Annotated in this window: 59 protein-coding genes and 1 tRNA gene (2 of these 60 cut by a window edge); 21 read left to right on the top strand and 39 right to left on the bottom strand. The window is 62.0% G+C overall.

The window, feature by feature from the left end:
* The 3 genes from OO730_RS09605 to OO730_RS09595 form a co-directional block, all read right to left on the bottom strand.
* Positions 1-220, bottom strand: partial view of an aldehyde ferredoxin oxidoreductase N-terminal domain-containing protein gene (locus OO730_RS09605; protein WP_264981246.1) — the 5' end (the start) only. It extends 1,550 nt beyond the left edge of the window; only the first 220 of its 1,770 coding nucleotides appear in the window; it begins with the start codon at positions 218-220; its stop codon lies beyond the left edge, outside the window.
* Complete coding sequence (locus tag OO730_RS09600) at positions 217-645, bottom strand: 4Fe-4S binding protein (protein WP_264981245.1); 429 nt, start codon at positions 643-645, stop codon at positions 217-219. Before OO730_RS09600 ends, OO730_RS09605 begins: the two co-directional genes overlap by 4 nt.
* 173 nt (positions 646-818) lie before the next feature.
* Complete coding sequence (locus tag OO730_RS09595; protein WP_264981244.1) at positions 819-2,441, bottom strand: glycosyltransferase family 4 protein; 1,623 nt, start codon at positions 2,439-2,441, stop codon at positions 819-821.
* 261 nt (positions 2,442-2,702) lie between these two features.
* Here OO730_RS09595 and OO730_RS09590 point away from each other — a divergent pair, with 261 nt between their 5' ends.
* On the top strand, positions 2,703-4,196 hold the full coding sequence (locus tag OO730_RS09590) for a sensor domain-containing diguanylate cyclase (RefSeq protein ID WP_264981243.1): 1,494 nt from the start codon (positions 2,703-2,705) through the stop codon (positions 4,194-4,196).
* A gap of 464 nt (positions 4,197-4,660) precedes the next feature.
* Here the strand turns inward: OO730_RS09590 and rlmN are convergent, their stop codons facing one another.
* The 12 genes from rlmN to OO730_RS09530 form a co-directional block, all read right to left on the bottom strand.
* On the bottom strand, positions 4,661-5,695 hold the full coding sequence (gene rlmN, locus OO730_RS09585; protein WP_264981242.1) for a 23S rRNA (adenine(2503)-C(2))-methyltransferase RlmN: 1,035 nt from the start codon (positions 5,693-5,695) through the stop codon (positions 4,661-4,663).
* Positions 5,696-5,744: 49 nt separating this feature from the next.
* Positions 5,745-6,569, bottom strand: a complete 825-nt coding sequence (locus OO730_RS09580) for a hypothetical protein (protein WP_264981241.1) — start codon at positions 6,567-6,569, stop codon at positions 5,745-5,747.
* Between the two features lie 373 nt (positions 6,570-6,942).
* Entirely contained in the window at positions 6,943-7,776 is an 834-nt protein-coding gene (locus tag OO730_RS09575; RefSeq protein ID WP_264981240.1) for a hypothetical protein, read from the bottom strand.
* Entirely contained in the window at positions 7,773-8,003 is a 231-nt protein-coding gene (locus tag OO730_RS09570; RefSeq protein ID WP_264981239.1) for a Bbp19 family protein, read from the bottom strand. Before OO730_RS09570 ends, OO730_RS09575 begins: the two co-directional genes overlap by 4 nt.
* Entirely contained in the window at positions 7,996-9,714 is a 1,719-nt protein-coding gene (locus OO730_RS09565; RefSeq protein ID WP_264981238.1) for a portal protein, read from the bottom strand. Before OO730_RS09565 ends, OO730_RS09570 begins: the two co-directional genes overlap by 8 nt.
* A gap of 1 nt (position 9,715) precedes the next feature.
* Positions 9,716-10,000: a hypothetical protein gene (locus OO730_RS09560; RefSeq protein WP_264981237.1), complete on the bottom strand. Its 285-nt coding sequence runs from the start codon at positions 9,998-10,000 to the stop codon at positions 9,716-9,718.
* Between the two features lie 240 nt (positions 10,001-10,240).
* The gene (locus OO730_RS09555; RefSeq protein ID WP_264981236.1) at positions 10,241-11,584 is read right to left on the bottom strand and encodes a glutamine synthetase family protein; all 1,344 of its coding nucleotides are present in this window, start codon (positions 11,582-11,584) and stop codon (positions 10,241-10,243) included.
* A 177-nt stretch (positions 11,585-11,761) separates the two neighbouring features.
* The gene (locus OO730_RS09550) at positions 11,762-12,694 is read right to left on the bottom strand and encodes a radical SAM protein (protein ID WP_264981235.1); all 933 of its coding nucleotides are present in this window, start codon (positions 12,692-12,694) and stop codon (positions 11,762-11,764) included.
* A gap of 26 nt (positions 12,695-12,720) precedes the next feature.
* A complete protein-coding gene (locus tag OO730_RS09545) occupies positions 12,721-13,140 on the bottom strand; it encodes a universal stress protein (RefSeq protein ID WP_264981234.1) in 420 nt (139 codons plus the stop codon).
* Positions 13,141-13,243: 103 nt separating this feature from the next.
* Positions 13,244-13,873 (bottom strand): glycosyltransferase, encoded by a 630-nt coding sequence (locus OO730_RS09540; protein WP_264981233.1) that lies wholly within the window; start codon positions 13,871-13,873, stop codon positions 13,244-13,246.
* Positions 13,874-13,885: 12 nt separating this feature from the next.
* A complete protein-coding gene (locus tag OO730_RS09535) occupies positions 13,886-14,869 on the bottom strand; it encodes a helix-turn-helix domain-containing protein (RefSeq protein ID WP_264981232.1) in 984 nt (327 codons plus the stop codon).
* Positions 14,870-15,231: 362 nt separating this feature from the next.
* Positions 15,232-15,810 (bottom strand): hypothetical protein, encoded by a 579-nt coding sequence (locus tag OO730_RS09530; protein ID WP_264981231.1) that lies wholly within the window; start codon positions 15,808-15,810, stop codon positions 15,232-15,234.
* 158 nt (positions 15,811-15,968) lie between these two features.
* Between OO730_RS09530 and OO730_RS09525 the strand changes: the two genes are divergently transcribed.
* Positions 15,969-16,691 carry a putative rhamnosyl transferase gene (locus tag OO730_RS09525; RefSeq protein ID WP_264981230.1) on the top strand — a complete coding sequence of 241 codons (723 nt, stop codon included), beginning with the start codon at positions 15,969-15,971 and terminating at the stop codon, positions 16,689-16,691.
* A gap of 63 nt (positions 16,692-16,754) precedes the next feature.
* On the top strand, positions 16,755-17,708 hold the full coding sequence (locus tag OO730_RS09520) for a sensor histidine kinase (protein WP_264981229.1): 954 nt from the start codon (positions 16,755-16,757) through the stop codon (positions 17,706-17,708).
* An 85-nt stretch (positions 17,709-17,793) separates the two neighbouring features.
* Here OO730_RS09520 and OO730_RS09515 read toward each other — a convergent pair whose 3' ends face one another.
* Complete coding sequence (locus OO730_RS09515) at positions 17,794-19,788, bottom strand: methyl-accepting chemotaxis protein (protein WP_264981228.1); 1,995 nt, start codon at positions 19,786-19,788, stop codon at positions 17,794-17,796.
* 139 nt (positions 19,789-19,927) lie between these two features.
* Positions 19,928-21,442 carry a GNAT family N-acetyltransferase gene (locus OO730_RS09510; RefSeq protein WP_264981227.1) on the bottom strand — a complete coding sequence of 505 codons (1,515 nt, stop codon included), beginning with the start codon at positions 21,440-21,442 and terminating at the stop codon, positions 19,928-19,930.
* Between the two features lie 368 nt (positions 21,443-21,810).
* Between OO730_RS09510 and OO730_RS09505 the strand changes: the two genes are divergently transcribed.
* From OO730_RS09505 to OO730_RS09495, 3 genes are read left to right on the top strand one after another with little or no spacing between them, the layout of a single operon-like run.
* Complete coding sequence (locus tag OO730_RS09505; protein ID WP_264981226.1) at positions 21,811-23,340, top strand: YifB family Mg chelatase-like AAA ATPase; 1,530 nt, start codon at positions 21,811-21,813, stop codon at positions 23,338-23,340.
* Between the two features lie 18 nt (positions 23,341-23,358).
* Positions 23,359-24,924, top strand: a complete 1,566-nt coding sequence (locus tag OO730_RS09500; protein ID WP_264981225.1) for an anti-phage dCTP deaminase — start codon at positions 23,359-23,361, stop codon at positions 24,922-24,924.
* Positions 24,925-24,960: 36 nt separating this feature from the next.
* Positions 24,961-25,158 carry a hypothetical protein gene (locus tag OO730_RS09495; RefSeq protein WP_264981224.1) on the top strand — a complete coding sequence of 66 codons (198 nt, stop codon included), beginning with the start codon at positions 24,961-24,963 and terminating at the stop codon, positions 25,156-25,158.
* Positions 25,159-25,195: 37 nt separating this feature from the next.
* On the opposite strand, the gene OO730_RS09490 is transcribed toward OO730_RS09495, so the two are convergent.
* Genes OO730_RS09490 through OO730_RS09470 form a run of 5 tightly spaced genes read right to left on the bottom strand, consistent with a single transcriptional unit; the run spans position 25,196 to position 28,638 of the window.
* Complete coding sequence (locus OO730_RS09490) at positions 25,196-25,555, bottom strand: ANTAR domain-containing protein (protein ID WP_264981222.1); 360 nt, start codon at positions 25,553-25,555, stop codon at positions 25,196-25,198.
* 1 nt (position 25,556) lies between these two features.
* The gene (locus tag OO730_RS09485; protein WP_264981221.1) at positions 25,557-25,931 is read right to left on the bottom strand and encodes a NifB/NifX family molybdenum-iron cluster-binding protein; all 375 of its coding nucleotides are present in this window, start codon (positions 25,929-25,931) and stop codon (positions 25,557-25,559) included.
* A 19-nt stretch (positions 25,932-25,950) separates the two neighbouring features.
* On the bottom strand, positions 25,951-26,832 hold the full coding sequence (locus tag OO730_RS09480) for an ATP-binding protein (RefSeq protein ID WP_264981220.1): 882 nt from the start codon (positions 26,830-26,832) through the stop codon (positions 25,951-25,953).
* Entirely contained in the window at positions 26,825-27,688 is an 864-nt protein-coding gene (locus tag OO730_RS09475; protein ID WP_264981219.1) for an ATP-binding protein, read from the bottom strand. Before OO730_RS09475 ends, OO730_RS09480 begins: the two co-directional genes overlap by 8 nt.
* Positions 27,685-28,638, bottom strand: coding sequence for a DUF134 domain-containing protein (locus OO730_RS09470; protein WP_264981217.1), 954 nt, complete (start codon positions 28,636-28,638; stop codon positions 27,685-27,687). The genes OO730_RS09475 and OO730_RS09470 overlap by 4 nt, the downstream gene beginning before the upstream one ends.
* A 255-nt stretch (positions 28,639-28,893) precedes the next feature.
* On the opposite strand from OO730_RS09470, the gene OO730_RS09465 reads away from it, so the two are divergent.
* Positions 28,894-29,568 (top strand): substrate-binding periplasmic protein, encoded by a 675-nt coding sequence (locus OO730_RS09465; protein ID WP_264981215.1) that lies wholly within the window; start codon positions 28,894-28,896, stop codon positions 29,566-29,568.
* A gap of 28 nt (positions 29,569-29,596) precedes the next feature.
* A complete protein-coding gene (locus OO730_RS09460; RefSeq protein WP_264981214.1) occupies positions 29,597-30,229 on the top strand; it encodes a LysE family translocator in 633 nt (210 codons plus the stop codon).
* A gap of 324 nt (positions 30,230-30,553) precedes the next feature.
* On the opposite strand, the gene OO730_RS09455 is transcribed toward OO730_RS09460, so the two are convergent.
* The 9 genes from OO730_RS09455 to zupT form a co-directional block, all read right to left on the bottom strand.
* Positions 30,554-31,033 (bottom strand): MarR family winged helix-turn-helix transcriptional regulator, encoded by a 480-nt coding sequence (locus OO730_RS09455; protein WP_264981212.1) that lies wholly within the window; start codon positions 31,031-31,033, stop codon positions 30,554-30,556.
* 228 nt (positions 31,034-31,261) lie between these two features.
* Positions 31,262-31,432, bottom strand: a complete 171-nt coding sequence (locus OO730_RS09450) for a helix-turn-helix domain-containing protein (protein WP_264981210.1) — start codon at positions 31,430-31,432, stop codon at positions 31,262-31,264.
* 225 nt (positions 31,433-31,657) lie between these two features.
* The gene (locus OO730_RS09445) at positions 31,658-31,918 is read right to left on the bottom strand and encodes an RNA recognition motif domain-containing protein (RefSeq protein ID WP_264981209.1); all 261 of its coding nucleotides are present in this window, start codon (positions 31,916-31,918) and stop codon (positions 31,658-31,660) included.
* Positions 31,919-31,944: 26 nt separating this feature from the next.
* A tRNA-Met gene (locus tag OO730_RS09440) sits at positions 31,945-32,020 on the bottom strand.
* Between the two features lie 296 nt (positions 32,021-32,316).
* Positions 32,317-33,429: a DUF362 domain-containing protein gene (locus OO730_RS09435; protein WP_264981208.1), complete on the bottom strand. Its 1,113-nt coding sequence runs from the start codon at positions 33,427-33,429 to the stop codon at positions 32,317-32,319.
* Between the two features lie 104 nt (positions 33,430-33,533).
* The gene (locus OO730_RS09430; RefSeq protein ID WP_264981207.1) at positions 33,534-34,202 is read right to left on the bottom strand and encodes an HAD family hydrolase; all 669 of its coding nucleotides are present in this window, start codon (positions 34,200-34,202) and stop codon (positions 33,534-33,536) included.
* Between the two features lie 113 nt (positions 34,203-34,315).
* Entirely contained in the window at positions 34,316-35,161 is an 846-nt protein-coding gene (locus tag OO730_RS09425) for a deoxyribonuclease IV (RefSeq protein ID WP_264981205.1), read from the bottom strand.
* Between the two features lie 16 nt (positions 35,162-35,177).
* On the bottom strand, positions 35,178-35,459 hold the full coding sequence (locus OO730_RS09420) for a hypothetical protein (protein ID WP_264981203.1): 282 nt from the start codon (positions 35,457-35,459) through the stop codon (positions 35,178-35,180).
* A gap of 139 nt (positions 35,460-35,598) precedes the next feature.
* Positions 35,599-36,426, bottom strand: coding sequence for a zinc transporter ZupT (gene zupT / locus OO730_RS09415; RefSeq protein ID WP_264981202.1), 828 nt, complete (start codon positions 36,424-36,426; stop codon positions 35,599-35,601).
* A 163-nt stretch (positions 36,427-36,589) separates the two neighbouring features.
* Here zupT and OO730_RS09410 point away from each other — a divergent pair, with 163 nt between their 5' ends.
* From OO730_RS09410 to OO730_RS09365, 10 genes are all read left to right on the top strand, one after another.
* On the top strand, positions 36,590-37,477 hold the full coding sequence (locus tag OO730_RS09410; protein WP_264981201.1) for a metal ABC transporter solute-binding protein, Zn/Mn family: 888 nt from the start codon (positions 36,590-36,592) through the stop codon (positions 37,475-37,477).
* A gap of 101 nt (positions 37,478-37,578) precedes the next feature.
* Complete coding sequence (locus tag OO730_RS09405) at positions 37,579-38,340, top strand: aminotransferase class IV (RefSeq protein WP_264981200.1); 762 nt, start codon at positions 37,579-37,581, stop codon at positions 38,338-38,340.
* Positions 38,341-38,438: 98 nt separating this feature from the next.
* A complete protein-coding gene (gene purD / locus OO730_RS09400; RefSeq protein WP_264981198.1) occupies positions 38,439-39,716 on the top strand; it encodes a phosphoribosylamine--glycine ligase in 1,278 nt (425 codons plus the stop codon).
* A 330-nt stretch (positions 39,717-40,046) separates the two neighbouring features.
* Positions 40,047-40,529, top strand: coding sequence for a 5-(carboxyamino)imidazole ribonucleotide mutase (gene purE / locus OO730_RS09395; RefSeq protein ID WP_264981197.1), 483 nt, complete (start codon positions 40,047-40,049; stop codon positions 40,527-40,529).
* Positions 40,530-40,675: 146 nt separating this feature from the next.
* Positions 40,676-41,191 (top strand): hypothetical protein, encoded by a 516-nt coding sequence (locus OO730_RS09390; RefSeq protein WP_264981196.1) that lies wholly within the window; start codon positions 40,676-40,678, stop codon positions 41,189-41,191.
* The gene (locus tag OO730_RS09385; RefSeq protein WP_264981195.1) at positions 41,188-41,688 is read left to right on the top strand and encodes a hypothetical protein; all 501 of its coding nucleotides are present in this window, start codon (positions 41,188-41,190) and stop codon (positions 41,686-41,688) included. Before OO730_RS09390 ends, OO730_RS09385 begins: the two co-directional genes overlap by 4 nt.
* Positions 41,689-41,697: 9 nt before the next feature.
* Positions 41,698-42,444 carry a hypothetical protein gene (locus OO730_RS09380; protein ID WP_264981194.1) on the top strand — a complete coding sequence of 249 codons (747 nt, stop codon included), beginning with the start codon at positions 41,698-41,700 and terminating at the stop codon, positions 42,442-42,444.
* A gap of 112 nt (positions 42,445-42,556) precedes the next feature.
* Positions 42,557-43,276, top strand: coding sequence for a cell division ATP-binding protein FtsE (gene ftsE, locus OO730_RS09375; RefSeq protein ID WP_264984153.1), 720 nt, complete (start codon positions 42,557-42,559; stop codon positions 43,274-43,276).
* Positions 43,273-44,148 carry a cell division protein FtsX gene (locus OO730_RS09370; protein ID WP_264981193.1) on the top strand — a complete coding sequence of 292 codons (876 nt, stop codon included), beginning with the start codon at positions 43,273-43,275 and terminating at the stop codon, positions 44,146-44,148. Before ftsE ends, OO730_RS09370 begins: the two co-directional genes overlap by 4 nt.
* A 191-nt stretch (positions 44,149-44,339) precedes the next feature.
* Positions 44,340-44,837, top strand: a complete 498-nt coding sequence (locus tag OO730_RS09365) for a rubrerythrin family protein (RefSeq protein ID WP_264981192.1) — start codon at positions 44,340-44,342, stop codon at positions 44,835-44,837.
* A gap of 224 nt (positions 44,838-45,061) precedes the next feature.
* On the opposite strand, the gene OO730_RS09360 is transcribed toward OO730_RS09365, so the two are convergent.
* A complete protein-coding gene (locus OO730_RS09360; RefSeq protein WP_264981191.1) occupies positions 45,062-45,226 on the bottom strand; it encodes a hypothetical protein in 165 nt (54 codons plus the stop codon).
* 175 nt (positions 45,227-45,401) lie between these two features.
* Between OO730_RS09360 and OO730_RS09355 the strand changes: the two genes are divergently transcribed.
* On the top strand, positions 45,402-46,283 hold the full coding sequence (locus tag OO730_RS09355; protein ID WP_264981190.1) for a LysR family transcriptional regulator: 882 nt from the start codon (positions 45,402-45,404) through the stop codon (positions 46,281-46,283).
* Here the strand turns inward: OO730_RS09355 and OO730_RS09350 are convergent.
* Both OO730_RS09350 and OO730_RS09345 read right to left on the bottom strand, forming a co-directional pair.
* Positions 46,280-47,167: a LysR family transcriptional regulator gene (locus OO730_RS09350; protein WP_264981188.1), complete on the bottom strand. Its 888-nt coding sequence runs from the start codon at positions 47,165-47,167 to the stop codon at positions 46,280-46,282. The genes OO730_RS09355 and OO730_RS09350 overlap by 4 nt on opposite strands.
* Entirely contained in the window at positions 47,167-48,048 is an 882-nt protein-coding gene (locus OO730_RS09345; protein WP_264981187.1) for a LysR family transcriptional regulator, read from the bottom strand. Before OO730_RS09345 ends, OO730_RS09350 begins: the two co-directional genes overlap by 1 nt.
* 139 nt (positions 48,049-48,187) lie before the next feature.
* Between OO730_RS09345 and OO730_RS09340 the strand changes: the two genes are divergently transcribed.
* Together OO730_RS09340 and OO730_RS09335 are read left to right on the top strand one after the other, a co-directional pair.
* A complete protein-coding gene (locus OO730_RS09340) occupies positions 48,188-48,352 on the top strand; it encodes a hypothetical protein (protein WP_264981186.1) in 165 nt (54 codons plus the stop codon).
* A 135-nt stretch (positions 48,353-48,487) separates the two neighbouring features.
* On the top strand, positions 48,488-48,646 hold the full coding sequence (locus OO730_RS09335) for a hypothetical protein (RefSeq protein WP_264981185.1): 159 nt from the start codon (positions 48,488-48,490) through the stop codon (positions 48,644-48,646).
* 57 nt (positions 48,647-48,703) lie between these two features.
* Here OO730_RS09335 and OO730_RS09330 read toward each other — a convergent pair whose 3' ends face one another.
* The 5 genes from OO730_RS09330 to dnaN form a co-directional block, all read right to left on the bottom strand.
* Complete coding sequence (locus OO730_RS09330; protein WP_264981184.1) at positions 48,704-49,297, bottom strand: histidine phosphatase family protein; 594 nt, start codon at positions 49,295-49,297, stop codon at positions 48,704-48,706.
* Positions 49,298-49,305: 8 nt separating this feature from the next.
* Entirely contained in the window at positions 49,306-50,127 is an 822-nt protein-coding gene (locus OO730_RS09325; RefSeq protein WP_264981183.1) for a tetratricopeptide repeat protein, read from the bottom strand.
* Between the two features lie 216 nt (positions 50,128-50,343).
* Complete coding sequence (gene gyrA, locus OO730_RS09320; protein ID WP_264981182.1) at positions 50,344-52,791, bottom strand: DNA gyrase subunit A; 2,448 nt, start codon at positions 52,789-52,791, stop codon at positions 50,344-50,346.
* Between the two features lie 15 nt (positions 52,792-52,806).
* A complete protein-coding gene (gene gyrB, locus OO730_RS09315; RefSeq protein ID WP_264981181.1) occupies positions 52,807-55,203 on the bottom strand; it encodes a DNA topoisomerase (ATP-hydrolyzing) subunit B in 2,397 nt (798 codons plus the stop codon).
* Positions 55,204-55,476, bottom strand: the end of a protein-coding gene (gene dnaN, locus OO730_RS09310; protein WP_264981179.1) for a DNA polymerase III subunit beta. The gene runs 897 nt beyond the window's last position; only the last 273 of its 1,170 coding nucleotides appear in the window; the start codon falls outside the window, past its right edge; it ends in the stop codon at positions 55,204-55,206.

Raw genomic sequence — 55,476 nt, 5'->3', positions numbered from 1 at the left:
TCTTGCTCATGAGCGGGAAGTAACCGGTCAGCGGCCCGATGGCGAAAATCAGCGGCTGCTCCGGGTCGTCCCAGTCTCGGTCCACATGCCCGTATTTGTCGAACAGATGCGCCGCCAGCCCGGCTCCGCCCAGGTAGTCGCCCCGGCCCGGAAGCTCGACGATGGTGGTCTTTCCCGTGGTCAAATTGACCATCATGATGCGGAAGTAATCCCTGATCATCGGGCACCTCCTTCGGCTTCCCTCTTGGGCAGTTCGACCATCTCCAGGCAGTCGTGGGGACAGAACGGCACGCACTGGCCGCAGTTGAGGCAGACGTAGGGGTTCACCTCATGGTCGAGGAAGATGGCGTCCACGGGGCACGCCTTGGCGCACTCCCCGCAACGGATGCACAGATTCTTCTTCTGCAGCACGCCGCCGTCGCGACGCTGGGTCAGGGAACCGGTGGGGCACGCCTCGGCGCACGGGGCCGGGTGGCAGGAAAGGCAGACGCGGGCCTCGAAACCCGTGGACAATCCTCCGGACGAGGATATGCGGATGCCCGCCTTGTTCCAGGACAGGACCTTGTGCACCAGGCGGGCGCAGGCCAATGAACACGAATGGCAGCCGATACACCGCTCCATCCGCGCCGCTCTGAGAGCTTTCATGAGATGCCTCCGGCGGTCGGGGGAAGGGGAGAGGGAACCCCTTTGAAAAGGGCTCTCCCTCTCCCCTTCCCCCGAACCCCCATCCCCTCTCCCTTCCCGAACTTCCCGGCGCCGCTTCGCGGGGTACGCGACGCGGCGCCCTTTGCCGGGCGGGCAGGGGGTTGTGATTCGATTTACATGATTTGCAGGATATCCTGCTTCAGCGCCCACAGGATATGATTTTCTACTTTGGTGACATCCAGGTGGGACGCGATGCCGAAAACCTTGCCCATCAGGGTGACAGTGTCAACCGGCTTGCGCGTGAAAAACACGATTTTCCTGATCACGTCGAGGTCGATGGCGTCGTGCATGCCCGCGTAGAGATTCGGGTAGTCCTTGTCGCGGTAGAAGGCCTCGCCCGTACGGCCCGCCTGAAGCATGACGTCGGCGGACAGGGCGCGGGTCGGGTAGTGGCCGAACAACCGGGCAAAATCCGGGGCCAGGGGATGGGGCGCGTCCCGCAGGGGTTCCGCGTCCACCGGTTCCTCCCACAGCGCGTCCCACAGGCGGACGTACCGGTCGATGACCGCAGGCCAGGAAAAGGTTTCCTCCACCCGCGCCCGTGCCGCCGCGCCCATGGACCGGCGCAGGTCCGGCGACTCGATGAGCCTGCCCAACGCATGGGCCAGGGCCGGGATGGACACCGCCGTGCGCTGGGCCAACCCCAGGTGGTAGTCGCTGTCGAACGAGAGCGGGGCCATGGCGTCCAGGTCCGGAGTCCGGGCCGGACCCACGGTTTCCACCAACAGGCCGGTCTCGTTGTGGGACACGATATCCTTGTACCCGTCGTAGTCCGAAGCGACCACGGGCAGGCCGAAGGCCCCGGCTTCCACCAGCGTGATGCCGAAGGTCTCCTGCGGGTTGTCCGCGATGGACACGAATATGTCGGCCTCCCGGAACAGGCGGATCTTCTCCGCCTCGGTGGGCCGCAGCTTCACGGTGAGCGGGATGCCGGCGTTGCGGGCCAGATGGGTCAGGGTGTCCTGATAGTGGATCGACCGGTTGTCGTCCCAGCCCGCCAGCACCAGTTCCACGGACTCCGGGTCCAGGCCGTCCTGCACCAACCGGTGCACGGCGCGGACGAGCGGCACCAGGTCCATCTTGGAGGTGTGGGAAATACGACCGAACACGAGCAGCCGCACCGGGCCGGTTTTTTCCTCCTGTCCGGGCCTGAGCGTCTCCGTGTCCACCCCCAGGGGAATCCGGGCCAGGGATGGCGCGGGATGGCTCTCCCGGCTGAGACCGAACCCGTCGCGCAGGGACTCGAAATAGCGCTCAACGGTCTGTCTGCCGTCCCCGGAGGTGCACACGATGCAGTCCCTTGCCGTGGTTCCCGGCCACAAATGCTTCAGGAAGGCCTCAGGATACTGGGCGTAACTCAGGGAGTGGATGACCCCGGTGACGGGGAATGTTTCCGGGCTGTACCGATTGCGCACGCGGGCCACGAAGGGCTGGTGGGTGATGCAGTCGGAGAGGTGAAAACAGTGGTAGGCGGTCGCCCCCAACATGGCGGGCAGCTCGCGCCTGGGCATGAAGCGGAGCCGGTTGCTCCCGGACATGTCCGGGACGATTCTTTTCAGATGATTCGACAGGGACTCCACGGCCTTCCGGTCCGGGAGGAAGAAATGATACTCGTCGAAGGGATCGGCCCGGAGCAGGTTGTTCAGGAACGCGGTGTTGGCCACTATCCGGCCCATGACCGGGCCGCCCTGGACAAAGGGGTCCAACGTGCCCCAGATACGCTGTTTTTTCGCCATACATAGCTAGGAACCGCATCAGGCCCTGTTTGTCAATGGCTTGCCCGTCGGGGCACGGCAATCTTTTCCTTGGCCGCGCCCTGGCCTCCCAGCTATATGCAATAAGAATTCACTTTCAATTCAGGCTATTATCCGCCGCCTTTTTCCTTGTTCCAGGCCATAAAACTCCCACGCGCGCCTTTTGGCCCCGTTTTTGCTCAACCCCCTGTGCGGACAGGGAAGTCCGTCAATGCTTTGACGCATGCAAGGAGTTACGGAGACATGGCCAAGATGATTAAGCGAAGCAGACGGCCGGAGCTCATGTGGGGGCTCGGACTGGACAAGACGCTGGCGCAGCAGATCGAAAAAGGGGTCGGCCCCGGTTTTCACCTCCGCAATTATCCGGCGGATTCGCTGCCCAACGATCGCGACCTGACGCACGACGAAAAACCGTCTGCGGCCTGGATACCCTGGTCCGTGTGGACCTCATTCCCCGAATTCCGCAGGGAGGCATACCGCAACCAGGATTCCACCCAGCGCATCCTGATCCAGGACCACGGCGACACGGACCTGGAAATGGAACAGGTGCTGGCCGAAGGATTCCTGACCGTTGTCCGCACCCCCCTGACCCGCCCGAAGATTCAGGATGTCATGTTCCGGGCCAAGGAAGTGACCTCCATGTATTCCGATATTTACCGCATGACCGAAGAGATCATGCTGGAACGCGAGCTGCTCTCCCGCAAGACCGACCAGCTCCTGTTCCTGAACAGAATCCTCGCCTCGGCCACCGAGTCGCTGGAGGCCACCACCATCCTGGCCAACGCCAAGGAAACCCTGTCCCTGGTGCTGCCCGTCAAGGTGCTCAACGCCGCCTTCTGGAACCGCCAACAGGCATCCGAGGTGGCGGACGTGGAAATCTTCCTCAACGGGAAGATGCCCCCGGCCACCGAGTCCGCATGGGTGGAGCACCTCATGGCCTCGGCGTCCACCATGGGGTCCGGACCCGTCAACGGGTTCCAGGTCGTGCACACCGATCCGGCGCGGCGGCCCGAGTACGCGCACAAGCCCGATGACGGCAGGCTGGTGACCATGCCCCTGACCGCAGGCAACGAGACATTCGGCTGCCTGGCCCTGCTCTGCGAGCCCGGGCACCGGCTGGGCAAGGACCAGGTGGAGACATTCCGCTCGGCCATCAACCACATCGGCCTGGCCCTGCGCAACGCCTTGACCTTCAAGGAAGTCAAGCTGCGCGCCGACCGCGACGGGTTGACCCGCATCTACAACCGCCACTCCTTCGAGGAGCGGCTGGTCTACGAGATCAAGCGCAGACGCCGCTACAACCACGACCTCTCCCTGCTCATGGTGGACCTCGACCACTTCAAGTCCGTGAACGACACCTACGGACACAAGGCGGGCGACATGGTGCTGCAGAAGGTGGGCGAAATCCTGACCAAGACATTCCGCACCACCGACCTGGCCGCCCGTTACGGCGGCGAGGAGTTCGTGGTCCTGCTCCCGCACACCTCGGAAGAGGCCGCCTGGAAGCTGGCCGAGCGCGTGCGCGAAAACGTCGAGTCCTGCAAGTTCTCGTTCGAGGACAACGTGTTCACCGTCACCGCCTCCATAGGCGTTGCCTCGGTGGAAGGCGGCGCGCTGACTTCCGACGACGACCTGATCATCAAGGCGGACAAGGCGCTCTATCAGGCCAAGAACAACGGCCGCAACATGGTCGTGGTGTCCGGGCAGCCTTCTTCTTCCCAGCCTGCTGTGCAGTGACCCGGCTTGCGATAGCGGGCCGCCTGCGAATTTTTCCAGCGAAAACCATCCTCACCGTAGACGGCTACGCCTGCGGTGATTTTCGCTGGATAAAATCCACATTCGACCCACTCTCACAAGCCTCACGCCGTTGTGTGCGGGCTGCTTTCCGCTTCGCTTAAGCAGCTAGATAATTGGTCGGGGAATTGGAAGATGGGAGAGCGCGGCGTGTTGCTTCATTGACGCCGTTTTCGTTATCCAAAGACTTTTATTCGGGACGGTGCCGAGAACCCGCTGTTGGGTGGCTTTGCCACCCAAGGCGCTCTTGGTGCTTGGGCAAAGCTCTTCGACAACCAAGAGCCCTCGCCGCCAGGCGACACAAAAAGCTTTGGAAAAGAAAGGGGATGGGGGTCTGGGGGAAGGGGAAGGAAAGACCTTTCTCGAAAGGTTTTTCCTTCCCCTTCCCCCAGCCGCCGGAGGCAATCCTACTTCATTTCCTCGGCCTTGAGCTGGCCGCAGGCGGCTTTGATGTCGGCACCCATGGAGCGGCGGATGAAGGCGGTGAGGCCGTGATCCCAGAGGCGTTTTTCAAAGGCTTCGACCTTGTCGCGTTCCGGGGCGTCGTAGGGCATGCCCTCGGTGGCGTTGTAGGCGATGAGGTTGATCTTGCCCTTTCTGCGGTCGATGAGCCGGGCGAGCTGGTCGGCGTGCTCCAGGGAGTCGTTGACGTCCTTGAGCAGCAGGTATTCAAAGGTGATCCGCTCGCGGGGGCGCATGGGGTAGGCCTTGAGGGCGGCCATGAGGTCGTCGAGGTGGACCTTGGCGGCCTTGGGCATGATTTTGGCGCGCAGCTCCTGGGTGGGCGCGTGCAGGGAGATGGCCGGCAGGGCGATTTCCAGGTCGCCGAGAATCTTGAGCTTGTCCGGGAAGCCCACGGTGGAGACCATGGACCGCCGCCAGGACAGGGACAGGCCGCGCTCGCAGGGCAGATCGGTGAGCACTTTTATGAGATTGTCGAGGTTGAGCAGCGGCTCGCCCATGCCCATGAACACAAGGTTCTTGAGCGGGTTCATCCCCTGGTCCTCCAGGTATTGCCGCCCGACGAGAATCTGGCCCATGATCTCGCCGTAGGTCAGGTTGCGCTCGAAGCCGAGCTTGCCGGTGTTGCAGAAGGTGCAGGCCATGGCGCAGCCCACCTGGGTGGACAGACACTGGGAGTAGCGGTCCTGCATGGGGATGAGCACGGTCTCGATGAGCGCGCCGTCGCCCATGCGCAGCAGGAACTTGATGGTCCCGTCCTTGCTTTGGGCGACCTTGGCGATCTCGGGCCAGGCGATGGCGGCCATGGACATGACCTTTTCGCGCAACGGCTTGGACAGGTTGGTCATGGCGTCGATGGAACGGACGCGCTTCTGCCACAGCCACTGCCAGATCTGCTCGGCCCGGAAGCGGGGCTCCTTGAGATCCTCGGCAACGAACGCTTCGAGATCGTTCTTTGTCAGTTCGATGAGATTTTGCATGCGTGCCCCTTGTGTCCGCTCCGGGCAGCCATGTCAAGCCGGGCGACCGTTACTTGTCCCGGATTCCCTTGCGGACGTCGGCCAGGGCCGAGGCGAACCCGGTCAGGAACAGGGCCTCGGCCAGCACCTTGCAGCCCTCCTCCACCACTTCCGCGATTTCGCGGACGAGCGGGGCTCCCTGCTCGCCCACGAGCCAGTTGAAAAAGTCGGGGCGGCTGGACGATGCGTCCGCGCTCACGGACATGAACAGGGCGGCGAAGCCCGCGCCCAGCAACAGGATGCACCGGCGGAAGCGGAGCATTTCCTTGGAATAGAACCACAGGGTCACCAGGCCGATGATGCCGTAGACGCCCACCAGGAGGTCGTCCAGACGGCTGGTCCAGCCGGTTTCCTTCATGTGCGCGAGCTTGTGGAAGGAACGGTCCAGACCTTCGTGGATCAACACTTTTTCGTCCAGGGCCAGGAACACGAAACCCACGCCCATGATCAGCCAGATGAGGCTCTTGTCCTTCCAGCGGATGGGGCCTGGACCGTTGCGCAGTTTCCAGACGGCAAAGGAGATGAAGGCGATGACCAGAAGCTGGCACACCGAAAGCAGGGTGATGACGCCGTTCTCGTCAAAGGGCATGCGCTTGTACATGGAGAAGGCGAGCTCCAGCCCGGCGCTGAGGATGATGGCCGCGGCCAGTTGCCAGAAGACCAGGGCGAGCCGGATGGGCCGCTCGGGCCGAAGCACGGTGAAGGCGGCGCTGCACACCAGGAGCATGGGCAGCAGGTGGGAAAAATAACCACGGGCGAAAAACTCCCCGTTCTGGATGGTTGTGCCCGCGATGACGGCACCCAATATGATCAGGCAAACCCTGGCGTAGCCCACTCGGCCTCCTTGGATAGTGTTGCGACACGTCCGCGCACTGCGTCAAAGCCCCGTGCAAGGACCCGGACCCCGGATGTTCTCGGGATACATACGCCTTACATTTTTACTTTTCAACGGAGGATTTGAGACTTTTCGTCCTTGCGATGCGGCAAGGGCACGGGCTTACCCTTTTCGCGATCCTCTGGACGCATTTCCATTGTTTGGCGTCCATCGGCATCATGCCTGGGCCTGGCTGGGACAATCGATCTGTCCAACTTTTCGCCCGGCTTGTTTTCCTCCCCGTAGTCGTGGTTCAGGGAAACTTCCCTGCCCTCCTTGTGGTGCGGGCCGGGGGAAAAGGGTAAAACCCCGGCCCGCTGTTTTGCCGGAGCCGTTAAAGGCGGCTGCCGGGGACGTAATCGCCGGGATAAAGGGCCTCGAAGCCCTGGTTGACCTTTTTCACGAACTCCTTGTCGCGTCGGGACGGGTCGGAAAAACGCGGGTCGCGCATCATTTCGCGCAGCCGCTCCAGGGACAGGTCTTCGCCCCAGGCGCGGGCCGATCCGCGCAGGCCGCCCTCCAGGACCATGGGCGCGAGCTTGGCAAAGGCGTTGATCACTGCGGCGTGGTTGCCCGCGTTGGTCCTGTCCAGCACGGCCAGCAACTCGTCGCCGCCGATGGCCTCGGCAGCGCGCATGGCCTTGTCCAGCATGGCCGGAGTGTCGCCGCGATGAACGGAACGCAGGGCGTCCAGCTCGGCCTGACGCAGACCCGCTGCCTCGGATTCCAGCCCGTGGTGGGCATCCATGGCCAGGGGCATGAACCACTCGTACAGCCCGGCCACCTGCCTGGGATTCAGACCCAGTTCATGCGCCTTTTCCCTGAGGCCGTTGATCACTTCCTCGCGCACCTCGAACCCCTCGGGCAGGTCCATGTCCGGCAGCTCGTACCCGTCGGCCTTGTCCGGGCGGCCAAGGGCGGCGTACAAGGCGGCCATCTCCTCGGGCCCCTCGTCCTCGCCGGGCACGCGCAGGTAGCCCTCAGGCGTCTTGCCGAGCATGCGCTGGGCGTGGACCAGGGCCTTCACGGCCTCGTCCTTGGAAGCGTATTTCGCCAGCGCCGGGTGGTCGCGCAGCGGAATCTCGGTCTCCACGCCGTCGTCGCCCGGATGCATCACGGTCCAGTCCTCGGGAAGGGTCATCTGCCACTGTTCGGTATTCTTGGTCATCGTTCATTCTCCTTTGTGATGAAGTTGGTTTCGTCGATCATGTGCTTGACGTGCAGCACCAGGGACCTGCGGCCCTCGTTGAAGGCGGTGCGGCCCTTGTCGGTGGAAAAGGAGGAGCGCGAAAAGCACCCCCGCTGTTCCAGGTCGGCCATGACGGTCCGCCCGTCCGCGCAATCGAAGAGCCGCCTGTAGGCGCGGTGCAGTTCCAGGGGGTTGTGGTCAGGCATGGGACGCCTCCTGCCCGGGTTCGGGCTGCCCGAGGGCGGCTTCGCGGGATTCGACCTGTCCGCCCGCCAGCATGCCCCATATGTCGGTGAGCACGTTGGGCCGGTCCGTGTAGGCCTCGGAGAGGGTCTTGGCGATGGCCGCCGCATTGGCCACGGTCGAGGCGGTCTGCGCGGCAGAGGCGGCCTGTTGTTTTCCCTCGCGGGCGGAGGCCACGGCGTCCTCGGGCTTGAGGTAGTCCGACGGGGTATTGAACAGCTCGGCCACGTGCCGGGCCACCCGGTCGGTGTCGAAGTTGTCCATGATGCCGAATGCGTCGCCGCTGCCCACCAGGGGGCTCAGGTACTCCATGACCTGGGCCAGCCCCTGGGCCTCGTACTGTTTCTGGGCGCGGGCGACCGGGGAGGTGTAGCGCACCTCCAGGTCGTCCGGGGTCAGCCCTTCCGGGAAGGCGGGCAGCGCGCCGGAGCGCAGCATGATGCGGAAGACGCGCTTGATGAGCGGGCTCAGGAATTCGGTCTGGAGCCTGCCCAGGACCGGGCCGAGCACGCGCATTTTCTCGGCCTGCCGGATGACCGCCTCGGTGGCCGTGACCGCAGGGCCTTCGGCTGTGAGCTGGTCGCCCATGAAGATGCGCCGGATGGACTCGCGGCGCTGGTTCATCATCTCCTCGGTGGCGTGCAGGTCCACGTTCACGGGCAGGGCCTGGATGCGGTCGGACGACCCGGCGCGGAAGTAGGACAGCCCGCCGGGACCGGAACGCACCGGGCCAAGGAAGCCGTCGTCCGGCACCATGAGCGGCGGGTCGGCCATCTTCTCGGCGGCCATGAGCGCGGTCCGGGCCATGGCGTTGAGCACGCGGGTGTCGGACAGGGCCGTCTGCCCCGGGCCGCGCCCGTATATCTCGCCCGCCGCCTTGGCCCAGCGCGGCACCATGTACGGCATCTCGAGATACCCGGACTCCTCGACGATGCGGTCCGCCTTCACCTCAAGGTACACGCTGGCGTAGGGGAAGTTGGCCACCCCGAAGCCGCTCGGGTCGCGATCCGTGCGCGGGAACACCGCGTGCAGGATCTCGACCTTGTCCTCGGGCTTGTCCTCGGCCTTGCGGAGCGTCTCCTCGGAGCAGCCCGCGCCCCACTCCTGGACCGCCTGGCGGGCCGACACCTCGTACTTGCGGTACACGGTGTCCACATGGCCGCGTGCGGATTCGGCAACATACACCTCGCCCAGGGGCCGGGTGGAGAACCTGACCATGGTGGAAACGTCGGACTCCACGTACATGACCGCCGTTCCGAGCAGGACGATGTCGAGGTACAGCTCGTGAACATGGGTCTGAAACCCGGTGTCCTCGGCGTTGAAGACCGCCACCATGCGCTGCCGGGCGTCCTGCAGGAAACCGCGAACCTCGGCCGAGTCGGCCAGGGCGCGGTCCTTCACGGCCACGTCGAACCACGGCATGGCCGGGTTGGTCAGCAGGCCGCCCAGCGACGAAGCCAGCAGCTCCAGGGCGTGCAGGGGCGTGGAGTCGAAGATGCGCGAATCACTGGCACGGCCCCGGAAGGAGATCGTGCCGGACGTCGAGGCGAAGCTGTTTTTTCTCGGCAGCATGTACTCGGTCAGCTCCTGCCAGGCAGGCACCCAGGGCTGCCGGGCCTCCTCAAGCCCCTTGAACCGGGTGAGCAGGGATTTGGCAAGTTCCTGATGTTCCATGCTACTCTCCCAGCTTGTTCTTGAGCTTGGCGGCGGCCACTTCCGGTTCCTCGACCAGCGATGCCGCGCCCTGGGCGAGCAGCGAGCTGCGCTTGCGTTTCTCCTCCAGTTCGCGGGCCTCGGTGATCTTGGCGCGGTCGCGCTTGCGGTCCTCGGCCTCCTGTTGCTCCTGCTCCGCCTCGCGGGCGGCGCGCTCCTTTTCAAGACTGCCGGAGCCGTCCTTTTCCCGGGACATGCCCATGACGGTCGAAAACACGGTTGAAATCAACGATGCGGATCCTCCCATAACAAAAAACCTCCTTTGGTTTGTTTGGGAGGAGTCTACCCCGGGTTTTCGCCGAAACCGGGTTTTGCGAATGAATGTATAGTGAAAACAGGCTATAGGATAAAATTAGCGCTTGACAGGGGGACGGGCATCCCCCCGAATCAGGCCTCTTGAGGTCGGAAAAAAGGCAAGGCCGGAGACAAAAAAACCCGATCCGGCAGAGAGCCGGATCGGGCCGTAAAGCCTGTTCCCGTAAGCCGCCTACAGAATCGGCAGGTACTTGTCCAGTTCGTATTCGGTGACCTGGGTGCGGTACTCGTCCCATTCGGCGAGCTTGTTCTCCACCAGGGCGGTGTGCAGGTGTTCGCCGAGTACATCCCTCATGAACCTGGATTTCTGCAGGGATATGGCGGCCTCGTACAGGGAGCCGGGCAGGGCCTTGATCTTGTTGCGCCTGAGCTGGCGGTCGTTCATGGAGAAGATGTCCTCTTCGACCGGGTCGGCCAGGACGTAGTTCTCCTCCATGCCCCTGAGGCCTGCGGCCAGCTGGACCGCGAAGCAGAGGTAGGGGTTGGCCGCCGGGTCCGGGCAGCGCAGTTCCATGCGGGTGGCGTTCTCCTTGCCGGGCTTGTACATGGGCACGCGGACCAGGGCCGAACGGTTGCGCCGGGCCCAGGCGATGTAGACCGGGGCCTCGTAACCGGGCACGAGACGCTTGTAGGAGTTGACCCACTGGTTGGTCACGGCCACGAACTCGGGCGCGTGCTTGAGGATGCCCGCGATGTAGGACTTGCCCTCGGCGGACAGGTGGTATTCGTCGCCGGCGTCGTAGAACACGTTGCGGCCGTTCTTGAACAGGGACTGGTGCACGTGCATGCCGGAGCCGTTCTCGCCGAAGATGGGCTTGGGCATGAAGGTGCCGTAGCAGCCGTGCTTGCGGGCGGTCTCCTTGACCACCACCCGGTAGGTCATGGCCGTGTCGGCCATCTTCATGCCTTCCTGGTAGCGCAGGTCGATCTCGTGCTGGGACGGGGCCACCTCGTGGTGGGAGTACTCCACCTGGATGCCCATGGCGTCCAGGGCGAAGATGATGTCGCGGCGGATGTTGTTGCCCAGATCCAGCGGCGGGGCGTCGAAGTAGCCGCCCGCGTCCAGAATCTCGGTGTCCTGGTCGTCGGCAAAGAGGAAGAACTCGAGCTCGGGGCCCACGTAGAAGGTGTAGCCCTTCTCTGCGGCCTGGCCCATGACCTTCTTGAGCACATAGCGGGAATCGGCCTCGAACGGCGTGCCGTCGGGGTTGACCACGTCGCAGAACATGCGCGCCACCGGGCGCTCGGACGGCCGCCAGGAGCAGACCTGGAAGGTGGTCGGATCGGGCATGGCCACCATGTCGGACTCGTCGATGCGGCAGAACCCGAGAATGGAGGAGCCGTCAAAGCCCATGCCTTCCTCAAAGGACGCCTCAAGCTCGTTGGGCGTGATCTGGAAGCTCTTCAATGTGCCGAGGATGTCCACGAACCAGTATTGGATGAAGCTGATGTCGTAATCCTTGACCGCCTTCATCACGTCGTCCGCGTTTTTGCAATTGAAAACCGGGATGCTCATGTCTCCCTCCGGGGTTGGGTTTGGTGAATATGTCCTTGTAGTCTTTTTTCGGCGTCGGTGCGGCACCTTGACCACACCCGTTCAGATTTGGACCTTACCAGTTGGCCGCATCCAGAGACAACCCAAAAAGTCCCGCATCCGGCGGCCTGCGGACCGAAATTTGTCTTTTACCCGATATTATTCCAAAAACCGGGCCCAAAAACGGTCGTTTCGGTCATCCAGCCGGATCAACCCGTGCTTTTCGGCCTCGGCCTCGGCCGTCCGGAACTCCTCCCTGGTGCACATCCGGTCGATGGGCGGGAGCAGGTCGGCCCCGGCGCAGGGGCGGTACTGGTCCATGAGGTTGAGACAGGTGTTTTTCGACAGCCCGGCCAGGAATTCCATCCATTGCCCGGTCCCGGCCACTTCTCCCGGCATGACCAGGTGGCGCACAAGCAGCCCGCGCACCGCCGCCCCGTTCTCCACGACCAGGTCGCCCACCTGGTGGTGCATCTCGGCCACGGCCCGCCGCGCCCGCTCCGGATAGTTCCCGGCGCACAGGTATTTTTCGGCCAGTGCCGGGTCCCATATCTTGACGTCGGGCATGTAGATGTCCACCACGCCGTCCAGCAGGCGCAAGGCGTCCACGGAATCGTAGGCGCCGGTGTTGTAGACAAGCGGCAGGTTGAGGCCGTGCTCGATTCCGACGGGCAGTGCCTCGAGAATCTGCGGGATCACGTGGCTCGGGGTGACGAAGTTGATGTTTCCGCACCCCCGGTTCTGCAGGTCGAGCATGACGCCCGCCAGCTCCTCCGGGGTGGCCGGGAGCCCGGCCCGTGGATCGCGGCTGATGTCGGCGTTCTGGCAGAACCGGCAGCCCAGGTTGCACCCGGCAAAAAAGACGGTGCCGGACCCGTTTTGGCCGACCAGCACAGCTTCCTCTCCGAAATGGGGATTGAAGGCGGCCACCACGGCCTGCCTGCCCGCGCCGCAGAAACCGGTCTCGCCCCGCATGCGGTCCACCCCGCATGCTCGCGGGCACAACCGACAGTCCGCGAGCCCGTCCAGGGCGGCCGCGATGCGTTCGGCCAGTTCGCCGGATGCATGCAGATCGAGATAGGCGGGCCGCATGGTCAGGGAAAATACCCGGCCAGAGGCTACTTCACGACCAGGACAGGCTTGTCGGTGGTCTGCAGCACCTTGTGGGTCACGGACCCGAGGAACAGCCCTTCCAGGTCGGACTTGCCCTTGGACCCCATGACGATGAGGTCGCACTTTTCCACCCTGGCCACGTTGGCGACGACCTCGGCCACGTCGCCGCCCACCACCAGTTCCTGGAAGTCCACGGAGGCCTTGGTCAGCTTGTCCCGGTAGTGGGCAACGACCTCCTCGGCCCCCTTGGTCAGGTACTCCAGCAGCTCGTTGGCGTTGGGCTGGCCCAGGCCGGTGGGCACGGTCCGGCGCACGTGCAGCAGGACCACGGTCCCGGTTTCGCCCGCCAGGTCGATGGCCATGTCGGCGGCAACGTCCGACATGCGGGAACCGTCCACGGGAAGCAGTATACGGGTGATCTTCATGGCTCCGCTCCTTTGTTCGGGTTGGCGCGCCTCCACAGGGGAGGACTCGATGCCAGTATACCCGAATCCCCGGAAGGAAGCCAACCCCTCCCGGTCCGTGCGGTCAGATCAGTTCCATGAAGGAGAGCAGCGCTTCGGTTGACGCGGCCATGGCCTCGCCGTCCACGGAAAGATCCGCTGCGGGCAGGGGTTCGTCGATGACGGTGGTGGCCGCATTCCCGGGCAGGACGCCGAAGGCGCGGAAGAACTCCCGGTCCTCCGGGTTGCGGAACACGATGCCGTGGCAGGCGGAAAATCCGCCGCCCATGAAGTATTTGGCATAGGCGTGGACCACCCGCCGCTTCCAGCCGGACATCTCGGTGAACGGATAGCCCAGCCCCGTGACCAGGGCGTAGATTTTCTTGGGATGGTCCACCCAGGTCATGCGCGCCGCCATGGGCCCGAAGGTCACGGGCTTGTGCGAGATGCACAGGACCACATCGGGCTTGATGCGGAACAGGACCTGTTTCAGGTGGAGCAGGGTCCCCAGGTCGGCCAGGGGCGAGAATCGTCCGCGCGTCAGCGGATAGGTGGCGTGCTCCACGCCCAGCTCCTCGATGGACGCGACCACGTCCTCGTCCGCCAGGGGTGCCAGGGCATGCACCTTGTGGCCCAGTTCCACCAGCCTCGACAGGAGCGGCGTGCGCACCGACAGCAGGGCGCGCGCGTCACCTTGGATCACGACGACATTCATGCGACCCCTCTCCTAGACCTTGTCCTTGACCTGGCGGAAGAACTCCTGGAGGAACTGGGGCGAGGTCTGCCGGTCGTTGACGTCGAGCCGGTCGAACAGGACGACCAGGTTGCCGCGCGGCGTGGTGGTGGTGGAGAAGTGGAGGGAGTGGGAGTCCCTGCCCGGCGACCGGATGGTATAGACCCACGCTTCGCCCTCCCGGGCCCAACTGCTCAACGAAGACCCGTTCTCCTCGGCCTCGCGGACCAGGATTTCCAGAAAGCCGGAAAGAGGCAGCCGACCGGGTACGCCCAGGAACTCGCCCTGGTCGTTGCGGATGACGATGGGGGTGTTCAGGAACGCATCGGGCGGCGACGTGAACTCGACGGCTTCGGCCTCCTCCTTTTCCAGGGCGTAGGATTCCACTGCCCCTTCCGGGCTGTGCACGTTGACGATCTTGCGGGCGCGGACCCGCTGTTCCGGCTCGGACGGCGGCGTAAAGGAATTGACCGGCTCGGTCTGCCGGGATTCGCCGGGGTGCTGTGCGAGGAGAACGGCCATGGCCTCCCGGTTGGTTGCGTCGGCCTCGAGGAGCCGCGTCAGCACGGATTCGACCTTTCTCAACCGCTGCTCGGCCTTGGCCTGGGCCGTGGCCAACCCGGCCATGCCCTGCATCATCTGCCCGGCGGTCTCGAAAAACTTCTCCATGTATTCCTGGGTAATGCCACCAGAAGCGGCATCCCCGGCGGGAGGCGCGGCGGACCTCGCCCTGCGGACGGGCGGATTTTCCTTAAAGTTTTCCTTTAAGACCTTGCGGGTCTCGTTGACCGACATGCCCTTGGCAAAACAATCGCGAATCTTGAGGCAGACCTCCCCGGCATCGCCCTTGAACCGGATGGGCTTGCCCCTGGTCAGAACCGGAATGAAACCGGGGAACTTGCGGCGGTAGCTCTTTATGGTGGTCTCGGACACGCCGCACAGGCGGGCCAGGTCTTTATGCGTATAGGTATCGGCCATGATAACTGCTCATCCTCGGGCTTGTGGGCGGCGTGGCCCCCGTGGTCAGGGCCAGTCGCCTGGGCCGGAACCTGAGGCGGCTGTCCCAGACGCAGGACACCTTGCTTGGCCGCACGCCCGTGTTGCGGGTTGGGGTGTGTTTCTTGCCAAATCTGACTGCAACGGCATTGGGTACGGCACCAAAAGCGAGTCGGATCACCGGTCCTCCTGGTTTGAAATCGTCACCTATCGTCACCCTTGTGCGACAATAAAAAACAGAGAACGAAACTTACCGATACCCTATCTAGAAATTATCTAGAGGTCAAGGGGTGTGCACGGATTTCACCGTTGCGGGAGGGGTTCACCCAAGGCGGTTGCAGGGACTAATTGAACTTGATGGTGGCCACGTCGGACTTCTTCACCACGATCAGGGCCTTCTCGTAATTGTCGTTGAACGCATAAAACGAATAGGTGTCGTTGGAGTCGCTGCCCAGGAACAGGCGGGCGTTCATGAAGACCAGCTCCTTGCCTTCCTTGGTGGTGATGATGAAGTTGTTCGGATCCTTGAAGATGAACGCGTCCCACTTGGCCACGTCCTGGAACCGGGTATAGCTGATGACCGTGGAGGTGCGGCCGTTGAGTTCCCCGGAAATGTACAGGTAGTACTTGCCGAGCTTGGCCAGGCCGAGCACCTCGATGGTGCTGCCGTTGGCCAGTTGCAGGGTGGCCACCGGGCCTTCGGGAACGATGTCCTCGACCTCGTTGGTCGAGCTGAGGCCCGCTTCCGTGCCGGACGCGCCCTCTTCGGAGGCATCGGCCTGTGGCGCGGCGGCCTCGTCGCCGGTCTCCTGAGCCACGGCTGGCTCCATCGGCTCTTCCGGGGAATCGTCGAAAAAGCCGCATCCCCCCAGGGCCAGGGCGAGGGTCAGGGAGAGCAACAGGGCTTTCAGAATGGTCCGCATGGATCCTCCGTGTGGTTCGTGTGAAGCCCCCTTTTAGCAGGGAACCGGCGGAGAATCCAGAACAGGATGCCCGGACCGGACCGCGCTGTCCCGTTGTCGGCGAAGACCGAAAATGCTACCTCAAAATGAAACCGACGGCCTGCAAACGGAGGAACGCCGTGAACCATCATCATTTCATCATCACCCGTTTCAACGTCAATATTTACGACATCGAGTTCCCAAAGCGGCTTGAGGACACCTGGCTGTCCCTGCGCTTCGAGTTGTTCCAGAAATACTGCTTTCCCACCGTACGGGCGCAGCTGAACCAGGATTTCACCTGGCTGGTCCTGTTCGACGAGCAGACCCCGGCCCGGTACCGGACCTTCATCGACATCTACGCCCGGTACGACAACTTCGTCCCGGTGTACTGCGGCCCGTTTCAAACCATCATCCCCACCGTCATCGCCCGCATGAAGGAAATCGCCCCGGACGCCGAGTGGTTCCTGACCACCAGGCTGGACAACGACGACGCCCTGTCCACAGGGTTTGTCCGGTGCCTGCACGAGGTGGTGGACAACCTGAGCGAACCCGGCCTGAAGCCCTCGGACACCCTGTACGTCAACTTCCCCAACGGCCTGCAGTGGTGCGACGGCGATTTCTACGACTTCGAGGACCTGACCAACGCCTTTGTCTCCCTGTTGGAACGGCGCGACGACCCGCACACGGTCTTCTGGGTCGACCACCCTTCCATCTACGACGCGGCCCCGGTCATCCAGGCCAAAACCGCGCCCCTGTGGCTCCAGGTCATCCACGACATGAACGTATACAATTATGTTCGCGGCGCGAAGGTGGACGCCGCACCCCTGATGCGGCAGTTTCCCTGCGATTTCGGCTCCGCTTGAAAAACCGACATTTTCACTTCGAATATAATGGCACTTTTGGACGAACCCTCCAATAATTAAGTCATGATTCGAAAATCTCTTCTGGCGGAAATCCTGCTCTATGCGGGCATCATGGTCCTGGGAACATGGCTGCTGGTAGAACTCGACGCATTCGACCGGCTGTACGCCTTCAGCCGGGCCCATGAGGACTGGGAACTCGACGAGTTCATTCTCCTTATCCCGGTCGGCATCATCTGCCTTGTCCTGTACTCCCTGAAACGGTCGCGAGAACTCCGCGCCAGGGCGCTTGAATTGGAAAAGGCCCGCAAAGAGCTGGCCGAAATCCACGAGCAACTGGTTGAAATGGACCAGACCAGGGAGCGGTTCATCGCGGTTTCCTGTCACGAGTTGAAGAGTCCGCTGAGCGGCATCGTTCACTCCCTGAGCCTTCTTGAGCTGGGCGGTGATGAAAACGAGCGCAAGGAAGCCGTCGATCTGGCCAAGTCCGCGGCACGGGAACTGGCGTCGCTCATTGACGGGGTGCTCGAATTCGCCCGCCTTTCCAACAATGAGCAGGACAACCTGAACACCTTCCCCCCGCAAAGGCTGCTCGATTCCGTCCGGACCCTGGCCCTCCTCCAGGCCGAGGCAAAGCAGTTGCAGTTGCAGACAACCCTGGACGCGGACGTCCCCGATTCTCTGATCGGCAACGAGGCGGGAGTGCGTCTCGCCATCCTGAACCTCGTGGGCAACGCCATCAAATACACCGAATCCGGACACGTTTCGGTCCACCTGTCATGGGACGGGAAATACCTGATCGCCACGGTGACCGATACCGGCATCGGCATACCCCAGGACAAACTGGAATCCGTTTTCAAGCCCTTCCGAAAGGTGGACATGACCGGCGGAGCGGGAGTCGGACTCGGGCTGGCCATCGCCAACCGCCTGGTGAACAGCATGGGCGGCACCATTTTCGTTTCCAGCTCGGTGGGAAAGGGGACCCAGTTCACCCTCCGCGTTCCGGCGGAACCGGCCTGAGTCCTCCGGGCCGCACACCCGACACGAAAAACCCCGGGACGCCATGGCGGTGCCCCGGGGTTGCTCGTATCCGTGCGGCGTGCGGTCAAAACCTATCAAATCCGTCATCTTCGGGCGAGCCCTCAGGCAGCCGGGCCCGCTCACGCCGGGCGGCCTCAAAGGACTCCTCGGCCAGGCAGACCTGGGAGGTGTCCACCCTGAAGTAACTGATGGCTTCCTGAAGCGTGGCCGCCTTGGAGGAAAGGGTGGCCGCCGTGGAAGCCACCTCGTCGGCAGCGGTGGCGTTCTGCTGGACCACCGAATCGGAATCCTGCAGTGCGGTGGACACCTGGTTCACGCCCGCGCTCTGTTCGCTGGCCGCCGCCGATATTTCCTGAATGAGCTCGGCGGTTTTCTCGATATCCGGGACCATCTGGGCCAGCAGTCGGCCCGCTTCCTCGGCCACGGACACGCTGGAAGAGGACAACTCGGAGATGCCCGCCGCCGCGCTGCCGCTTCGTTCGGCCAGCTTGCGGACCTCGGCCGCGACCACGGCGAAACCCTTGCCCGCCTCGCCCGCCCGCGCCGCCTCGATGGCCGCGTTCAGGGCGAGCAGGTTGGTCTGCCTGGCGATCTCCTCGATGATGGTGATCTCTTCGGCGATCTTCTTCATGGCGGCCACGGTGCGCTCCACGGCCTGACCGCCGGTGCGGGCGTTGCTGGCCGCCTGACTGGCTATCTTCTCGGTCTTGGCGGCGATTTCCGCAGACTGATTGATGGAGCCGGACATCTGCTCCATGCTGGCCGCCACCTCTTCCAGGCCGGCGGCCTGGCGGTTGGCTCCCTGGGAGAGCTTGTCGCTGGCCGAGGCCAGACGGCTGCACTCCCCGGCCACGTCACCGGCCACGGACTGGGTGCGGCTGATGGCGTGGGTCAGCTTGCCGCTCATGGTCTGCATGGCCTTCAGGATGGTGCCCATCTCATCCTTGCGGTCCTCGCACCGCACGGAACGCAGGTCGCCGGAAGCGATCTGGGTGGCGATGCCGGCGCAATCGTCGATGGGCCGCATGACCGAACGCTGGAGCACGAACAGGATGATCAGGATGGGCGCGGCCACCAGGACGGCCATGATGCCGCCCACCACCCACAGGACGGCGTTGACCATGTCCAACTGGGTGGCGATGTCCGTGGCCAGGACGATGGTGCCGATCACCTTGCCCCGGTAATCCTCCACGGGGAAGGCGCCCAAGGCTGCGTTGCCTTCCATCTCCACCTGGGTGGAGGCCATGCCCCTGGCCAGAAATTCGTCGGTGGCCAGCTCCTGGATCTCGGTGTTGTCCTGCCCGTAGACCAGCACGTACTTGCCGGCCCGGACCGGATTCTTGGCCGGGTCCTGCAATCGGGTGGTAATGGGCAGCAGCGCCGCGTCCATGTAGAGCAGCGTCTTGACCAGGCCAGACGACTCCATGGACTTGAGGATGGAATCGAAGCCGATCAGGACCTCCACGGAACCGAGGTGGGTGCCGTCGGCAGCGGTCACGGGGGCCAGGCCGCGAATGGTGAAGCCACCGCGCCCGGGCTCGATGCCCTTGATGGGCTTTTTGGTCTTGTTCACGTCGATGACCGTGTTCCGGAAGCTGGAAAGGTCGTCGGAGATGTCCACCCACTTGCCGTTTTTCTTGGCCTGTTTTTCACGCCAGACCCGAACCAGGCTGCGGGCCGTGGGCAGATGGAAATGGGCACGGAAGGAAGAACCGATGTTTTCCTCGTATCCCTTGAAGACCGGGGCCAGGGCCGTGCGGATCATCTCCCTCGCCTTTTGCGCCTCGGGGTCTTCGGGGTCGGTCATGTCTCCCTGGTTGGCGACCTCGAAGGCCCTGACCACCTCGGGCATACGGCTGAACAGGGCCGCCTGCTCCAGGGCGTTGCCCGACATCTTGGCGATGGACTGCTGCGCGTCCTCCACCTTGCCCTGAAGGGTCATGGAGACAAAGGATTCCTGCAACCCGTCGAACTGGGTACTGAGAACGAAATACCCGCCTGCGACCATGGCCAGCGCCATCACCACAAGGGGACCGAGAATCTTGATGCGAATGCCCATGAAGTGCTCCTGATAACTGTTCTTTGTACAGGAGTATGGAGAAAAGACCTTATGAAAACAATTATAATAAAGGGCGAGGCGTTCTGTCGCACCCGAGGTGAAGGCCTGCAGCCCCCCGATCCGCGCGGGCCTGTAGGGCTCAGCGCGCTACCAGGACCCGATCCCGCTCCCCGACCACATAGTCGTAGAGCCGGGCCGTCATGTCGCCGAAGACCTTGATCGCCGCCAAATCCAGGGGGATGTCCACGTACTGCATCAGTATCCTGTCGGCGCCGTCGTGGACGTGGGGCATGACCCCGGCAAAAGAGAAACCCGACCGCTCGCACTGCTCCACCAGCCCCGGCGAGGCAGGGTCGTGGGTGGGAATGAACGCGTACACGGCGTCCTTGCGGTCCTTGCGGCACAGGTTGAGCATGGCCGCCACCTCGTCCACCGTGTCCGCGCCGATGGCGTCCACCGAGACGATGCTTGCGTTGAGCGCGTCCGGGAGGTGATTGAGCCGCACCGAGGAGACGCCCGACGCGGGCGCGGTCCTCAAAGGGCCGAATTCCCTGGGGACGTCCAGCCATCCGTATATTTCCCTGGCCATGGCCTCGTGCCGTTCGGGGATGAAGATGGTCTCGGGCGTCCGGTCAAAGGCGAAGTAGTGGTTGACCACCGAGCCCTTTTCCTGCCTGGATGTCGCCAGTTCCTTGGCCTGCATGCCCGAGGCCGCGATGCCGAGCATCAGGCCGCAGGGGCGGGCGCCCATTTCGTGCATGCCCTTCTGGGAGAACGTGTGCGTGGTGACTGAACAATCGAAGATACCCTTGCAGCCCTCCTGCGCGGCCTTGTCGAAAAGGTGTTGGGCCATCTTCTCGGGCAGCCCCGGCGAGCGGAAGGCCGGATCAACGAAAGCCAGCCCCAGTTCGGGAACCTTGGTCCCCGGGTCATGGTACTTGAGCCCCTCGTGCCCGATGATGGCGCCGCTGTCCCGGTCGATGGCGATGACGGACGTGAAGTCGCCCCGCAAGACCTTGTCCGTCAGCAGCTTGGGGTCATAGAGCATCTCCTCGTGGGTGAAGCCGTAGCACCGCCAGGCCAGCCGACAGACTTCGGCCATGTCGTCGGCGCGGCGAGCGAACCGGATCAGCGGGTCCCTGACCGTTGTCCGCTTCTTTTTCCTCGGCGTCGGCGTGGCTTCCGTCAATTCCGCAGGCAGGCTTCCCGAACCGATCTTCTTGGACAGACGAATCTCCCTGCCCTCCCTGCCGAGGGTCAGGACCTCCACCGAATCCATGAACCGGTGCATGAGCAGCGCCTCGGAGCCGGGACCGTCCACGCCGGTCAGGTCGTCTGCGGAAAACCGCTTCGCCTGCTCGTGGTCGAACGGTATGCCCTTGTCCTTGACCGAGATGACCAGGGAGCCGCCCTCCACATAAAAGGCCAACTCGATGGTTTCGTCCTCGCCCGGCGGGTCGGGGTAGTGGTCCACGCCGTTGAGGAAGGCCTCTTCGATGGCCAGCCTGACGCCGAAGGTTTCCTTTTCGGAAAAGGAGAGCGCCCGGACAACATGGCTGGCACATTCGATGGCCGTATGGACCATGCAGGCACGCACAGGGAGGGAGAGCCGGGCCAGCAGAAGCCGAAAAGGAGAGTCAGTGGGTGTATTCATGGGTGTCCCGGTGAGTTTCGTTTTGAACCAGATAGTCCCCTTGTAACGCAAACACAATAAATTAAACACTTATTTATTCAACTTCATTCGTTCGGCTCCGAAAACAAAGGGCCGTTCCGGATGGTGACGAAACAGGTACGTATTCCGTCACCGTCCCGCACGAGAAATTGCACCGGGAAGTCCACGCCATGAAACTTTCGTCGGACGGGAAGGCGGACGGCCCCCCGGCTTTTCACATCCAGTACGGCGGGCTCAAGAACCGCAAAAAATTGAATAAACAGCGACCGGGTGTTTACAGGGTTCCGAATATCTGAGACTTTTGTCGATATTCGAAACCCAAAACCAAAGCACCTTGCTGGAACTCCTTCATGATCGCCAAAGTCTCCTGCGCCGCCTTGATGGGCATCGACGCCTTCAAGGTCGAACTCGAAGTCGATTTCTCCCGCTCCGGCATGCCCGCCTTCACCATGGTGGGCCTGGCCGAAGGCGCTGTCCGCGAATCCAAGGAACGGGTCTTCTCCGCCCTCAGGAACTGCGGCTACACCGTGCCGCCCGCGCGCATCACCGTGAACCTGGCTCCGGCGGACGTGCGCAAGGAAGGCAGCGCCTACGACCTGCCCCTGGCCATCGGCATCCTGTGCGCCATGGAGATTATTTCCCCGGAACAGGCCGAGGGATGGTTCATGGCGGGCGAGCTGTCCCTCACCGGGGACCTCAAGTCCGTGTCCGGCGTCCTGCCCCTGGCCCTGGCCGCGCGCAAGGAAAACGGCAAGGGCATCATCGTCCCGGCCCCCAACGGACGCGAAGGCGCGGTGGTCAAGGACATCCCGGTCATCGGGGCCACGGACCTCGGCCAGGTGGTGCGCATGCTGCTGGGCGAAGAGGACGTCGAGCCCACGGCCGTGGACATCGACACCCTGTGGAACGAGCGGAGGACCCACCGAAACGACTTCGGCGAGGTCAAGGGCCAGGAGCACGCCAAGCGGGCCATCGAGATCGCGGCGGCCGGCGGCCATAATCTTCTGTTCATCGGCCCGCCCGGCTCGGGCAAGACCATGCTGGCCAAACGCATCCCCACGGTGCTGCCTCCCCTGCGCTTCGAGGAAGCCCTGGAGGTGACCAAGATATATTCCGTGGCCGGGCTGCTCCAGGCGGACCGGGCGCTCATGGTCACCCGCCCCTTCCGCACGCCGCACCACACCATCTCCGACGTGGGGCTTGTGGGCGGCGGACGCTATCCCCAGCCGGGCGAGACGTCCCTGGCCCACCGGGGCGTCCTGTTCCTGGACGAGATGCCCGAGTTCAAGAAGAACGTGCTTGAGGTCCTGCGCCAGCCCCTGGAAGACGGCGAGGTGTCCATCTCCCGTTCGCTGATGACCCTCAAGTACCCGGCGGACGTCATGCTGGTGGCGGCCATGAACCCCTGCCCGTGCGGGTACATGTCCGACGACACCCACACCTGCACCTGCACCCCCCTGGCCGTGCAGCGCTACCGGGGCAAAATTTCCGGCCCCCTGCTGGACCGCATCGACCTGCACGTGGACGTGCCCGCCGTGCCCTACGACGACCTCAAGCAGTCCCGCTCCGAGGTGGATTCCGCCACCATGCGCAGCCGCATCATAGCCGCCCGCGACATCCAGGCCGCCCGCTACGCGGACCGCCACTTCTCCCTGAACGCCGAACTGGACGGCTCGGCCCTGGAAGAATTCTGCGCCCTGACCGAAACCGAACACGGTTTCCTCAAGCAGGCCGTGGACTCCCTGGGCCTGTCCGCCCGCGCATACACCCGCGTCCTGCGCATCAGCCGCACCATAGCCGACCTGGCCGGGGCGGACACCATCACCGCAGACCATCTGGCCGAGGCCATCAACTATAGAAGTATGGACCGGGAAAGATAATTCATAGGAGGCTAGAACATGGCGAGATCAAAACGTAAGGTGGCAAAAGCACTCACAGTAAAGACCGAAAACAAATTATCCTCACCAAGCGATCACATCGACAAAAGAAAGACTCCTGAATTAATATTGGCCTTTTGTGGCCCTGTCGGGAGCGGCGTATCTCATGTGGCAGACATTACGGCCAAAATTTTTGAAGAGTTCAAATATGATGTTGAGTCTATTAAAATCAGCAATTTCATAAAAAAATACTACCCTGAATACAATAATAAAAAAATCGGTGAAAAAAACTACTCTAAACGAATCCAAATTCTACAAGAGGGTGGAAATTGCTTAAGAGATAAATATGACAACGATATTCTGGCTCAACTTTCAATTCAAGATATTGCAGAAAAAAGACACGATGTTAACATAATTGAAGAAAAACAGGTTGTGCCTAAAGAAAGAAGACATATAACAATCATTGATAGCTTAAAACACCCTGATGAAGTCAGACTTCTTAAAAAGGTTTATGGAGAGATGTTTCATCTTTTTGGTGTACTATGTCCAGAAAATACTAGAGCAAACAGACTACACATACATAAAGATATTTCGATGGAAGATGCTTCGAAAATCATTGAAAAAGATAAATCTGAAAAGGACGGACATGGTCAACAACTTCTAGATACCATCCTTTATGCAGATTTTTTTATTCGAAATACTGAAAGAAATAATAAAGAATTAGATTCTGCCATTCGAAGGTACTGTCTACAAATTATGGAAGACTACACAATAACACCGACCCATAATGAATACGCCATGTTTATCGCCTACGCATCCTCATTGCTATCAGGTTGCCTTTCTAGGCAAGTAGGAGCAGCCATTGTTAAAGATGGTGACATTATCGCCACAGGACGGAACGACGTCCCAAAATTTGGTGGAGGCTTATATGTTTGTAACGATAAAAATGATCAAAGATGCTTCCAAAGGAGAGGCGAAGAGTGTTCCAGCGACTTATATAAAAACAAAATACTTGAAACAATTAGACATGAACTAGGTGGACTCCCCTCAGACTTGCTTGAGAATGTATATGAAAAAATTACCGACAAAACAGGCATTAAAAGTTTGATTGAATTCTCACGGGCTATCCACGCTGAAATGGATGCCATAACAACTGCTGCTCGACTGGGGAAAAATGCAACCCAAGACGCTGAGTTGTTTTGTACCACATATCCGTGCCACCACTGTGCACGTCATATTGTGGCCGCAGGAATAAAAACTGTATACTACATAGAACCTTATGAAAAAAGTTTGGCTTTCAAACTCCACGATGATTCCATCGATTCCGGATTAGACGATGGTGCAAATAAAAATGATAAACTTAAAATATTACCTTTTGAGGGAGTAGCCCCAAGAAGGTTTGTCCAGCTATTTCGCTTCAAAAACAGAAAAGCAATTAAGAAAAACCAAAAACCATTGACACAACGGACGCCTTTGGCAGACAAAATAATGGATCGATATACTGACTTTGAAATTTATGTTTTGAAATATTTGGAGCAGACGGTGAAACAGAGGCCTGAGAGCAAGCAGTTAAACTTGCCCTCTTAGCGATGCTAGCTTATACGTTTTTAACGGGAGGACGGCATGGCAAATGGGAAAAAGTCTCGTTTTTCTTATGTACAAATGGGGTTACCTTTGGATGAACCTGATACCCCAAAAAACAACTTGGTAAATTTGAAATCTTTTTGCGAGAAAAAAGAAGAGCAAGAGGAGCTTGAAAAAAAACAAGCGATCAAAGAGCGCTTATTCCGCCACGTTGATGAATTAGGCTGGCAGACTTAAGAAAAGAGCACCTGAATAGGTGCTCTTTTCTTTTCCCTTATACCTTTAGTAAAACTTCAACCAGAACCTTGGCGTCCTCAGCCTTCAGGTCAACGGGCAGGGCCTTGAGCACCCCGTAGCCTTCACTGGCCTCATGGAAATCGTCCTCTTCCATGTCCGTGACCACGGCGGTCAGGGTCATGGCCGACAGCTTCATGATCTCCACCACCAGCTTGAGCGCTTCGAAGTCCGGCAGGTCCCTGTCGATGACCGCAAGGCGCGGCGGATACGCCCTGATGCGCTCCAGGGCTCCGGCCCCGGAGGTTTCGACCTCGACCTCGTCCCTGCTCGCGCCAGCCAGTTCCACCAGGAACTCCTGGATTTCCCTGGGGCGCGTGGTGACGGCGACGATGGTCATGCTAGTGACCGCCGCCGCAGGTTTGCTCGACGGTGAAAACCGGCAGGGAGTCGTGCATGAACGCCTCGACCGCTGCCTTGACCGTGGGCGCGCCGGAACCGTGGTAGACCTGGATGCCCACCTGATTGAAACCCATGAGCGGGCGCATGCCCATGCCGCCGGAAATGAGCGCCTTGACCTTGAGGTCGGCCAGGTAGTTGACCGGGGCCATGCAGCCGCCCTGCACATGCGGGCAGCTCGGCACGCTGGACACGTCCTTGACCTCGCCGTCGTCGATTTTCACCAGGGTGTACATGGCGCAATGCCCGAAGTGGGCATCCACAGGGGCGTCCATGCCACCGGGTTCAGCCGTGGGAACAGCAACAAGAGTCTCCATACCTATCTCCTTTAATTGTTTATTTCTGTATTGTTTTCAGCAAGTTCAATATATCAGACCAGGCCTCTTCGAGGGTCTCGGCGAGGGGACCGGAATCGTATTCCGTGATCACCTTGCGCTCGAGCATGGCGTCCACCACGGCCCGGTCGTGCGGGAACCGGCCCACCAGGACGTATCCCCTGGACCGGCAGTATTCCTCGATCTCCTCGGTCATGGCCGGGTTGATGTCCCATTTGTTGACCAGCACCGCGACCTTGGTGCGGAAGTTTTCGCACAGCTCGGCCACGCGCTTGAGGTCGTGCAGGCCGGACGGGGTGGGCTCGGTGACCACCACGGCCAGGTCGGTCCCGGCCATGGAGCTGATCACCGGGCAGCCGATGCCCGGCGCGCCGTCGCACAGGACAAGGTCCAGCCCCTGCTCCTCGGCCATCTGCCGGGCCTTCTGCTTGAGCAGCGTGACCAGCCGACCGGAGTTTTCCTCGCCCGGATAGAGCTGGGCGTGGACCATGACCCCGAACCGGGTGGAGGACACATACCAGTCGCCGCAATGCTTTTGCGGGAACTCGATGGCCTCGGCCGGACAGAGGGTCACGCAGACCTTGCACCCTTCGCACTGCAGGGGATTGATGGTGAAACGACCGTCGGTTTCGCTGATGGCGTCGAACCGGCACAGTTCCACACATTGACCGCAACCGGTACACACATCCTGATCGATGACCGCCTCGTTGCCGGACCAGAACTCCTCCTCGGTCCGGTGCTCGGGGTCGAGCAGCAGGTGCAGGTCCGGAGCGTCCACGTCCAGGTCGCAGAGGATGCCGTTCTCCGCCAGTTGGGCGAACGCCCCGGTAATGGAGGTCTTGCCCGCACCGCCCTTTCCGCTGATGATGACTATCTCATGCATTGGCCACCTCCTTCTCGGCGGCGGCCCGCATGTTCCCGCGCAAGTCGGCAAAGGTCTCCTTGAGCGGGGCAATGGCCTTGGAGACCACTTCACCCCTGGAATACGCTTCGGCAATCTCCCGGGAATAGGGAATCTCCGCCCAGACCGGGATGCGGTTGGCCTTGCAGAATTCAAGGACCGCCGTGTCGCCCAGGTCGGCCCGGTTGATGACCGCGCCCATGGGTTTGTTCAGGGGCTTGAACGCCTCCCAGGCGAGCTTGAAATCATGGAACCCGAACGGCGTGGGCTCGGTGACGAGCACGATGCAGTCCGCGTCCGTGACTGCGGCAATGGCCGGGCAGCTGACGCCGGGGGGAGCGTCGATGAGAATGTCGCCCCCCTTGCCCAGCTCCGGGAACTCCTTCCTGATGCGGCGCATGAGCGGCGGGCTCATGGCCTCGCCCACGCGCAACCGCCCCATGACAAAGGCGTGCCCGTCCGCCGTTCCCCGGCATATCTCGCCCAGCTCGCGTTTGCCCGGAGACAGCGCGCCCTCGGGGCAGACCGCCAGGCAGCCGCCGCAGCCGTGGCACATCTCCGGAAACACCAGCAGGGTCCCGGCCATGACCGTGATGGCCTTGAACTGGCATATGTCCCGGCACAGCCCGCAAGACGTGCACTTGTCCTCGTCCGCCTCGGGCACCTCTATGTACGCCTTCTCGATGTCGCTCAGATCGGGCTTGAGAAAAAGGTGCAGGTTGGGCTCCTCCACATCCAGGTCGACCAGGGTGACCGGCCTGTCCCAAACGGCGGCAAGCGACGAACACGTGGTTGTCTTGCCCGTGCCCCCCTTGCCGCTGGCAACGGCGTAGATCACTTGTTGCCCCCGGCTGCGGCATTGGCGGCGTCGGCCATGGTCACGCCGCCCGCCTTGAACTTGTTCACGGCCTCGCGCACGGTCAGCCCGTCAACGTCCTGGCCGATGCGGATGCCCGCCGCCTGCAGGGCGTCGAAGGCCTTGGGGCCGACGTATCCGGTCAGGAGCACCCCGGCGCCCGCGTTGGCCACGTTTTCCGCAGCCTGGATTCCCGCGCCCTGGGCCATTGCCTGGGAGGAACCGTTGTCCACGTACTGCACCACTTCCATGGTTTCGGGGTTGACGATGACGAAGCCGCCGGCCCGACCGAAGCGGGGATCGACCCTGTCGTCCAGGGTGGGGCCTTCACTGGTAATCGCGATATTGTTCATAATACTATCCTTTGAGGTTTGTTGGGGATTCCGGTTGTCCATGGCGCGGCCCATACCCATGTTGCCGCCGCTCATGCCCTTGCCGCCCATGCCGCGACCGCCGCCGCCCATGCCACGGCCACCGCCGCAACGACCGCCCTGGCCCATGCCACGTCCCTGGCCGCCCTGGCATCGACCGCCGCCTCCGGCGCCCGATCCGTTTCCTTTCATACCCGGCATAATTTCATCTCCATCGGTTTTGGACGCATGGTCCGTTTCCATGGACGGGCATGCCCACACTCCGTCATCGGCCAGGGTGTAATGTCCCCCCTGAATACGGATGGCCAACCCTTCGGTCAGCGCCCGGGCGACAACTGTCCTGGCCGCCGAGAGCACCCTGCCGAACGTAGCCCTGGACACGCCCATGACTTCGGCCCCCTCGGCCTGAGAGAACCCCTGAGCATCCGCCAGGCGGAGCGCCTCAAGTTCCTCGAAGGTCAGGGTGGCGTTCTTCAATTTGGTCATGGGAACTCCCTGCGGCTTGTAATAGGTCGCGTCGGGTTCCCGTTGCACCATCCGTCTTATCTTCCTTCGTCCCATACATCCCTCTTGTGTGAACAGGTTTCGAAATGAGCATATGCTCAAAAAACCCAATGTCAAGAAAAATAGCGAGCCGCCTATCAGGGCACGGTTTCACGACCTGTTTTGCCCGGCGGACATTCCACATTATGAAAGATTCGTAATTCAGATTGATAATCAGCAAACAATTGGGCAGTATCGGTTGACATGACAAAGACGCTTTTATGCATATTCCTCATATTCGCGCTCCAGCCGATTCCAGGTAATGCCTCTGAGTTGCGTGAAGTCGTAAGCACAGGCCCCTCTTGGGATTCCTTCACCAACCGGGATGGAACCGGCCTGTACCATGAGGTTCTGCGCGAGGTCTTTTCCCTGTACGGCATATCCGTGCGCCATGAATACATGCCCACGGATCGCGGGGACGAGATGGTCAGGACCGGCCAAGGGGACATGATGACCTGTGACGACCGCGCCCAGCCCCCCCTGGTCACCGGACGCTACCCCATGTTCACCAACGATTTTCACGTGTTCTTCAAGAAATCCAGAATTCCCGACTGGACCGGACCGGAGAGCCTGCGCGACCGGGAAGTGGCGAGCCAGCTCGGGTATTACCATGATTGGGATTTCCCCGTGCCCGTTCGCATTCGCGAGATGCCTTCCGGGGTCAAGTGCCTGAACATGGTCCTGCTGGGGCGGTCCGATTTCTACGTGGACGACATCTCCTTCATAGAGAACTCCATCAGGCTGACCGACCAGGTTTTCGACCGGGAGGAATACGCCATCCGCCGGGCCGGCTCCCGTTCCTATTTCCCCCTGTTCAACAAGACTCCTCGGGGCAAAAAGGTCAAACAGATGTACGAAGCAGGCATGATGATCCTGCACAAGGCGGGCAAGCTCAAGCCCATCTTTGACAAATGGGGCCACAAGTACCCCGATTTCGACAGTTTCTGATTTCCCGCAACCCGCCTCGGAGCACCCCATGTTCGGCACCCACGACCTTGTCCTGTTCATCCTTTCCGGCCTGCTCTTGAACATCACGCCCGGCCAGGATGTGTTCTACATCGTGTCCAAGGGAGCGTCCCTGGGCTGGCGCAGCGGAGCCCTGGCCGCTCTGGGTGTGGCTGCGGGCTGCTTCGTGCACGTCTTTGCCGCCGCCCTCGGCCTGTCCGCCATCCTGGCCACCTCGGCCACGGCCTTCACGGTGGTCAAATACGCGGGCGCGACCTATCTGGTCTGGGTCGGATTCCAGATGTGGCGGGCCGACAAAAAAGATCACGGCAGCGGCGAATACTGCCTCGTTTCCCGGCGCAAGGTGTTCACGCAGGGGTTCCTGACCAACGCCCTGAATCCCAAGGTGGCCCTGTTCTTTCTCGCCTTCCTGCCCCAGTTCGTGGCTCACGACGCCCCGTCCAAACCCCTGGCCTTCCTGTTCCTGGGCATCGTCTTCACCGTCAACGGAACCTTCGTGAACCTGACCTACGCATGGACCGCCGCCCGCGTCTCCTCCATGATCGGCACCGGGGGCAAATACACCAAATGGATCAAGAGAGCCGCCGGGACCCTGTTCGTCGCCCTCGGCATCCGCCTCGCCCTGGCCGAGCCCGTGAGCTAGACGACGCCCCCAGACCCTTCCTTTTCCAAAGCTTTTTCTGTCGTCTCGCGGCGAGAGCCGTGCGTGCCCCCTTTGTGGTGCACGGCAACAAAAAAGGGAGGACAACTGCCTCCCCCAATAACCCCGTAAGCGATTTGGGTGCCCCAGGCACCCAACACCGGGTCATCCCAAACCGTCCCAAGCAGATCACGACCGCCCTTCCCCCGACACCATGAGGCTTGGAAGAGTGGGTCAGATGTGGATTTTTCGGATGCCGACCGACCGGAGGCGCAGCAACGCTGCGGTGAGGATCGGGCGGTGCCCGAAAAATTCGCAGATGGTCCGCTATGTTAAGCCGACGACGCGGTTGATAAGGCCACGCACGACCCCTTTTGCAATTCGGAGATTGGCCGGGGGCAGGTCCCTGCCGACCCTCTCAAGCCACCTGGCCTGATCGGCCCGCAACTTTTCCACCGCAACCCGCCCCTGCTCGGTGAGATGCGCCAATCGCGCCCGAACATGGTCCGGGTTGTCCCGATACTCGACAAACCCGGACTCGGCCAGGCCGTCCGCAGTGCGCTGCACCGACTGACGCGCAAGCCCCAGGGCGCGGGCGGCAGAGGCCACCGTAACCGGCCCGTCGGCAAGGGCGCACAGCACCTGCCAGCGCGCTCCGGTCAGCCCGGAATCTCGGGCCATTTCCTCCATGGCCGCCACCACCGAAGCCTGAAGCCGAAAGACCTCGGCAAAGAGTTCGGACGCTTCCAAAACCTCGGCGGGCACCCCGGCCCGCGACCCGCCCAGCGGAGATTTCCAAGTATTCATGACAGTATATTGTCATATCGACAGTCAACTGTCAAAAGAGGCCGAAAACACCCGAAAACAACACACCTCAAATCGATAGAAAAAGTCTAGATTTTCTCTATTGACAGGATGCTGTCATAATTGGACGGACAGTACGTGGAGAGCGGAAACCGCAAGCCCCGGTCTCGGGGGCATGAGACCGGGGCTTGGCATTTGGAGGAGGGGTTGGAGGAAGGAGTGACTGCTATATCATGCGGGCTCGTAAAAGCACCGCTTGGGGGACACGACTGCGCCGTCCTGGCGAAGGTCCTTGATGGCCTTGGAAACTTCCTTGCTGTCCGCGCCGAGGATCTTGGCCACATCGCCGGGACGGACAGGCTTGCCGGCATCCTTCATGGCTTTGAGTACTTGGTCTTTCATGGAACGCTCCGTTGTTGTTAATTGATATCAGGAATCATTCCTGAATATACCGCTCATGTCAACCACAAAACACCCTGCCGGGCAGGAAAGTTCTTATCCAGCTGAAGTTGCAGCGAATAACTTCTTTAATGAGAGAGGGAAACAGGCCGCAGTCCACCCGGACGGGGGGCGCAACAAAAGACTCCGCGCACTGCGCGGTTCGGCAAGGGTCAGCGTTGCCGGATGTTAGTACCTGGGGCGGGGAGCGCGCGGCTTGGCTTCGTTGACCTTCAGGTTCCGCCCGCTCATTTCGTTCCCGTCCAGGGCCTCGATGGCGGCCAGGGCGCCCGCGTCTTCCATCTCCACGAAAGCGAAGCCGCGGAACCGACCGGTTTCCCGGTCCATGATGAACTTGACGGAAAGGACTTCGCCGTGAGCGGCGAACAGGTCGCGCAGGTCGTCTTCGGATGCGCTGAAGGGAATGTTACCGACATAAATGCTTTTCATTGTACAAATGCTCCAACAAAATGGTCTGGTAGCGGGGGGAGGATTTGAACCTCCGACCTTCGGGTTATGAGCCCGACGAGCTACCAACTGCTCCACCCCGCGACAAATACAATTACTCAACGCATTACAATACCGAGAGTTTTACGTCAACCGGCTTGGGACAGCGGGTCGTCACGCCGTTGTTTTCCCTGCGGGATGCCCGTCCTGCCGCCAGGGAGGACGATCGAGGGCGACCCGCCGTTGGGTGCTCTGGGCACCCAACGGCGCTCACGGTGTTTTATGGGAAAATGAGATCGAACTGCTGCGAACGGACAGCCCTCGCCGCAGGCGACCCAAGAAGTTTAGGAGGGGGTCCAGGGGGAAGCCCTTTACAAAGGGTTCCCCCTGGCCGCCGGAGGCTACATCTTGATCAGTTCGTATTCGCGGGTGCCGAGGCCGATTTGTTCGGCGTATCCAAGGCCGAAGTCCACGGACACGTGCTGGTGAATGGCCGAGAACTTGTTCTGGCCGGGGGTGATGCCAAATGGCAGCTGGCTCGGGTACAGGGCCGGGGCGTTGCTGACCAGGTCCATGGACGCCTGGTCCACGGCCACGGGGTCGAAGCTGGCGAGCACGCCGATGTCCGGGCAGATGGGCGCGTCGGTGAAGCCCACGCAGTCGCAGTCCGGGACCACGTCCATGACGAAATTGACATGCAGGCCGGGGGTGCGTTTGGTATCGAGCACGCCCTTGGCGTATTCCATCATCCGCTCCAGGAAATCCTGCACGCCCACCTTCCAGTCCACTTCCAGCCCGCCGTGGCGGCAGGCCACGAAACAGCCGCCGCAGCCCACGCACCGTTCCGCATTGAGCGCGATCTTGCCGGTGTCCTCGTTGATGGAGAGCGCGCCGACCTTGCAGGCCCGGACGCACGCCTCGCACCCTTCGCACATATCCTCCCGGATAATGGGACCCGTGGAAAAATGCTGCTGCATCTTGCCTTTCTTGGAGGCCGAGCCCATGCCGATGTTCTTGAGCGCCCCGCCGTATCCGGCCAGCTCGTGGCCCTTGAAATGGTTCAGGGAGACGAAGAAATCCGCCTCGGCGATGGCCCCGGCGATATAGACCTCGTCCAGGTGCTTGCAGCCCACATGCACGGCGGTCTCGAACTCGCCGCGCAACCCGTCGGCGATGACCGTGGGCGCGTTCAGGATGAGCGGGTCCCAGCCGTGGCGGGCGGCGCACAGGGCATGGGAGACCGCTTCGCCGCGCTGGCCCACGTACAGGGTGGAGGCGTCGGTCAGGAACGGCTTGCCCCCGGCCTCCAGGATGAAGTCGATGACCGGCTTGACCCACAGGGGCCGCAGGAACCCGGTGGTGCCCTGCTCGCCGAAGTGGAGCTTCACGGCCGCCAGGTCGCCCTCGGTAATCTGCTGATCCGCCTTGCACGCCTTGAGCAGGCTGCGCATCCTCTTGTCAAACGGGGCCTTGCTCGACGCCCGCAGATTCCAGAAAAATACTCTCGACGCCATGATCCCATCCTTGTTGCGGTTGAACCCGAACACATTACCACACGCCGGGCCGGGTTTGGAAGCGCCTACTTGGGTATGGGAAGAACGGCAGGCGGAGGGAGCGGCTAAAGCAGCCCGGCCTTTTCCAGATCGATCAAGAGCGCCTCCACATCCGGGGCCACGAAGTCGGGCCGGAGATGGGCGAAGTCCTCGGGCCGCATCCGGCCGGAAGTGACGGCGGCAGACAATGCCCCGGCCCGCTTGGCGGTCTCCACGTCCATGGGATGGTCGCCGACCATCAGGGAGCGTCCGGGGTCGGCGCCGACTTTTTCAAGCGCCTGGAACAGGTGCGCCGGGTCCGGCTTGACCAGGGGCGCGTCCTCGCGGGGAATGAACACTCGGGTGCATTCCTCGATATCCGGGAACACCACCTTCACGGCGGCGGTGATGTTGCGGGTGATGACCCCGGCGGCCACGCCCTTTCTGCCGAGGGTGTCCAGGGCCGGGCGGGTGAAAGGGAACAGCGCGCCGTCCCGGGCCGCGTCCAGCTCCATGGCCGTGATCACCAGCTGGCCTCGGGAGCGGAATTCCTTGCCCTCGGCCTCGTCCAGCTTCATGACCCGCTGCACCAGCTCCTCCAGCCACTCCAGGGCCGGCTTGCCGTCGGGAACGGGCCGCTCGCCCAGAAAGACCTCGCCAAGGGCCGCGATCCGGGTCTTCATCAGGTCGAAATCCAACGGGACATCGGCCAACGTCCCGTCAAAATCGAATATCACTGCGTCGAGTTTTGCCAAGGGTGCCTTCCCCTTCCCCCAGACCCCCATCCCCTTCCTTTTCCAAAGCTATTTGTATGCGCATTCGCGCGGGTGCTTGCGGGGTGGGGGTGTTGTCGTTGCTTGTTCAGATACTATTTTGCCAGTTCGCGCAAGATGGAGAGATTGCGGATATCGTCTTCGAGATCCTTGTCCTTGGGGGTTTCCAGGGTCTTGGGAACGTCCTTGAACCGGGGGTCCCGCATGAGGTTGCGGAAGCCGTCCAGGCCGATGGCCCCCTTGCCGATGTGCTCGTGGCGGTCGCGGCGGGAATCGAAATCGGTCTTGGAGTCGTTGAGGTGAAAGAACTTGAGCCGGTCGAGCCCGACGGTGCGGTCAAAGGCGTCGAAGGTGGCGGCGTAGGCCTCGGGCGTGCGGATGTCGTATCCGGCGGCAAAGGTGTGGCAGGTGTCGTAGCACACGCCCAGACGCTCGGGGTGGCGCGACGCCGCGATGATGGCCGCCAACTCCTCGAAGGTGGAGCCGAGGTTGGTGCCCTGACCGGCCGTGGTCTCGAGCAGGACCATGCCCGTTTCCGTACCGGACCGCTCGATGGCCCGGTCCAGGTTGGCGGCATAGCGCGCAACGCCCGCGTCCACGCCCCGGCCCAGATGCGAACCGGGATGGGTGACCAGGTAGGGGATGTTGAGCACCTCGATGCGCTTGAGTTCCTCGGCAAAGGAGAGGAGGGAGCGCTTTTCCTGCTCTTCCTGATCGGAGGCCAGATTGATCAGATAGGAATCGTGGGCGGCAATCGGGTAGTTTCCCCATTGCTCCCGGGCGACGCCGAAGAGTTCCACGTCGTATCCGGTCAGCGCCGGAATCTTCCACTGCCGCTGGTTGCGGGTGAATATCTGCAGGGCCGTGCCGCCCACCTGGCGGATACGGTCGAAGGCCATGTGCAGGCCCCCGGCAATGGACATGTGCGCACCAAGGAACATGCGCGCCCCCGCCTTTCTAGCTGATCCAGCTGCCCAGGGCTTCGACGATCTTCTCGGCCTGCGCCTGGCTGGAGATGTTGAACTTGGATTTGGGGCGGTAGGTGCCGTCCACCTTCTGGTAGCGGCGGATGGTGAACTTTTCCGGACCGTATTCGCCCTTGGCGCGGTTCAGTTCCTGATAGCGGAAAATAATGGTCGTCCATGCGCCCTTGGACAGGATGACCTTGTCCAGCTCCTTGACGATGAGCTGGTTGTCTTCGGAATAATTGATGGTAATTTCGTCTACATTGGATGCCATGATGCACTCCTCAAATATATGATGTCCGTCCCAGGACGGCAGGGCACTACCCATACATATGATGATAGACGATGGCAACCCCCGGATATCAAGGGTTCCCGGACCCCACCCCCGCGAGCGGGGTCGTATCCGGGCCTGTTTACAGGAACAACAGCAGAGATACGGCCATCACCGCCATTCCCGAGATGAGGCCGTATATGGACAGGTGGTGTTCGCCGTATTCCTCGGCCGCCGGGAGCAGTTCGTCAAAGGATATGAAGACCATGATGCCCGCCACGCCGGCAAAGAGGATGCCGAACATGGTCGGGGTGAAGAACGGCATGAAGACCAGGTAGCCGATGAGCGCGCCCACGGGTTCGGACAGGCCGGACAGGAAGGAGTAGAGGAAGGCCTTCCTGCGGTCCCCGGTGGCGTAGAAGAGCGGGATGGAAACCGCAATGCCCTCGGGGATGTTGTGGATGGCGATGGCCACCGCGATGGCCAGGCCCAGGGCGGGGTCGGTCAGGGCGGCGGTGAAGGTGGCCAACCCCTCCGGGAAGTTGTGGATGGCGATGGCGATGGCCGCGAAGATGCCGGTGCGCCTGAGTTTGTCGAAATTGTGGGTCTCGTCCTTGGGCAGCTCGTAACCCTCTTCCATCTCCTCGATGGAGTGCATCTCGTGCGGGTTCTCGTAGCTCGGCACAAAGGTGTCGATGAGCGCGATGAAGGCGATGCCGCCGAAAAAGGAGAGCGCCGTCACCCAGGCACCCATGACGTCGCCGAGTTCCGCAGTCAGTGCGTCGCGGGCCTTGACCATGATCTCGACAAAAGAGACGTAGATCATGACCCCGGCGGAAAAACCGAGGGCCAGTGAGAGGAATTTCGTGTTGGTCTGCCGGGCGAAAAAGGCGATGGCCGACCCGACGCCGGTGGAGAGTCCGGCAAACAGGGTCAACCCGAAGGCGAAAAGCACGGTTTGGGTGTCCATGGGGATTGTTTATACCAGATTCCAAGGGATTGTCATCGGGCATATTGTCATGGGCCCCGATAACCGCTAAACCCGTCTTTAGACCTCATTGACCATTTCAATAAGGCGGCCCGGCCGTTTGGCCGGCGGACCGCCCGGACAGAACCCGCGCAGAGGTATCGTCATGCGAAAACTGATTCTGATTCTCGCTGTCCTGATGTTCGTCTCCCCGGCCCTGGCCGAAGGGCTGAACGTCACCGTGTCCATCGCCCCGCTCAAGTATTTTGTCGAACAGATCGGCGGAGGCAGGGTCCACGCCGAGATCATGGTGCCGCCGGGAGCGAGCCCGGCCACGTACGAGCCCCGCCCGCGCCAGATGGTGCAGCTGGAAAAATCCGCACTCTTCTTTGCCGTCGGCGTCCCGTTCGAGCGCGCCTGGTTGCCGCGCATGCAGAGCGCCAACCCCGACATCACCGTGATCGAGACCCAGGCGGGCATCGAGCTGCGCCCCATGGCCGCCCACCATCACCACGGGGACGAGGAAGAGCATCACGGGGAAACGGAAGAACGACACGACAACGACGGCCCCCTCGACCCGCACATCTGGAACGCCCCGAGCCTGTGCGCCAGGATGGCCGGGACAATCCTGGCGGGCCTGGTCAAGGCCGACTCCGCCGGAGAAGCGGAATACCGGGCCAATTACGACAAGTTGATCACCCGCATACACGAGGTGGACGCCCGCATCCGGACGCTGCTCACGGGCCTTTCCGGGTCCAGCTTCATGGTCTACCACCCGTCCTGGGGCTACTTTGCCCGCGACTACGGGCTGGTCCAGGTGCCCGTTGAGCTGGAAGGCAAGGAGCCCGGCCCCGGAGAGTTGGCCGAGGTCATCGACCTGGCCAAAAAGGAAAACATCCGGGCCATCTTCACCCAGCCGCAGTTCTCGGGAAAATCCGCCGCCACCGTGGCCCGGGCCATAAGCGGCAAGGTCGTGACCGCCGACCCCCTGGCCGAAGACTGGGACGAGAACCTGATCGGCGTCGCCGCCCGGATGGCCGAGGCCATGAGATAACCGGAGTCGCCGAAATCGGCATCGAGGTGGACGCAGGCCCCGCAAGAGCGTATCGGGAAATGATGGCAAAGACCGCATAATTCCTTGTCCCGGGAGCAACCATGATCCACTACCACAACAACGGATACACCCTGGAACCGGTCCGGCTGGAGCCGACCGCCCCGGCCTTCCGCTACGGCGCGGGCTTCTTCGAGACCATCTACTACAACGGCAGCGAGGTCCGCCACCTGGACCGCCACCTGGACCGCATTTTCCATTCGTTGCGGGCCTTTGACGTGGAATACGAGACCGTGGACTTCGAAGAGGTCATCGGCCAGGTGCTCAACCGCAACGGCCTGGTCGGCCAGACCGCGCGGGTCACCGTCTTCTATCCCATGGAGGATGCCGGGGCCTCGCCGGTCATCACCGCCGCTCCCCACGACCCCAAGCCGTACAAGGCCTACCGCCTCTGCGTCTGCGAGGACCGCCACATCTCCACGCTGAGCGCCCACAAGACCACCAACTACATGTTCTTCCACCTGGCCCTGCGCCGCGCCACATCGCGCGGCTTTGACGACGCCGCCCTGTTCGACCTCGACGACAACCTCCTCGAGGCCACCACCGGCGCTCTGGTGCTCAAAAAAGAAGGCACCTTCGTCACCGTGGACTCCCCGCACATACTCCCGTCCACCACCCTGGAACTGGCCAGAAAGGAATTCGACATCCTGCCCGTGCGCCTCCCCCTGGAAGACCTGCCCTCATTTCGCCACGCGTACATACTCAATTCCGTCATCGGCATGCGGCCCATTGTGGCCATAGGCGAGACCGCCTTCATCCCCGACGACGAAACATGCTCGGTGGTGATGGAGAAAGTGCTGGGCTAGGAGCCGGGACCGGCTCCTGCGGAGCCCCTTCCGGCTTGATAATTTCACGCTTTTTCCTTACACCGTGTACATCCCGAAAACAGATGGAGGAAGACTTCATGAAAATATTGGTTGTCGGTTCCGGTGGTCGCGAGCACGCGCTGTGCTGGAAGCTTGCCCAGAATCCCAAGGTCGAGACCATTTTATGCGCGCCGGGCAACGGCGGCACGGCCCAGGTGGGCGAGAACATCGCGGTCAAGGACGACGACATTCCGGCCCTGGTCGCGCTGGCCAAGACCGAGGAAGTCGACCTGGTGGTGGCCGGCCCCGAGCTGCCGCTGGTGCTCGGGCTGGAAAACGCGCTCAGGCAGGAAGGCATCCCGTGCTTCGGGCCCAACGCCTTTGCCGCCAACCTGGAAGGGTCCAAGGCCTTTTCCAAGAACGTGATGGCCGACGCGGGCGTGCCCACCGCTCCGTTCCGGGTCTGCGACGACTATGACGAGGCCGTGGCCTTTATCAGGGAAAAGGGCGCGCCCATCGTGGTCAAGGCCGACGGCCTGGCCGCAGGCAAGGGCGTGATCGTGGCCTCCTCCGAGGAAGAGGCCATCGAGGCCGTGCACGAGATGATGATCAAGAAAGCCTTCGGCTCCGCCGGGGACCGCGTGGTCATCGAAGAAGCCCTCGCGGGCGAAGAGGCATCCTTCCTGTGCTTCTGCGACGGCACTCACTACGCCATGCTGCCTTCCAGCCAGGACCACAAGGCCGTTTACGAAGGCGACACCGGCCCCAACACGGGGGGCATGGGCGCATACTCCCCGGCCCCGATCCTGCCCAAGGAAAAATACGAGGAGACCGCCGAGCTGTGCATCAAGCCCATCCTGCGCCACCTGGCCGCCAAGGGCGAGCCGTTCAAGGGCGTGCTCTATGCCGGGCTGATGTACACCGAGAACGGCCCGAGCGTGCTCGAATACAACGTCCGCTTCGGCGACCCGGAATGCCAGCCCCTGCTCATGCGGCTTGAGACGGACCTCCTGGAGATCATGTTCGCCTGCATCGACGGCAAGCTCGATCAGATCGAGGTCAAGTCCTCCCCGCAGACCGCGTGCGGCGTGGTCATGGCCGCCGCAGGCTATCCCGGCTCCTACCCCAAGGGCATGGAGATCACCGGCCTGGACGAGGCCGACGCCCTGGACGGGGTCAAGGTCTTCCAGGCGGGAACCAAGGTGGACGGCGACAGGATCGTCACCTCCGGCGGCCGCGTGCTCTGCGTCACCGCGCTGGGCGACGACCTGGCGGCCGCCCAGAAAAAGGCCTACGAGGCCGTGGCCAAGGTCCACTTCGACAACAGCTACTACCGCCGCGACATCGCCGACAAGGGCTTGAAGCGGCTCAAATAGTTTGCCTTCGGCGACCAGGGGGGAACCCTTTGAGAAGGGTTCCCCCCTGGACCCCCCTCCCAGACTTTTTATCGCTACGCCGCCTGGGGAGGGGGAAGGATGCCGAAAGAATACAGGGCGGCGTAGAGGGTGTCTGCAAACAGTACTTTTGAATACACTTTTTTCCGGTCGGCCCGTCCCACCCTCTTCCCTTAGCTACCAAACTCCGCGAAGCGGCATAAAAAGCTTTGGAAAAGGATGGGGGTCCGGGGGAAGGGGAAGGAAAGAACCTTTCTCGAAAGGTTTTTCCTTCCCCTTCCCCCGGTCGCCGGAGGCATCAAGGAGGGAACAATGCCGAAAGTTGTTATTTTCATGGGGTCCATTTCGGATGAGGACAAGATGCGCCCGTGCGCCGACCTGCTGACCGAGCTGGGCGTGGACCATGTGTTCACCGTGTCCTCGGCGCATCGCACCCCGGAGCGCACCGCCCGGCTCGTCGAGGAGTACGAGGCCGACGGCTGCCAGGTCTTCATCTGCGCCGCCGGACTGGCCGCGCACCTGGCCGGGGCCGTGGCCGCCAAGACCACCAGGCCCGTGCTGGGCGTGCCGTTGTCCGCGTCCGCCCTGGGCGGCATGGACGCCCTGCTGGCCACCGTGCAGATGCCCCCGGGCTTCCCGGTGGGAACCCTTGCCCTGGACAAGGTCGGGGCCAAGAACGCCGCCTGGCTGGCAGCCCAGATCATCGCCCTGCATGACCCGGAGCTGACCAAAAAAATTCAGGCTGCCCGCGACGGTTTCAAGGAATCCGTGGAAAAGGCTGCGGCCAGCTTGTAATCCGTCCCCCGACGCGATCCTTTTGAACGGCGGGCCGTTGAACGGTCCGCCGTTTCCTTGGTTCTCACCGCTGCGACCGGGATGTGCAACGCCCGTCTCCCGCTTGCCCGGTTCCCGGGTTTCGCGTATCTACCGGAACAAACGCCATGACTCGATCAGCCGACAAGAGCAGAGTGCCGAAGTATGATTCGGCCAAGGAATCCAGACGGTTCACCCGCAGCCTGATCTGGGTGCTCGTGGTGGGCGGTCTTTTCCTGGCCGGCCAGGGGGTGCGCTACGGGCTCAACCGCTCCCAGCTGTCGGAAATCCGGGAAGAGACGAACAAGCTCTATTCCTCCGTGCTCGGGCCGGACATCGGCGGCTCGCCGTTCGGCCGGTTGCAGTTCGAGCACGGCAAGCTCATGGCCTCCAAGCGCATCGGGCTCGACCCGCTGGGGGTGCTGGCAGCCCTAAGCCGCCCGGCCGTGGAGAGTCTGCGCCTGGAAGGGCTGACCCTGGCCGGGACAACCGGAAGGGTTCGCGGGACCATCGGCGGCGGCCCTGAGGGTTTCAGGGCCTACATGGACACGCTCACGGACGACGAATACTATCTGTTTTCCCTGTACAAGAGCGACGAGCTGGGTGACGAGACCCTGTTCATCCTGACCGTGGAGCCGCAATGATGGCCGGAAAGCGGAAAGCATATCCCTGGTCCGGGTGGCCGCCCGCATCGCAGCAGCGCTTTTTCAAGCTGATGCTCGGCGGATTGTCGGCACTGTTCTTCTCCGTGCTGGTGGGCGGCGTACTCTTCACCGGCAAGCTGGTCCAGCAGATCGAGGTCGAGAAGGAACAATACGGCCGCGTGGCCCCCCTGGTGGACGACATCCTGACCCTGCGCGCCAGGCAGGGCGACCTGGCCCACCTGTCGCCCGTGGAGGCGGTCCAGCGCATCGCCGAGGACCGGCGCATGGGCGACTACGTGACCTCCCTGCGCACCACCCGGCTCAAGGAGAACACCGAGGGCGCGCAGGTGACCTGCTCCGGCCTGACCCTGATCATGCTCACGGACTTCCTGGAGGACCTGCGCGACCGCGCCAACCTGCAGGCCCCGGACTTCACCCTGAGCCGCAACCCCGAGGACCCGCGCCTGGCCGACGTGCACCTCGTGCTGGCAAGGTAGGTGAACGTTATGGCAGCCAAGCGCCTCAAGTCCTCCTCCCTGCCGGGCCGCATGCTGGCCCGCATGCTCCTCATCCTGCTCGGATTCCTCATGGGCGTGGCCCTGTTCACCCCCTGGGACAAGATCTGGGCGTCCGCCCTGACCCGGCTGGACGAGAACCTGCCAATGGTCGGCCTGACCTGGGAGGGCATAGACCGCGACGGCCCATTCGGCTTCCGGGTGCGCGACTTCAAGATCACCGTGGCCAAGACGCCCGGTTTCCTGCGCTTCGAGCACGCCTACGTGACCATGGGCTTTTCCCCGCTGGCCACGGTGCGCCTCGACACGGGCGGCACCCAATGCCTCCTGGAGCTGTATTCCAACGGCATCTTCGAGTTCAAGGGCGACCTGAACCTGACCTACCTGCTCGGCTACAGCGACTTCAAGGGCACGCTGAACACCTCGGGCAGCCTGTTCATGCCCGACGGCGCACGGCTGCCCCAAAACGGCTGGCTGGACATCCGCTCCCAGCAGCTCATCCTGCCCGGCGAGCGATCCGTGGAGGACCTCTCCTTTACCGCCGCCATCGAGAACAACCACCTCGACATCCGCGACTTCTCCATGCGTCGGCCCATGATCTACAAATCCACCGGCAGCGCCGTCCTCGACCCCGACGACCTCTTCCAGACCCTGTTCGACCTCTCGGGCGACATGACGGTGGGGGATGACACCTTTTCATATGAAATGAAGGGCACCCTGGCCGAAGCCCTGTGGTAGGCTTCCGCACTCGGCAGCCCGGATGCCCTTTCCCCTTTTTCGGAAAACGACAGCCCCCCATTCAAGGGGTGTCTTGCCATATTCACTCCTCACAGGTACATTGCCGGGCATGATGGTCAATGTTGAGCGACTCTCCTATAATTTCGGGGCGTATTGGGCCCTGAAAGACGTTTCCTTTTCGCTGGGGAGGGGAGAGTTCTTGTTCCTGACCGGCCACTCGGGGGCGGGGAAAACCACGCTCCTCAGGCTGCTGTACGGCGCGCTGCCGGTCAACCGGGGGCGGGCCACGGTGGCCGGGTTCGAGCTGAACCGTCTCCGGCGGCGGGAAATACCGCAGCTCCGGCGCAAGGTCGGGGTGGTCTTCCAGGACTTCAAGATCCTGCCGGACCGCACGGTGTTCGACAACGTGGCCATGGCCCTCGAGGTGCGGGGCATGCCCCGGCAACACCTGGAGCGGCGCGTGCGGGCCATCGTCCGGGCCATGGGGTTGGAGACCAAGTCCTATTCCACCTGCGAGCGGCTGTCCGGCGGCGAGCAGCAGCGGGTGGCCATCGCCCGGTCCATGGTCGCCAACCCGGAATTGATCCTGGCCGACGAGCCCACCGGCAACCTGGACGTGGACCTGACCATGCACCTGATGGAAATATTCAAGCAGTTCCACACCTACGGCACGTCGGTCATCATGGCCACCCATTCGCGCGAAGTGCTCGAATGCGTGCCGGGCGCGCGCATCCTGCACCTGCAGGACGGACGCATCGTGGACGAGGCCGGGGGCGTCGAGCCCGAGCCCGAGGAAGAGGAACCCGCCAGCCTGGGCGAGGTGGGACTGTGATCGGCCAGTTCCTGCGGCTCTCCATGCGCGGCGTAGCCGACCTCCGGCTGCACCCGTTCGCCCAGCTCCTCACCCTGGTGGCCGTGGCCATGGTCACCCTGCTCACCGGCCTGATCCTGCTCGGCCTGAACACGGTCAATTTCGAGCTGCTCAAATCGCGCGGCCAGGTGGAGTTCCAGGTCTACTGGAAGACCGACGTGGGCGCGGAGGTCGTGGTCAAGGACTGGGACGTGATCCGGGCCATGGATCACTTGCGGGACTTCAAGACGTTCACGCCGGAAAACGCCCTCACCGAGCTGGCCTCGGCCCTGGGCGAGACCGGCGACTTCTCCTGGTTGGCGGACAACAACCCGCTGCCCTATTCCGGGCTGGCCTCCTTCCGCGTGCCGCCCGAGGCGCAGGACGAAGGCTGGGCCGCGCAGCTGCTCACGAACCTCAAGTCCCTGCCCGGCGTGGACAAGGTCAACTACACCCCGTTCCAGGCGGACCTGGCCCAGAGCTGGACCACCATCTCGCGCATGGTCATCTGGCCCGTACTCGGCTTCCTGGCGCTCATCGTATCCCTGGTGGTGCACAACACGATCAAACTGTCCCTGCTGACCCGCGTGGACGAAGTGGAAATCCTCTCCCTGGTGGGTGCCAGCCCCGCTTATATCCGCTGGCCGCTGCTCACCGGCGGCTTTGTCCAGGGCGTGCTCGGCTCCGGACTGGGCATCGGCCTTCTCGCCCTGGTCCACTCCTTCATAGCCGAAGCCCTCAACTTCCCCCCGTTTCTCCTGGAAATCAGATTCCTGCCCATGGATCAACTGGCCATGCTCGGCGGAGCCGTCACCCTGGTCTCGGTCATATCCAGTTGGGTGGCCATAAAATAATCCTTCCTGCCCGAACCCATTCACCCGCTCAATAACATTTGTCGCTTTTGACCAAATGTTTCCTTTCAGAGTATTGGGGGCAGAGCAAAAAACACTTGATTTCTTATTTGAGAATCATTACTACTTTGTTCACATTTGCTGAATATACCGGCCTTTTTGGCCTACAAAACCAATATTGAAGGAGATTTGAAATGAGCAAGACCATGGAGAACCTGAAAGCCGCCTTTGCCGGAGAATCCCAGGCCAACCGCAAATATCTCGCCTTTGCCGAAAAGGCTGAAAAAGACGGCAAACCCGGTGTGGCCAAGCTGTTCCGCGCAGCCGCAGCAGCGGAAACCATCCACGCACACGCCCACCTGCGGCTCATGAAGGGCATCGGCTCCACCGAGGAAAACCTCAAGGCCGCCATCTCCGGCGAGACCTACGAATTCGAGAAGATGTACCCCGAGATGATGGAAGACGCCCAGGCCGAGGGCGAAAACGCCATCCTGCGCTACTTCGGTTTCGCCAACGAGGCCGAGAAGATCCACGCCTCCCTCTACACCGAGGCCCTGGAAGCCGAGGGCGACACCTTTGCCGACGCCGAATTCTACATCTGCTCCGTCTGCGGCCACACCCGGGACGGCGAGCCCACGGACAAGTGCCCCATCTGCGGCGCCACCCCCAAGGCCTACGCCAAGGTCGACTAGCCTCTCCTCCCCGTTGAACATCAAAAGGCCCCGGCAGGACAGCCGGGGCCTTTTCTCATATCTTCGACCTCCAGCGCCTTTGTGCGTATCCTCCCCGAGCTCCCCCGACCTTGGGAGAGTGGGTCGAAAAAAGAACCGCTCTTGTCTGAGGGGAAAGGATGATAATCCTCAGACAAGAGCGGCTCTAACCCGCAATGTAGGGGCCCGCCAGGGGGCCCGGATGGTTACGCGCCCCGGGTAAAGAGGGTCAGGGCAAAGGCGGTCACGGTCGCACCGGCGATGCGGCGGTAGCGACGAAAGTTGCGACGGCGGGCGGGCACGGCCTGGGCCGTCCTTGCGTCGTTGCGCATGTTCATCATGGCCAGACGGGTATCGTTATCCATGCTCATGATCGTTCTCCTTTGTTTGTGTCCCGAAATGGACGCATTTCCATATCTGCACAATTAAGGATGTCCGTGTAATCAATCCAATTGTTTTGTTTGATGCACTTGTTCAGTTTTTCTGATGGCGAAACAATTCTTGATCAGGTAAGATGATTGATCACATCAAGGAGGCTGATTGCCCATGGAACTCTATCAGCTCAAGACGTTCGTAGTGGTGGCCGAGGAAGGGCATCTGACCCGGGCCTCGGTGCGCCTGCACACCAGCCAGCCTTCGGTTTCCGCGCACATCAAGGCCCTGGAGGAGGAACTCGACACGCGGCTGTTCATCCGCACTCCCAAGGGCATGCGGCTGACCGAGGCCGGGCAACGGCTGCGGGCCAAGGCCCTGGACGTGCTTCAGGCGGCCCGGGAGCTGAAGCTTGAGGCACGCAACATGGGCGGCGAACTGGTGGGCGACCTGGCCATGGGGCTCAACACGGACGCTGAATACCTGCGCATCGTGCCCCTGCTCAACTCCCTGGGTGCGGCCCACCCCAAGGTGACGCTCCAGATCCAGCAGCGGGCGTCCACCTCGGTCCAGGGGGCCATCCGTGACGGCGAACTGGATTGCGGCTTCATCTTCGGCGACCCGCGTTCATCGGATATCGACGCCGTCCTGCTGGAAACCACGCAGTTCCTGGTTGCCGTGCCGGACATCTGGCGGGACCGCATCAAGGGCGGGCTCGAAGCCCTGGCCGACCTGCCGTGGATTTTGGACCCGTCGGACAACCCGGTGCAGAAGCTCGTCGAACCGTTTTTCCAGTCCCACGACTTCAAGCCCTCCAACCAGCTTGAAGTGGACGGAGACGAGGTCATCCGGGTGCTGGTGGCCGCAGGCAAGGGCGTCTCGTTCCTGCGCAGGAACGAAGCGGAGGCGGCCAACCGCATCGGCCAGACCGTTCACGTCATGGAATTCGACGAGCTGTCCATCGATCTGAGCTTCGTCTGCCTGAAGCGGCGTGACCAGGACCCGGTCATGCGGGCCGTCATCGATCACGTGAAAAAGGTGTGGGGCGTCGACTAGTCGGAGGTGTTCCAGGCCTGGATGACGGCATCCGCAAGGGCCCGGATGAGCGGATCGTTTTCACGGCACTTCGGGTACACGAAACTGATGGGCAGGGACAGGGGCGGCCCGAAGTCGCAGACAACGGCGGTTCCGGCGGTGACCATGGCGACGGCGTCGTGTTCTTTGAGCAGGGAAAGCCCCTTGCCCGCAGCCACCAGCTGGCGGATGACGTCTTCGGAATCCACCTCTATGTAGTCGCTTAAAAATATTCCCGAATCCTTGAGCACCCCTTCGATGATCGCCATATACGGACATTCCATGTTCGGCTTGACCCATGGCATGGCGGCCAGCTGGTCCATTGACCTGCCCTTGATCCGGGCGGCCCAGCTCGCCGGGGCCACCACGCGGATCGGTATGTCGTCGAGGGGCAACGCCGTGACCTCGGCATAGTGATTCTCCGAAAAGGAAAACCCCCCGTCGACCCGCCTGTCCCGTACGTCCTTGAGAATATTCCAGGAGTCACCCTGCTGGAATTTCAGGCGCAGCTTCGGATGGGTTTGGGCCATGGCGTCGATGAGACCGGTCACCCGCAGGAAATCCGGGTCAGTGTTCAGGACAACGCATAGCGTTCCGGTCAGGTCCTTGCGATAATTCCTGGCCTGGTGGAGCAGGTCGTCGGCCGCCAGCAGGATGGCTTCGGCCTTGAGCTTGAGTTCCTTACCCGCCTCGGTCAGCTGCATGCCGCGCGGGGTGCGCACGAACAGGGGCAGCCCCAGCTCCTCCTCAAGGGCCTTGATGTGGCCGCTCACGGCCGGCTGGCTGGCGAAGATGCGCTCGGCGGCCTTGGTCAGGTTGCCCTCCTCGGCCACGGCCACGAACGTCTTGAGCTGGTACAGTTCCATTATCCCCCCCAGGCGGTGCGAACGATCTCGATGAGTGCGGCGATGGCCGGATCTTCGGCCTCGCCCTTGCGGTAGACGAAGTTCAGCTCCACCGAATGGCGGCCGAGCGGCGTGCACTCCACGCCGAGGCCGGATTTGACCATGTGCGCCACTTCATCCTCCCGGACCAGTCCCAGCGCCTTGCCCTCCAGTATGAGGGGCCGGATGACCTCTTCCGAGTCCGCACCGATGGTCCGGGCGGGCACGATGCCGTGTCGCTTGAACAGATCGAGCTGCAGTTCCCTGAAGGCGCAGTCCGTGGTGGGCATGATCCAGGCGTGTCCGGAAAGTTCGCCGGTCGCGTCGGACTCCAGTTGCTCACGGTACATGGCCGCGCCCATGATGGAATAGGACGGCTCGGCCAGGGTGATGGTTTCCAGGTCGTTGTACGGGTTGCCTGCAAAGACGAAGCCCGCGTCCAGCGTGCGGGCGCGGATTTCCTTGAGGATGACCCTGGAGGGAAACTGGGCCAGGGACAGGTTGAGCTTCGGGAACCGCCGCTCGATATCGGCGAACAGCGCGGTCACCCGGAGATAGTCCGGGTCGGTGCACAGCCCGAGGGAGACCTTTCCGGCCACTTCGGCTCCCAGGGTCACGGCCCGGGCCTTCAGCGCGTTGGCCGCAGCCAGCACCTCGATGGCGTCCTGGACCAGTTCGGCCCCGGCCTGGGTCAACTCCACGCCGCGCGTGATCCGGTCGAAAAGGCGCACGCCAAGTTCCTCTTCCAGGGCCTTGATGTGCGCGGAAACCGCCGGCTGGGTGGCGTGCACCCGCTTGCCCGCCCGCGTGAAGTTCCCTTCTTCGGCCACGGCCACGAACGTTCTGAGCTGATATAGTTCCATGACAGGTACATACCCGTACAACCGACAGTTATCAATCAGGATTGCTTATGACGGACGTCAAGGATTGTAATTGGACCATGAACCGCCTCTCACATATCAGGATAGAGGAGTTCCATTTTCAGGGGGCAAGGAGGAGTGCATGGACAGAGGGGTCGGAAACATGTGTCGGTATCTGCTTCTGCCGGAAGATATCTCCTGCGAAGGCGAGGGTATACACTATCCGGCCTCGGTGCGGGCATGCAAGGCCGTGCTCTGGATCGGGCTGTCCATCCTCGTCGGCCTCGGACTGAACCGGCTCTGCTGAGGGGCGGGCCGCCGCCTCCCAAGATCATCCATAAGAATTCCTTATGGATAATCTCACGCATCCCTATTGGACCTCAGGCGGCTCTTTTCCCTACCAGAAGACAACCCGTTTCGAACCCAATGTGAGGAAATGACAATGTCGTACCTGAGCTACCTGTTCCAGCCCGAAGATTCCACCCTCGGCGTCACCGAAGCCGCCTATCACAAGATTCCCTGGTCCGTTCGCACCTTCAAGACCGCCCTCTGGATCGGCGTGTCCATGATCATGAGCGTGGGCATCAGCCAGCTCAGCTAGCCGCCTTTCTCCACCCTGTCCCGGCCCCCGGCCCAAGGCTTGGGGGAACAGGTCGCCCTAGATTTCGATGTTGAGCTCGCCTATGGCCAGCTCGAGGTCGGAGCACTCGAAGCGGTGCAGCCGATACGGCTCGATGGGATTCGGGTCGCCGGGCAGGTAATCCAGGCCGGACAAGGTGTAGGCCAGGCATTTCAGGATGCCGTTGTGGGTCACCACCAGCACGGATTTGCCGGGATACTTCTCGGTCAGGTCCATGAGCGCGTCACAGGCGCGCATGAGCAGCTCGTTGCGGCTCTCCCCGCCCTTGGCGCGGAATTCGAACCCCTTTCTCTCCTGCTGGCCCACCAGCTTGTACATCTCCCGGATCTGGCCGCGATCCAGGCCGGTCCACTCCCCCCAGTCCATCTCGTTGAGGCGTTCATCCTCCACCACGTCGAGGTTCAGGGTCTCGTTGATGATGGCCGCGGTCTCCCTTGAACGGGCAAGACCGCTGGTCACGATCAGCTCCAGGCCGTTGTCCGCCAGGGACCCGGCCCATTTCCTGGCCTGTTCGCGCCCTTCTTCGTTGAGGGAAGTGTCGGTGCAGCCCTGGATGCGGTGCTCGTTGTTCCAGTCCGTCAGGCCGTGGCGCATGCAGAAAAATGTGGTCATGATGTTCCTTATTCGGACGGCGGCTTGAGCGGAATGGGCTCGGGCTGGACGTCCGGCAGGTTGCCCAGTCGCGACTCCACCACCTTGGGGTTGGGATAGGTCGTCAGGATAGACTCCAGCAATTCCCGTGTCCTGCGGTAATCGCGCTCGTGTTCGTAAATGTCGGCAAGCAGGAACACCGCCAGGGCGTGGGTCTCCTCGGACAACCCTCGCAACTCGAGCAGCTGCTCGAGCGCCTTCCTGGCCTGTCCCCAGCCGGAAATGAAGCTGTAGCTCTGGGCCAGCTCGTACAGGCACCGGGCCTTTGACTCGGACTCGGAAGCCGAGTCGGCGCAGTTTTCCAGGGTGGACGCCACCAGGTCGTAGCTGCCCATGTCGCGGTACAATCTGGCCATGCGCAGTTGCGTCCTGTACATGTGCTCCGGGTTTCCCTCGGCGTGCATCAGGCATTTTTCAAAGGACTCGATGGCCTTGGGCCGGTTGCCCAGTTCCGCGTAGACCTCGCCGAGCTGGAACATGATTTTCCACGCCTCGTTGGCGTTGCCGCCCAGCTCGAGATACATGGCCTCGAGCAGCACCACCGCCCGGTCGTAGTCGCCCTTGATGGTCACCGCGATCTCGCTCAGCCGGTCCCACGCCTCCTTGCGGTCGGCGCCCTGGGGCTCGATCTGCAGGTAGCGCTCATAGTCCTTTTCCGCCTCCAGGTAGAACCCCTTGGAGTATGCGTCCCGGGCCCGCTCAATGTCTTCCATCCCCGGAGATTTGTCCGAGGAGCAGGACGCCAGCAGGCACGAGCAGAAAAGGATAACAAGAAGCAGGATCTGTTTCATAAATGTACTTTTAGGAGTCCCCCGGCTCCCCCGGAACAACAACCGCCTGCGACGTTGGTACGATGCCCTGCCCGCTCGCGCAACGAAAAACGACATGCGCTGCCCAGAGGCTGCCGCCCAGCATCATTCCGGGCGAAAATCTCCGCGCGCGATGTCGTATGCGCTGGAGATTTCCGCCCGGATACCATGCAGATGCACCGTCGGCCCGATAAGGACCTACGGCGTCTTGTCCTTGAGCTCTTCGTCGTCGTCCATCACCAGGTCGAACCCGGCGACCTTGTTGTCGGCGTCCATCTTCACCAGCCGGACACCCTGGGTCGCGCGGCCTCGGGTCTGGCTGACCTCGGACACGGACATGCGGATGACCTTGTTCTGGGTGGTGAGCAGGATGACGTCGTCGTTCTCGTTGACCATGCGCGCACTGATGACCTTGCCGGTCTTGTTGGTCAGGCGCATGTTCAGGATGCCCTTTCCGCCGCGCGTCTGGACACGGTACTGGTCGATGGAGGTGCGCTTGCCGAAGCCGCCCTCGGACACGGTGAGCAGCTGGTCGCGCTCCTCGTCTCCGGTGACAACGCAGGCCACGACCTCGTCGTTGGGCCGCAGGGCCATGCCCTTGACTCCGGCGGTGGCGCGGCCCATGGGACGGGCGTCGTTGATGTTGAAGCGGATGGCCGAGCCCTCGCGGCTGGCCAGGATGCAGTCCACGTCCGGCTCGAGTTCGCGCACGGTCATCAGCTCGTCGCCGTCGCGCAGGTTCACGGCCCGGATGCCCGTGGAGCGGCAATTGCCGTACAGGCCGATGGAGGAGCGCTTGATCATGCCCTTTCGGGTCACGAACAGGAAGAAGCGGTCATCCTGGAACTCGCGCAGGGACAGGGCCGTGGCGATGTTCTCTTCCTTCTCCAGGGGCAGCAGGTTGTTCACGTGGCCGCCCTTGGCGTAGCGGGAGCCCTCCGGAACCTGGTGGACCTTGATCTTGAACATCTTGCCGAAGTTGGTGAACAGCACCAGATGCTGATGATTGGTGGTCAGCATGAAGGTGTGGATGAAGTCGCCGTCACCGGTCTGCACGCCCGCGATGCCCTTTCCGCCCCTCCGCTGGGCCGTGTAGTTGGAGAGCGGGGTGCGCTTGATGTAGCCCCGGCGCGACAGGGTGATGACCGTTTCCTCGTCCGGGATCAGGTCCTCGATGTCGATGGAGTCCAGGTCCGCCTGAAGCAGTTCGGACTTGCGCGGGGTGGCGTAGTTGTCCTTGATTTCGCGGAGTTCGTCGCGGATGACGCCCTTGAGAACCTCCTCGTTTTCAAGGATGGAGGTGAAGTATTCGATCTTCTTCATCAGCTCGGCCAGCTCTTCCAGGAGCTTGTCGTGCTCCAGGCCGGTGAGCTTCTGCAACCGCATGTCGAGGATGGCCTTGGCCTGAATCTCCGACAGGCTGAACCGACTCATCAAGCCTTCGCGGGCCTCGTCCGGCGTCTTAGATGCGCGGATGAGCTTGACCACTTCGTCGATGTTGTCCAGGGCGATGCGCAACCCTTCCAGGATGTGGACGCGCTTCTCGCACTTGTCCAGATCGAACTTGGTGCGACGGATGATGACTTCGCGGCGGTGCTCAAGGAAGTGCTTGAGGACCTCTTTCAGGTTCAGCAGCATGGGCCGCTTGCCGACCACGGCCATCATGTTGATGCCGAAGCTCGTCTCCAGCGGCGTGAACTTGTACAGCGAGTTGATGATGATGTCCGGGATGGCGCCGCGCTTCAGGTCGAGCACGATGCGGATGCCCTTGCGGTCGGACTCGTCGCGCAGGTCGGACACGCCCTCGATCTTCTTCTCATGGATGAGCGCAGCGATCTTCTCCACCAGGGTGGACTTGTTCAGGGCGTAGGGAATCTGCCTGATGATGATCGATTCCTTGCGTCCCTTTTTGGCCTCTTCCACCTCGACCACGCCGCGAATCTTGATGGAGCCGCGACCGGTGGTGTAGGCGTCCACCAGTCCCTGCCCGCCGAAGACCGTGCCGCCGGTGGGGAAATCAGGGCCCTTGACCCGCTGCATGAGCGATTCGATGGTGCACTCGGGGTTGTCCAGCAGGTGGATGGAACCGTCGATGAGCTCGCTCAGGTTGTGGGGCGGGATGTTGGTGGCCATGCCGACCGCGATGCCGGTGGTGCCGTTGAGGAGCAGGTTCGGCACCTTGGTGGGCAGGACCGCCGGCTCCTGCATGGTGTTGTCGTAGTTGGGCCTGAAATCGACGGTGTTCTTGTCGATGTCGCCGAGGAACTCGGAACACAGCTTGGCCATGCGCACTTCGGTGTAACGCATGGCGGCGGCGGAGTCGCCGTCGATGGAGCCGAAGTTGCCCTGGCCGTCCACGAGCATATCGCGCATGGAGAAGTCCTGGGCCATGCGGACCAGGGCGTCGTACACTGCGGAGTCGCCGTGCGGATGGTACTTACCGATGACGTCGCCGACCACGCGAGCGGATTTCTTGTAGGCCCGGTTGTGGTAGTTGCCGAGATCGTGCATGGCAAACAGGATGCGTCGGTGGACGGGCTTCAGCCCGTCGCGCACATCCGGGATGGCACGCCCGATGATGACTGACAGGGAATACTCAAGATAACTTTTCTTGAGTTCGCTTTCGATGGTGATGGTATTACTCATTCAATAGCCCCAAACTTAGATATCCAGTTCCTGCACAGCCAGTGCATTTTTCTCAATGAATTCACGCCTGGGCTCCACATTGTCGCCCATGAGATCCATAAAGATGTCGTTGGCCGCAGCCGCATCCTCGATGGTCACCTGAAGCATGATCCGCTTCTCCGGGTCCATGGTGGTTTCCCAAAGCTGTTCCGGATTCATTTCGCCCAGACCCTTGTAGCGCTGGATGGACCAGCCACGATTCGCCTCTTCGATGACCTCGTCATACAGCTTAAAAAGGCCGGTAACGGGCTTCTCCGCCTCTTTCAGGTCCAGGGTGAACTCGAACCCGCCGCAGATGTCCTTGAGCTCTCCATGGGTCGCATAGGCCGTTTTGTAGAGCTTGGAGTAGAAGAACTCCATGGCCAGCCGGGTGCGGTGGCCGTTCTCGTTTTCGAAGACGAGATAGGTGCGGTCCTTGTCCAGTTCCTGATCGTGTTCCTTCTCGATGTGGACCCGGTACCCGTTGGTCTCGAAATCCTTCTTGAACTGCTCGGGATCGTGCTCTTCGAAGTAGGTGAAGGAGATCCGTTCCGGGTAGTCCAGGAGCTTCTTGTAGAGGGTCGGCTCGATGCCCACGGTCTCGGCTTCGCCGAACTTGGTGCGCAGGAAGCGGATTTTGGCCATGATGTCCAGGAGCTTGTCGCCTTCGAAGACCCGGCCGGATGCGGACTTGATGGACAGGTCGCCGCCGATCCTCTCGAGCAGGAAGTTGTCCAGCTCCACGTCGTCCTTGATGAACTTCTCGAACTTGCCCTTGTGCGCGCGGTAGAGCGGCGGCTGGGCGATATACACGTGGCCCCGGTTGATCAGCTCTTCGTACTGCCTGAAGAAGAAGGTCAGCAGCAGCGTCCGGATGTGCGAGCCGTCAACATCGGCGTCAGTCATGATGACGATCTTGTAATAGCGCAGCTTGTCGTAATCCTTTTCTTCTTCGTCCTGGCCGATGCCGATGCCGAAGGCCGTGATCATGGCCCGGATTTCCTTGTTGCCGAGCATCTTGTCCAGGCGCGTCTTCTCGACGTTGAGGATCTTGCCGCGCAGGGGGAGGATGGCCTGGATCTTGGGGTCGCGGCCCTGCTTGGCCGAACCGCCTGCGGAGTCACCCTCGACGATGAATATTTCGGAATCCTTGGGGTCCTTGGACTGGCAGTCGGCCAGCTTGCCGGGCAGGGCGTTGTCGGACAGGGCGCCCTTGCGGCGGACCAAGTCCCGGGCCTTTCGGGCCGCCTCGCGCGCCCGGGCCGCATCCACCACCTTTTCGATGATGAACCGCGCCTCCTTGGGATTTTCCTCGAAAAAGACGTTCAGCTTTTCATAGATGACCGCCGCCACCAGGCCCGCAGCCTCGGAGTTGCCGAGCTTGGTCTTGGTCTGGCCCTCGAATTGCGGTTCCGGCAGCTTGACCGAGATGACCGAGGTCAACCCTTCGCGCACGTCGTCGCCGGTCAGCTTCTGGATCAGCTTCTTGGGCAGGTCCGCGTTCTGGACGTAGTTGTTGATGGCCCGAGTCAGCGCGGTCTTGTAACCGGCCAGGTGGGTGCCGCCCTCAATGGTCCGGATGTTGTTGGCGAACGTGTAGGTGTTTTCCTTGTAGGACGAGGTGTACTGGAGGGCGAACTCCACGATCATGTTTTCGGACTCGCCCTCGCCGTAGACGATCTCGCCGATGGTCTGCAGGTTCGAGTTCAGGTCCTTGACGTAGCGCTTGATGCCGCCATCAAACTTGAAGGTCTCGGCTTCAGCCTCGGGGTTACGCTCGTCCTTGAACTCGATCTCCAGGCCGGAGTTCAGGTAGGCCAGCTCCTTGAACCGCTTCCTGAGCACGTCGTAGTCGAACTGGTTGACCTCGAAGATTTCCTCGTCCGGGCGGAATCGCTGGCTGGTGCCCGAGTGGTCCGAGGTGCCGGTCTCTTCCAGTTCCTGGACCACATGGCCGCGCTCGAACTTCATGCGATAGGTCTTGCCCTCGCGGCGGACCGTTGTCTCCATGAACTCGGACAAGGCGTTGACGCAGGACACGCCCACGCCGTGCAGGCCGCCGGACACCTTGTAGGTCTCGGAATCGAACTTGCCGCCCGCGTGCAGGGTGGTCATGGCCAGCTGGACCGCCGGGACGCCTTCCTTGGGGTGGATGTCCACGGGGATGCCGCGGCCGTTGTCGGTCACGGTGCAGGAGTTGTCCATGTGCAGGGTGACCTTGATCTTGTCGCAATACCCGGCCATGGCCTCATCGATGGAGTTGTCGATAACTTCGTAAACCAAGTGATGCAGGCCACGGATATCGGTGGAACCGATGTACATGGCGGGCCGTTTTCGAACGGCCTCAAGCCCCTCGAGTACGGTAATTGATTCGGCGTTGTACTGTTCGCTCATTTATGCGTTTTCCTCGGTATAGTAAGTCTCTTCCTGAATCATCATGGGCATGACGATCACATCGTAGTTCTTGTCGTCGGCGCCGGTCAGGCCGCAGGGGGCCTCGGTGCCGGTCAGGGTGAACTTCACGGTGTCGGAATTGAAGTGGTTCAGTATCTCGATGAGATTCCTGGTCGGGAAGGCGATGCGGGCCATGTCGCCGGTGAAGGTTGCGTCGATGGATTCCCGCGCCGTGCCGGTCTCCTGCCCCTGGGCGGAGATGGTCACCTCGCT

Origin of the sequence: Pseudodesulfovibrio portus (assembly GCF_026000375.1) — a bacterium.
GTDB classification, from domain to species: Bacteria; Desulfobacterota; Desulfovibrionia; order Desulfovibrionales; family Desulfovibrionaceae; genus Pseudodesulfovibrio; species Pseudodesulfovibrio portus.
This window is presented reverse-complemented; position numbering and strand designations above follow the sequence as displayed.

Excerpts from the sequence above, each read along its gene's own strand:
- OO730_RS09355 (WP_264981190.1), top strand. The coding sequence starts at position 45,402 with ATGGAACTCTATCAGCTCAAGACGTTCGTAGTGGTGGCCGAGGAAGGG.
- OO730_RS09485 (WP_264981221.1), bottom strand. The coding sequence starts at position 25,931 with ATGGAGACTCTTGTTGCTGTTCCCACGGCTGAACCCGGTGGCATGGAC.
- purD (WP_264981198.1), top strand. The coding sequence starts at position 38,439 with ATGAAAATATTGGTTGTCGGTTCCGGTGGTCGCGAGCACGCGCTGTGC.
- OO730_RS09340 (WP_264981186.1), top strand. The coding sequence starts at position 48,188 with ATGGACAGAGGGGTCGGAAACATGTGTCGGTATCTGCTTCTGCCGGAA.
- OO730_RS09365 (WP_264981192.1), top strand. The coding sequence starts at position 44,340 with ATGAGCAAGACCATGGAGAACCTGAAAGCCGCCTTTGCCGGAGAATCC.
- OO730_RS09350 (WP_264981188.1), bottom strand. The coding sequence starts at position 47,167 with ATGGAACTGTACCAGCTCAAGACGTTCGTGGCCGTGGCCGAGGAGGGC.
- OO730_RS09335 (WP_264981185.1), top strand. The coding sequence starts at position 48,488 with ATGTCGTACCTGAGCTACCTGTTCCAGCCCGAAGATTCCACCCTCGGC.
- OO730_RS09530 (WP_264981231.1), bottom strand. The coding sequence starts at position 15,810 with ATGCGGACCATTCTGAAAGCCCTGTTGCTCTCCCTGACCCTCGCCCTG.
- OO730_RS09390 (WP_264981196.1), top strand. The coding sequence starts at position 40,676 with ATGACTCGATCAGCCGACAAGAGCAGAGTGCCGAAGTATGATTCGGCC.
- gyrB (WP_264981181.1), bottom strand. The coding sequence starts at position 55,203 with ATGAGCGAACAGTACAACGCCGAATCAATTACCGTACTCGAGGGGCTT.
- OO730_RS09410 (WP_264981201.1), top strand. The coding sequence starts at position 36,590 with ATGCGAAAACTGATTCTGATTCTCGCTGTCCTGATGTTCGTCTCCCCG.
- OO730_RS09470 (WP_264981217.1), bottom strand. The coding sequence starts at position 28,638 with ATGGGACGAAGGAAGATAAGACGGATGGTGCAACGGGAACCCGACGCG.
- OO730_RS09360 (WP_264981191.1), bottom strand. The coding sequence starts at position 45,226 with ATGAGCATGGATAACGATACCCGTCTGGCCATGATGAACATGCGCAAC.
- OO730_RS09540 (WP_264981233.1), bottom strand. The coding sequence starts at position 13,873 with ATGAATGTCGTCGTGATCCAAGGTGACGCGCGCGCCCTGCTGTCGGTG.
- OO730_RS09565 (WP_264981238.1), bottom strand. The coding sequence starts at position 9,714 with ATGGAACATCAGGAACTTGCCAAATCCCTGCTCACCCGGTTCAAGGGG.
- OO730_RS09380 (WP_264981194.1), top strand. The coding sequence starts at position 41,698 with ATGGCAGCCAAGCGCCTCAAGTCCTCCTCCCTGCCGGGCCGCATGCTG.
- OO730_RS09515 (WP_264981228.1), bottom strand. The coding sequence starts at position 19,788 with ATGGGCATTCGCATCAAGATTCTCGGTCCCCTTGTGGTGATGGCGCTG.
- zupT (WP_264981202.1), bottom strand. The coding sequence starts at position 36,426 with ATGGACACCCAAACCGTGCTTTTCGCCTTCGGGTTGACCCTGTTTGCC.
- OO730_RS09425 (WP_264981205.1), bottom strand. The coding sequence starts at position 35,161 with ATGTTCCTTGGTGCGCACATGTCCATTGCCGGGGGCCTGCACATGGCC.
- OO730_RS09345 (WP_264981187.1), bottom strand. The coding sequence starts at position 48,048 with ATGGAACTATATCAGCTCAGAACGTTCGTGGCCGTGGCCGAAGAAGGG.
- OO730_RS09450 (WP_264981210.1), bottom strand. The coding sequence starts at position 31,432 with ATGAAAGACCAAGTACTCAAAGCCATGAAGGATGCCGGCAAGCCTGTC.
- gyrA (WP_264981182.1), bottom strand. The coding sequence starts at position 52,791 with ATGAGTAATACCATCACCATCGAAAGCGAACTCAAGAAAAGTTATCTT.
- OO730_RS09500 (WP_264981225.1), top strand. The coding sequence starts at position 23,359 with ATGGCGAGATCAAAACGTAAGGTGGCAAAAGCACTCACAGTAAAGACC.
- OO730_RS09595 (WP_264981244.1), bottom strand. The coding sequence starts at position 2,441 with ATGGCGAAAAAACAGCGTATCTGGGGCACGTTGGACCCCTTTGTCCAG.
- OO730_RS09495 (WP_264981224.1), top strand. The coding sequence starts at position 24,961 with ATGGCAAATGGGAAAAAGTCTCGTTTTTCTTATGTACAAATGGGGTTA.
- OO730_RS09455 (WP_264981212.1), bottom strand. The coding sequence starts at position 31,033 with ATGAATACTTGGAAATCTCCGCTGGGCGGGTCGCGGGCCGGGGTGCCC.
- OO730_RS09325 (WP_264981183.1), bottom strand. The coding sequence starts at position 50,127 with ATGAAACAGATCCTGCTTCTTGTTATCCTTTTCTGCTCGTGCCTGCTG.
- OO730_RS09570 (WP_264981239.1), bottom strand. The coding sequence starts at position 8,003 with ATGCCTGACCACAACCCCCTGGAACTGCACCGCGCCTACAGGCGGCTC.
- OO730_RS09490 (WP_264981222.1), bottom strand. The coding sequence starts at position 25,555 with ATGACCATCGTCGCCGTCACCACGCGCCCCAGGGAAATCCAGGAGTTC.
- OO730_RS09385 (WP_264981195.1), top strand. The coding sequence starts at position 41,188 with ATGATGGCCGGAAAGCGGAAAGCATATCCCTGGTCCGGGTGGCCGCCC.
- OO730_RS09330 (WP_264981184.1), bottom strand. The coding sequence starts at position 49,297 with ATGACCACATTTTTCTGCATGCGCCACGGCCTGACGGACTGGAACAAC.
- OO730_RS09600 (WP_264981245.1), bottom strand. The coding sequence starts at position 645 with ATGAAAGCTCTCAGAGCGGCGCGGATGGAGCGGTGTATCGGCTGCCAT.
- OO730_RS09575 (WP_264981240.1), bottom strand. The coding sequence starts at position 7,776 with ATGACCAAGAATACCGAACAGTGGCAGATGACCCTTCCCGAGGACTGG.
- purE (WP_264981197.1), top strand. The coding sequence starts at position 40,047 with ATGCCGAAAGTTGTTATTTTCATGGGGTCCATTTCGGATGAGGACAAG.
- OO730_RS09520 (WP_264981229.1), top strand. The coding sequence starts at position 16,755 with ATGATTCGAAAATCTCTTCTGGCGGAAATCCTGCTCTATGCGGGCATC.
- OO730_RS09405 (WP_264981200.1), top strand. The coding sequence starts at position 37,579 with ATGATCCACTACCACAACAACGGATACACCCTGGAACCGGTCCGGCTG.
- OO730_RS09590 (WP_264981243.1), top strand. The coding sequence starts at position 2,703 with ATGGCCAAGATGATTAAGCGAAGCAGACGGCCGGAGCTCATGTGGGGG.
- OO730_RS09555 (WP_264981236.1), bottom strand. The coding sequence starts at position 11,584 with ATGAGCATCCCGGTTTTCAATTGCAAAAACGCGGACGACGTGATGAAG.
- OO730_RS09445 (WP_264981209.1), bottom strand. The coding sequence starts at position 31,918 with ATGAAAAGCATTTATGTCGGTAACATTCCCTTCAGCGCATCCGAAGAC.
- ftsE (WP_264984153.1), top strand. The coding sequence starts at position 42,557 with ATGGTCAATGTTGAGCGACTCTCCTATAATTTCGGGGCGTATTGGGCC.
- OO730_RS09545 (WP_264981234.1), bottom strand. The coding sequence starts at position 13,140 with ATGAAGATCACCCGTATACTGCTTCCCGTGGACGGTTCCCGCATGTCG.
- OO730_RS09510 (WP_264981227.1), bottom strand. The coding sequence starts at position 21,442 with ATGAATACACCCACTGACTCTCCTTTTCGGCTTCTGCTGGCCCGGCTC.
- OO730_RS09460 (WP_264981214.1), top strand. The coding sequence starts at position 29,597 with ATGTTCGGCACCCACGACCTTGTCCTGTTCATCCTTTCCGGCCTGCTC.
- OO730_RS09560 (WP_264981237.1), bottom strand. The coding sequence starts at position 10,000 with ATGGGAGGATCCGCATCGTTGATTTCAACCGTGTTTTCGACCGTCATG.
- OO730_RS09480 (WP_264981220.1), bottom strand. The coding sequence starts at position 26,832 with ATGCATGAGATAGTCATCATCAGCGGAAAGGGCGGTGCGGGCAAGACC.
- OO730_RS09505 (WP_264981226.1), top strand. The coding sequence starts at position 21,811 with ATGATCGCCAAAGTCTCCTGCGCCGCCTTGATGGGCATCGACGCCTTC.
- OO730_RS09550 (WP_264981235.1), bottom strand. The coding sequence starts at position 12,694 with ATGCGGCCCGCCTATCTCGATCTGCATGCATCCGGCGAACTGGCCGAA.
- OO730_RS09420 (WP_264981203.1), bottom strand. The coding sequence starts at position 35,459 with ATGGCATCCAATGTAGACGAAATTACCATCAATTATTCCGAAGACAAC.
- OO730_RS09435 (WP_264981208.1), bottom strand. The coding sequence starts at position 33,429 with ATGGCGTCGAGAGTATTTTTCTGGAATCTGCGGGCGTCGAGCAAGGCC.
- OO730_RS09535 (WP_264981232.1), bottom strand. The coding sequence starts at position 14,869 with ATGGCCGATACCTATACGCATAAAGACCTGGCCCGCCTGTGCGGCGTG.
- rlmN (WP_264981242.1), bottom strand. The coding sequence starts at position 5,695 with ATGCAAAATCTCATCGAACTGACAAAGAACGATCTCGAAGCGTTCGTT.